Here is a 57,671-nt window from a genome sequence, read left to right on the forward strand (position 1 = left end):
GGAAACATCAAAGTCACGGTGTGGAATGGAATACCGGCATGAGAAACATAATGAACAGGTAGCCAGCCTATATCCGAACGGCATATTCAATCCTAGTGATAGATAGATTTATAAACAAGGAGTGTTTCGATGATGAATAAATTTCGAATCGGCTTAATCGGTTTGGGCGGGATGGCGCAGGAGCACATCCGCTGGATGAATGAAGAGAACATCTATCAGTTCGTGGCCGTGAGCGACGTCAATGGGGAAGCCGTGGAAAGAGTAGGTCATCAGCTGGGGATTGAGGACGGCAAGCGCTATGCGAATTTCAAGGATTTAATTGAAGATCCTGATGTCGATGCCGTCATTTCGGTTACGCCCAACAACGTGCACGCCGATATCATCAGCGCATGCTTGCAAGCGGGTAAGCCTTTCTTGGCGGAAAAACCATTTACGCGAGTCTTCGAAGAGGCCATCTCCTTGCTGGAGCTGTATGAGAAACAGCCCGTCCCCGCCATGATCGGGTTTACGTACCGTTATACGCCCGCTTTTCGTTATGCCAGGGAACTGATCCGTACAGGCAAGCTGGGTACGGTCCGTCACTTCTCCATTCAGTACTTGCAGGGGTTTGGCGTGCCGAACCAGCAGGTTCCCTACATGTGGAGATACAACAAAGGCATCACAGGGACGGGGACCCTGGGAGATTTAGGTTCGCATATGATCGATATGGCCCGATTTCTGTTTGGAGAATTTGAAGAAATTACGGCCCAGCTACATACCATCATCCCAGAACGTAGGGACCCGGTAACGGGAGCGATGGCCAAGATCGAAGTTGATGATTTCGCCAGCTTTCAGGCACGGATGACCGATGGCATGATGGGCGTGTTCCAGACATCACGCAATGCGTTCGGTTCAGGCAACCAGCATGAGGTGTCCATTTACGGCGATCATGGCACGGTCCACGCCAGCACATTGGATCCGGAACGGGTGGTATGGATTCGCGAAGAAGAGCCCGGGCAGCTCGCTAGAACGACCATGGAAGTGCCGCAGCATTGCAAGGTCAAGCAGTATGCCGATTTTGCCGCGATATTGCGGGGGACGCCTACCGATGGAGTCCCCGGGTTTATGGACGGATACCGGAATCAAGAGGTGCTGGATGCGGTCGTTAGAGCAAGCGAGACCAAGGCCGTGGTAGAGCTTCGAAATACGGGCCAACGAATCCAGAGTTTGTCATAACGTCTTGCCCATCCAGATATACAGCGCCATCAAAGTGAACAGAAACAGGCAAAAGTTAACGCTTACAAATAATCCGCGAAGTACAGCGGAGCGGTGGAATTGAAATGGAGTTTTAAGCTCACCCGTACCTTCGATTAGGAATAAGATCAGTACCGTGTGAATGATCGTATGGCCAATGACTTCTTTGTAACCGAATACAAGGCTTGTCATAATAAAAATGCCAGATACCAGCAGAGCGGTGAATCGGCTCATGATGCCTACGATAAATGCCCACGCTAGCCCTATTTCGACAAAAGCGCTGATCATGACGAAATGCTCAATGGTAAATCCGAAGGTAGGAAGTCCGTAGCTGCCCATTACGGTGCAAGCAAGCTCGGGGATGGTCAGCTTTTCCATAGCAAGCCAAGCAAGGGACATGCCCGTGCATATATACATGACGGGAGGAGCCGTTCTTTTTATTGGAGTGCCGCACACAAACAGATAATATACAATACCGAGATAGATTAAATAATCGATGGAATGAAAAATGCCGTAGGTTAATGAAGCTTGTAGATAGAGCAAGAATAGGATGGCACCGCTCACCGGCAATGTGCGTTTATAGAGCAGGCAGGCTGCGGCGGCGGAGAGACCGAGGATAATCCACATGGAATTGGTTTTGAACTCGGGTGCCAGGTATGAGCCGCTCAGAAGCTGCAGCACCAGGCCGATGGCCAGCCCTATGCGCAGAATGACTTCGGAATGGGGCCTTAGTCTGTGCAGCCATTGGTGAATTTTCATGATGGGCCTCATCTTACCCAGGGGATCGTGAAAGGCACAGGTGAGTAATAGGATCAACAATGTAAACGCTAACCAAAACAGGAACGTCAGCGTAACGATACGCGGAAAGGGCAGGGGGACCCATTCAAAGTTGTCCGTAAACCATTTGACATGAATATAGATGTTGCTAATATTGGAGAAATGCATTACCATTCAATCAGTTCCTCCCTTAACCAACTCTAGTCACCTATCCAAGATAATACAATATTAGATAAAAAAGTATATTCTTGGATGAATATATCCCCCATTTTGAAAATATTATCCCTTAAGAGCATTCATAGACAGCATTTGACTTTACAGTCATAGCATCACCAAACAAGCCGATCCATCCGGATCGGCTGTTTTTATGTCTCATGTCCTTAGGATGCCTTATTCTATATTGTTAACATTTCGGGCTGACAAAGTTCAAGAGAATTTTCTGGATTTCATGCGGGAAGAACTCCTTTAGCGATGCGATGGTTTTGCTATAATGATGTGAGCAAGCGATTTAAGTCAGGGAAAAGGGTGAAGAAGATGAATGAAACGCAATACATAAGGGATACGCCCACGAAGATCAGGAAAGGACAGGGAGCGGTGCTCATGCTGCAGGGCACCGCTTCGGATGTAGGCAAGAGCATCGTAACGACGGCGCTATGCCGCATATTTCTACAGGATGGTTATCGTACGGCTCCATACAAATCGCAAAATATGGCTCTTAATTCCTACGTGACGCTGGATGGCAAAGAGATCGGCAGAGCACAGGGCGTGCAGGCCGAAGCCTGCGGCATTGCCGCAACAACGGACATGAATCCGATCCTGATCAAGCCGATAAAGGACATGTTTTCGCAAATCGTGATCCACGGCGTTCCACACATGCAGATGAGTGCGATGGATTACAGGACGCAGTTCCTGCCGAAGGCCAAAGAGATTGTGCTGGATGCACTGGATCGTCTACGGGAGAGCTACGATATCGTTGTCATGGAGGGCGCGGGAAGTCCTGCGGAGATCAATCTTAAGGATCGGGACATTGTTAACATGAATTTGGCAGGATGGGCGGATTCACCGGTTATTCTGGTTGCGGATATCGATCGCGGCGGCGTGTTCGCTTCCATTGTAGGTACGCTTGAACTGCTCGAGCCCCATGAGATGGCCAGGGTCAAAGGGTTTATCATTAACAAGTTCCGTGGGGATTTAGCACTGCTTCAGCCGGGACTGGACTGGCTTGAAGAGCGGACAGGCCTTCCCGTGCTGGGCGTGCTCCCCTATATTCAGGACATGCGAATCGAGGCCGAGGATTCGGTTGTACTGGATGAGCTTCAATATCAAAGACAGGAAAAACGCGACCTCGATATTGTCGTTATCCGGTGTCCGCGTATTTCGAATTTTACGGATGTTGAAACGCTGCGCTGGGAGCCGGATGTTGTCGTTCGCTTTGTCCAATCGGTGGATGAACTTGGCACGCCGGACGTCATTATTTTGCCTGGCACCAAGGATACGATCAGTGACCTCGGGTTCCTTCAGGATCGGGGCCTGGCCGATGCGATCTTGAGGCAGACGCAGCAGCGGGATGTGCAGTTGGTTGGCATCTGCGGAGGATATCAAATGCTGGGCGAGCAGCTGTCGGATCCGCATGCGGTCGAAGGGAGCGTTCGGGAAACAAAGGGGCTCGGCCTGCTGCCGATTCGGACTTCTTTTTTAAAGCATAAAAGGACGGTTCGGGTGAAAGGGGAGTTGTTACAGCAACATCCGCTGAGGTTCGTTATATCGGATACAGAGGCTGATTCGACGATTTCGGCTTATGAAATCCATATGGGCGTGACCGAATGGAGCGCCGTGTCTGACGGCTCAGGACACCGCCCGCTTTTTTCGATTGAAGCAGATGGCACAGATTCTTTAAAGGCAATAGAAGATATTCAGCCGCACATTGAAGGGATTGCTACTTCTGATGGCCGTATATGGGGAAGCTATTTGCATGGCTTGTTTGACAACGATGTCTTCCGCAGGTCCTGGCTGAACGGCATTCGGATAAAGAGGGGTCTGATTCCAATTCCGGAAACGTTCAAAGCAGAAGAACGCAAATTCGCGGAATTTGACCGTGTAGCGGACATCGTTCGTAATCATGTGGATATGAAAAAAATATATGAAATCATCGGTTATGCGCATTGAAAGATGGGGAATGCATCCGATTATTCGGGTAATAATGATGAATAGGAAGATAACACCATGCACACGGCATGGTGTTATTTGCGTGGAGCGAAAAGAAAAAAGTTGATTAATTATAGGATAGGGGGGTATACTAAATATAGAAGCAGATGAAAATTCATCTTGCAGTATATCCCATGATTGGAGTGATAGCCCATGTTGAATAAGAAGGGCACCATACTAACCTTAACGGGCATACTTGCTTTTGGATTGTTGACAGCATGCGATAACGCGAAGCAGGCCCCTGATACGGGCGGTCATGGCGGAAACCATGAAAAGGAAAGCGGAAGCCAGGAAACGAACGGGCACAGTGAACACGCTGGCGGTCATGAAACGGCCTCAGATCATTACAACGCTGCATTTACATGGAATGAACCGGCAAGAGCAGGCGCTGAATCTGAGCTGACGATCCAAATTACGGATAAAGACGGTGGACCTGTCCAGGATTTTGATGTCAATCATGAGAAACTCCTGCATCTGATCATAGTGAATCGCGATTTGTCCTTCTTCAACCATATTCATCCGGATTACAAGGAGAATGGCGTATTTACCGTGAACACGACATTCCCGGCTGGCGGCGAATATAAATTGTTCGCAGATTTTGTGCCTAAGGGTGCTGGAGGGACCACGCTTAGCGAATGGGTTCAGATTGAGGGAGAAGCAGGGAAACCCTCGGCGATTCAACCAGATTCCAGCCTGATCAAACAAGTAAACGGCAAGGAAATTGAGCTGAGTTTAAGCAATACTTTATCGAATGAAGAGGTTGTGCTCACCTATCATATTCAGGATGCGCAGACGAAGCAAGAAATCAACAACCTCGAGCCTTATCTGGGCGCAGTCGGGCACGTTGTCATTCTGTCCGCAGACGCTGAGCAGTACATCCATGTGCATCCTCTAGACGAGCAGAGTACAGGACCCAAAGCGGAATTTGCTACTACCTTCCCCCACAGCGGTATCTACAAGATCTGGGGACAATTTCAGCATCAGGGTGAAGTGATGACCGTGCCTTTTGTCGTTGAGATACAATAATTTCAGTTTAAGGAGTGATCGATATGACAGAACCATTGAAAATCTACACCATCCCCACTTGCAGCGATTGCCATCATGCCAAGCGTTACTTCAAGGAGCAGGAGGTTCCGTATACGGAGTATGATTGCACACAGAACCCGGAATATCCGGAAGAAGTGCGACGGTTGACGGGAAAACAGATTGTGCCTACGATCGTTATTGGTGACAACGTATTTATTGGATTTGCCGATAACTTTCAGGAAATCCGGGAATTGATTAAATAAATAAGGGTTCATGGAAGTGAAGAAGAAGCATGGATCGTTCCCCGCGGGAGGATCTATGCTTCTTTTAACGTGCGTCTATTTTCACACCGCGCCAATGGCCATAATTGCAACTCGGAGAAGATGTTCATGAAATTTGATGCTACACCATATAAAACGTAAATAATGAGGTATTGTACGGCCAGAATGTTCGTTTTCATCAGTTTTTTAATGGTAATTCGCAGGTGTAAATAATCAGTAGCGGTGTTATTATATGGGTTGCGTCTTTTGGAAAAGATCGCTGCGGTAAGCGTTGATAGCCCATTGAAATTTCTTGAAACGATTCGGAATATACCACGTATCAATACTCACTGCTTAGATGGAAGGGGTAGACACACAGTGGATAATGGAATGAACGTTATTTTGTTTGAAAAGAAGCCGGACGGTGAGCTGGTGCAGATTGAAGAACGGTCATGGACGATGAACATGGTCGCTGCACTGGAGCATGTAAATTATATCGTTGTTGGCGGCCGGGAATATGAAACGATTGAAGGCAGATTAAATGTAGACACAGGCAAACTTGAGCTTCTGCTCGTTCCGATGCGGAACGATTAATCTTGTCCGAAAGGAGAAACCATCTTGAGTAATGAAAGAGACAAAAAAGATCAGCCAACATCCAAATGGCTGACGCCGGAAGGCAAACCGATTCGGGTCCTGTCGAGCTCGCTGGGCATTGCCTTGTTGGCGAACGCATTTCTGGTATCGGGCGCGGCAGCGAAAGACCTTGCTTCGGAAGCGGTTACTTCATCCGAAGAGCCGCAGCTGGTGTCCTGGTCGACAGAAGAAGTGAAGAAGTATTTTGACAAGAATGTGGATTGGAACATTCCGTTTCCTAGTGAGGAAAAATTCCAGGAAGAGCCGGTAGAAGGAGCCGCTGCAGGATCGGGTTCGGGCGGCGGAACAACGATCGTCAACAACTATGGCGGGTACAATTCCGGTTTCGGCTGGGATGACTTGCTGCTCTATCACATGTTGTTTAACAATGGTTCCTATTATTCATCCAGCGGATGGTACAACAATCATCGCGGTTATTATGCGAATAACGGCAAGCCTTATAAACCCCGCACGTATTCGAGTGGTACGTTCCAGAATAAACCGGTGGTGAACTCCAATGTTCGCCCGAAAACCTCCACTTCATCGTCAGGAACGATTACGCGCCGCTCCACGTCGTCCAAGTCTGGTGGCATCGGCGGCAATTCCAGCGGGTTCAGTTCCTCGGGTTCGAAATCCAGCTCCAGATCCGGCGGTTTTGGAGGATGAGTCACGACAGCGTATTCACCGTATCGGGACAGCCTGGCCCCAATCGGGATGGGCGGGTATCTGAGCTCGCGGAGCTCGGCTTTACCTGGGCGGATCTGGAAGGGGAAGCCTACTGGATAGACCAGATCGTCACCATACGTCAAGAGACCTATCGTGAGCTGGAAGAAGCAGCCGCGATATTATGGGCCATGTTGGACAAAACCGTTCGATATATTCATCGCAATCATCATATATACAGCTTGATTGGCATTCCGCCTATCCTGTGGCAGATGCTGGACGAATGTCCGCTGCCAAAAGAGGGATTGATCAGCCGGTATGCCAGGTTTGATTTTGCTATTGCCCATGATGGCAGCATCAAGCTGCTGGAGCTGAATGCGGACACGCCTACAGGTTATGTTGAGGCTTCCATTGCAACGCCGTGGATGTGCCGTCAGGTCGGTATTGTCTCTCCCAACGAACGGATGCAAGAGCTGGTCGCACAAGCGTGGGGAGCAGAGCGTCCGGATACGGCTGCCTGCATCGCTTATGGCGAACATAAAGAGGACTCCGGTACGATCGAAGCGTTGGTTCGGCACAGCGGGCTGGATATCCGACTGGTGGATTGTCTTGATCTGTGGGTGGATGAAGGTATGTTGAAGGACGGCGATGGCCGGGAGATTCACCGGATGTTCGCCCTATATCCGAAGGAGTGGATGTCCGTCGATGATGGCGGAGATGCGCTTGCTTATGCCATCGAGACGGGACGCCTGCAGCTGTTCAACTCGCCGCACAGCATTTTACTGCAATCCAAAGGACTGCTTGCCGCCATGTGGGGGATGTATGAGCTGGGCCTTTTGTTCGATGAGACAGAACGGGAAGCCATCGTCAATTATATGCTGCCCACTTACAACAAACCGGTATTCTCCGGTAATTTTGTGTCCAAGTCGATGTTCGGCCGCGAGGGTGGTTCTGTCAAGCTGTACGACCAGGCCGGACAAATCGAGGTAGAGGATCAGGACGGATATGATACAAGTGTCATGTTTCCGACGGTCTATCAGCGGAGGGCAGACCTGGCTCGCATCGAGACGGCGGAAGGCCATTTTCATTTACTGACAGGATTGTTCGTCCTGAATGGCACCCCTTGCGGTTTGCTGGGACGTGCGGGCGGTTTGATTACGGGTAATTCCAGCCATTTTATCGCAATGGGAGTGAAATAAATGCAGTTGAAACAAGATAGAAGGCAGCATAGCGGTGCTCCTAAGGGAAAGAGGAAACCTCCGGTCGTTCTGGCGGTACTACTATTATCCCTCATGGTCTTGGCGCTGAGTGCATGCTCCAATGGGTCCACGGTATTTCATACCGGATCGGAGGAAGTATCTTCAACCTCTGCTCGCGTGCCTTGGGACTACCGGATCATTGAAGGAACCGTCGGTGATTTGATTGGCGGCGACATGACCGTGCTGCCGGATAACGAGCTCCTGCCGAACGATAACAACTATGCTACCGGGGACAAAATTTGGACGCTTCAATTCATGGATGCGGAGCTTACCACGGATGCGAATCAACGTAATGATATCCGGTTATCGTCTTGGCAGACCCTTAAGTCGTTCAAGGACAAAAAGACGGCAGAATCGGATTTGACCAACCTGAAAGTCACGGTCAAAACTGACGTGAAGCTGGTTGGGGTTTATAAAACAACGTATAAAAAAGACACCAGGCATTTTGCTGTCATCGAACTGCCGACGGGCAATCGGATCAAGCAGCCGATCGATGAGAAGCGTTATGCCGCAATGGAAAAGAAGGACAAGGTTGATGTTGTATTGGAGGAAGTGCATGATTTCGCCGATTACGACTTGGCCTATGCAAAATTTCGGGGGTGGTCGGATTGACGGTCGTCATTAATATTGTAGTAAGTGTAATCTGCATTATCGTGCTTCAATTACTGGGTATGTTGATTTTCAGCTGGATGACCCGATTTAACGACATGGAAGAGCTGAAGAAAGGCAATGTCGCGGTTGGTCTTGCCTTTGGCGGCAAGTTTATGGCAACTGCCATTATTCTGGGCATATCGGCGTATACGAATTCATCGATCTGGCACATGATACTGTGGTTTGTCGTCGGGTATGTATGCTTGATCGTTGCCTATTGGGTATTCGAGCTGGCTACGCCGGGTCTTAAACTCTCCGAGCACCTGCAAAAGGGGAATGTAGCGATCGGCATTCTGCTTGCGATGGTGTTTATCGGGACGGCCTTTGCAATCAGCAGCCTGATTATTTAGGTCAAATCGCACCATTTTCTTGGAGAGGAGCAGGAACGTGCACTTTTTTCTAAGATTATCTTTGAAAATGATGCGTCTGCGCAAAACAACGATCAGCGTTCTTGTGGTACTGTTTGTGGTGCTGTGCTCGACCCTGGCATTTCTGCTGGAGCCCGAAACCTTTCACCATTGGTTTAACGCCCTTTATTGGGTGCTTACCACGATGGCAACCGTAGGTTATGGCGATTACTATGCAGCTACGGTGCCAGGCAAGATATTAACGATATTCATCTATATCTTTGGCATCGGGCTGTTGAGTTTGGTCATCGGTAAGGTGATCGAATCGTTTGGAAGCATGCAGCGGCAGAGAGGAGCGGGCAGGTTGAATTTTAAGGGTAGTGGTCATGTCATCATAATCAATTGGAGCAAAAAAGCAATGTCCGCGATCGATGAGATTTTGTCGTATTCGCCGGAGTCCGAGATTGTGGTCATTGATGATACCAGTCAGCATCCTGTCGAACATCTCGAACAGGTTCATTTTGTAAGCGGCGATCCTGCAGCGGATGACGTGCTGATGAGAGCCAACATCCTGGAGGCCAAATCGGCCATAGTCTTTGCGGATGCTCGGATTGACGAATCGGCTCTCGTGGACGGCAAGTCGCTGCTGATTGTTTCCAGCATTGAACGGATTGCGCCAAATGTACATACCACGGTGGAGATCGTGCAGGAGAAGCATGTTCAGAATTTCCGCTACAATCATGTGAACGAGTTTGTGCTCTCGCACGATGCCGTGTCCCGATTAGCCGTACGCGCGGCCCTGCAGGAAGGAAACTCAGATGTGCTGATGCAGCTGTTGAGCCGCCAGCATGGCGATGATATTTACGAAGTGGCTTTAAATCCTGCATGGAATACTTACGGCGATGCCTTTCAGGATTTGCTGCGGCAAGGAGCGACGCTTATATCCGATCGCAACGACCTCAGCATCAACCGCAAGCTCGATGTGCCGATTCCGCGGGATGCGAGATTGTATGTGGTTTCGGACGAGGCGACCTATAAGCGGATTACCGGCAAGCTTGCTTGATAGGTGGATAAGTAAAATTTTGAACAATGGGGCTGTCCCAAAAGCAGGTCTACATACTTGACGAGATAGCTCGCCTTATGAAAAAAAACGTTACAAATAAAGAAATGGCAGTACAGAGGAGAACATCCCTGAACCGTCATTTCTTTGTTTTGGTCTATTGCCGCCTTCTTCAGCAGGTTATGGGTGAGCGAAAGCCACCCGACCTCTGGGCGCACTTTGGACAAGCGCCAGGTCATTGACGTCAAGTGCGGTATCGTCTTTCTGTAAAAATCACTGCTATCCAGCGTGATTGCCTTTATACTGGAAACTGAAAGAGTACCATACTTGGTACCGGCGTCGGAGCGGGTGCCGTGGTGGACGGCAAGCTGATCCATGGCCTGTCCCAATGGGACATATTATTGTTCGCCTCCGGAGGACACCTACGAAGGCACGTGTCCGTACCATAAGGATTGCCTTGAGGGCTTGGCAGCCGGCCCGTCGCTCGGTAGACGCTGGGGCATGGCCGGCGCGGCATGCCTATCCCTTGGTCGCTTGATGGATAAAGGATTTTTCCCTTTATATAAACGCCTATAAAATTTGGATTGTTCTACAATTGACTTAGGCAGAAGTTCGGGTATACCATACTATGGTAGATTGCCCGATGATGTTGTATCCACTTCATAGTTTCACAAGGAGTAATCATTATGACAATAAAGGCTATATTGATCGGCGCCGGTGTCCGCGGTGCGAACGTTTACGCACCTTATGCTAGGAATCACCCGGATCAATTGCAGTTTGTCGCAGTAGCAGAACCGGATCCGATACGAAGATCTTCGTTTGCGATGCAGTACCATATACCGGATGACCAGATCTACGAGGATTGGCGCGATGTGCTTCAGAAGCCTAGGTTTGCCGATGCTGTCTGGATCTGTACCCAAGATCGTATGCATTATGATGTTGCCATGCTTGCTCTTCGGCAAGGGTATCACGTCCTGCTCGAGAAGCCTATTTCCCCTTCCCCGCTGGAATGCCTGGAGCTGGAGGAGACGGCCCGAAAGAGCAACCGTTTACTGACTATCTGCCATGTTCTTCGCTATACCCCATTTTGGTCCGGCATTCACCGGATTATTGAACGGGGCGATATCGGCAGGGTGGTGGATATTCAACTCAGAGAAAATATTGGATACGCGCATATGGCCCACAGCTATGTTCGCGGCAATTGGAATAATACAGCTTCGGCGAGTCCGATGATTTTGGCCAAGTCCTGCCATGACCTGGATTTGATCTCTTGGCTGATGGGGCAGGACTGCGTACGCCTTACTTCTTTCGGATCGCTGTTTCACTTTACCAAAGACCAGGCGCCGGAGGGGGCGACGGAGCGTTGCTCTAGCGGCTGCCCGCATCTGAAGGATTGTTGTTATGTGGATCTCCGCTACTATATGGGAGAAGGCCGGCGGAGAGCCAAGCATTTTTCGGACGATCTGTCCGATGCAATGATTCGGAGACAGCTGCCGAATACGCCGTACGGGCGCTGCGTCTATCACTGTGACAATGACGTCGTCGATCATCAAAACGTCAACATGCAGTTCCAGAACGGCGCAACGGCATCATTCTCGTTGTCCGCGTTTACGCATGACAGCTCTCGTACGGTTCAGATTTCAGGGACGCGCGGCGAGATCCGGGGGAATATGGCAAGACAGGAGTTTACGGTATATTCCTTCGTGGATGGCGGGAGCACGGAGATCCGGGTTGAAGACGAGGGTCGCGAAGGAACCGATTCGATGCTGAACGAGTTTTGCGAGCAGGTCAACTGCTTTACGGGCAGTTCCCTAACCTCGGCTTCCGCTTCGATTCAGAGTCACATGATGGCATTTGCGGCAGAGGAATCCCGCTTGAATGAAGGGCAGTGCATTGAGCTAGGAAAGTTGATTACCAATTACAGAGAGGAAGCCAGCATTTTCCGAAACTCGAATGAAAACGGCGTCAATCGTTACTGCACCGTATGAAGACGGGGGTGCTCCAGAGTCAAACCATGACTTTTGGACATCCCTATTTTTGGTCTGGCTGCCCATTAAGGGATTGACATTCGGATTTGCTTGGATTAATATGGCTTAAATATTACGAACACTTAGAAAAGCGATGAAGAGAAGAGTAGTTAAGATACGTTGTTTGCAGAGAGCTCCTGCCTGGTGAGAATGGAGCAGCAATGTTCTTAATGAACAAAGACTCAGAGCTGCGTATGGAATTGGGCGGTTTGCTCAAGGATGTTACGCCGGGACTCTCCCGTTACAGAGATAGGGTATAAGCATCGTGATGCCGTACCTGAAGAGGTGAAGATGGCGACAAATTCACAAACCGGGGTGGTACCACGAAGCGTTTATAAAGCTCTCGTCCTCAAGATGACAATCTTGCGGATGGGGGCTTTTTTTGGTTGATACTAAAAGTAAAGGCAGGGGATCAGAATGCATTGGTCAGAACAATGGGCAGATCAGTTAATCGAGAGGTTTCCTGACAAACCGACTCTGGTATGCGCAGCCGGCATCAGCCCTTCCGGGGCTGTGCATATCGGCAATTTCCGGGAGATCGTAACGGTCCATTTTGTGGCAAGAGCGCTGGAAAAGAGGGGCAGGGACGTTCGTTTTATTTTTTCATGGGATGACTTCGATCGGTTCAGGAAGGTTCCCGCGGGGCTGGATCCGGCGTTTGAAAAGTTTATTGGCATGCCGTACGTCGAGGTTCCTTGTCCGTTCGGATGCCATTCTTCCTATGCGGCGCATTATGAGCAGGAGTTTGAGGCTTCCCTGGCGGCATTCGGGATCCAGCCCGAATTTATATATCAAAGCCGGGAATATCAGTCTGGACGATATAATCCGTTCATTCTGCATGCGATCAAGCACAGGGCCGAGATTTATAATATACTGCATGCCTTCAAAACGGGCGGAACCCATGAGTATGAGCGAAATAGTTACTATCCTGTAAACGTGTATTGTCAGGTATGCAGAAGGGATACCACCGTCATACAACACTTCGACGAACCCGCAGAGAGCCTGACCTATGTCTGCCAATGCGGGCATCAAGCCACCTTGCCGATCCTTCGGGCAAACAATATCAAGTTGCAGTGGAAAATCGATTGGCCCATGCGCTGGAAGATGGAATGCGTGTCGTTTGAACCCGGGGGCAGAGACCACTCATCTGAAACGGGCAGTTATAACGTAGCCAAGGTCATTTCGGAGAGAATTTTCGGGAATCCGCCACCGTCGTATGCAGCCTATGAGTTTATTCGGATCAAGGGGAATCAGGCCAAAATGTCCAGCTCGACCGGAACCAATTACACCCCAGGCGATCTGCTGAAAATATACCCGCCTGAAATCATCCTGTATATGTTCGCGAAATATCAGCCGGATGCTTCCTTCCATATTGGACTTGATGAAGACGTGATCCGCAATTACACCGAATATGAACGATATCGGAATCAAGATGGTTCCAAGCACATGAGCGGCGATATTCAAGCAACGCTGGAACTTTCCGGGACAGACGGAAAACCGGGGCCGACTCCGAAATTCGGCCAGATCTCCGGCATACTGCCGCTCGTGGATTTTGACCGGCAGCTTCTGCAGGAGGTTTTGCACCGAGTGGGCGAAAAGGTTGAGCCGGAGCTGCTTGAACCCATTGCACGGCGAGCTGAGCATTGGATCAAATACCATTATCCGCAAAAGCAAATCTCCGTGAACGAAGAACAGGACCATGAGCTGTACGGGACGCTGGATTCAGTGGAGAAGCAATGGCTTCATCACTTTTGCGATCTGTTGAAGGATGACAAGCTCGATGATGCCAGCCGACTGGAGAAGATTTATGCGATCTGCCATCATGATGACAGCAAGACGATGAGGAAAAATCAGAAGAGGTTGTTCGGTCTCATCTACCAGTTTGTCCTTCACCGCCATGAAGGTCCCCGTCTCCCGATCTTGATCCAAGTTGTCGGTGTACATCGACTGCTCGCTCTGCTGGATTTTCGGGAATGACACTTGGGTCAGCGGTCGGATGGATATATTCCAAAGTTAAAAACGCCCCTGTTTAACATTGGGCGTTTTTTCCTATAGAATTCAGACCATCTCTCTCAGAATGCTTTGGCTGCTTTTTTCCAGCGTCATAGGAAACATTTTCACTTTCCCGGGCGATAAGGCTAGAACCTCTTCATATGCGGCGGCAGATGCATAGACCAGATCAGATTCCTCGATCTGTTGCAGTAGGTCCTCCCGATTATCCAGTCCAGCCAAGCTGGCGTAGACCCCTTCAATACCGGCTTCTTCCATGCGGCTGGCCATCCACTGTGCACCTGCCTTACCCAAGCAGACAAAGCTGATATTACTTCCTGGTGTAAGCCGGGCAATATCAAGTAGGACCGACGTTTCCGCATTCGCGCCAATGACGGATACTTTTTTGTCGTATTTGCTGCATAGGGCCTTTACTTCGTTATCGTGGTTTAATGTCGTGATTATGAGGTTTGAGTACTCCAGTGCCTCGAATAAGGCTTGTTTTCCCGTCAACAGATCCTCCAGAAATACCGTTTTCACTTCGGCACCCGTCATTTGCTCAATCGCTTTCTGATAAAAGGGATAATCATGTTCTTTACATTCGATGAACAAAATCCGCTGTTTCGTGTTCAGGACAGGCTCCTGCAGCAGTGTATAGGCGAGGGATGCGGCAAAGAACTCGCTCGCGGGGATGTTAACGGAGCTAAGCTCCTCCGTCGTTCGCTTTACCAGCTCATGCATGAGCTTTCTGCGAGTTCTGAGCTCTTCTACCTGTTCGTTGTTTAATACCTGCGTACCTTTACCCTTATGCATCGAGACGATCCCCTCATCCTTCAGCTGGTTGTAGACCAGATTTACGGTGTTGCGGTTCAGTCCCAGCAGATCCGCCAGCGCACCGGCCGGAGGCAGCATATCAAAGGGTTCGATCTGTCCAATCCCAATCAACCACTTTAATTGCTCTTTGACCTGTGTGCTGACATTAAGGGTGGCGTGCGGGTCGACTCGAAGCATGAGTTTATGCGGCATAACAAAACCTTCTTTCCTAGTCAACTAGTAATTTAACTTTACATAATTATTTGTCAATTATCAAGAAAAGTATTGACATATATGGATGTAAGTCATTATCTTTTATATAACTAAATAACTAGTTAATTATGAATATAGGAGGAGTTACGATGAAGGATCAGGTAGCAGCATATGTACAAAAAATGAAAGGTGGGGCTAGAAGTCCGTTGACCGTCCGTCCCATGAATATTGCCATTGGTTTTATCGGCGGCGCTATTTCCATCGGGTTATTAGCTCTTCTGACGTCGCTCGCAGAGAGTATTTGGATCATGGCACCTTTTGGTGCGAGCTGTGTGCTTGCGTTTGCGGTTTGGGATGCGCCGCTATCACAGCCAAGGAACCTCATTGGAGGGCATCTGATTTCCACTTTCACGGGACTTGTAACGCTTGAGGTTCTGGGGGACGGAATCTGGGCTATGGCCATTGGTGTGGGAGCGGCGATCAGCTTGATGGGCATAACCAAGACGACCCACCCTCCGGCTGGTGCAGATCCCTTGGTTGTCATTATGGCTGGCAGCGGCTGGTCATTCTTATTTACGCCGGTGCTTGCCGGCTCGGTCATGATCGTGGTTGTGGCTCTGCTCGTCAATAATGCGGTAAAGGAGCGAAGATATCCGACTTTTTGGTGGTGAAGGCAGTTTTTTCTTTGATGAATAAACGGTAATCATGGTAATATCTTCAATCCTATATCGTTAACAACAGACTCGGATCTACAAGGGACCGGGTCTGTTTTATGTTGTTTTGCCGCAGATCTGGAATTTCCCAAACTAATTTATATACCACAATGCGAGGGAATCCAAACCGAAATCATAAAAAATAGGAGATACTTACCACTTGATCCCGGGTGTCAAATCTATAGAATATTACACAATCCCGGTACAGGACTCTATTCTTATTTTGTATAAAAGGTTAATATTGCCAAACCTTTACAGAATGCGGTTCTCAGCCGATTTTTTATACGACTTTGGTATCAAATTTGTAATAACTATGGATAATGATGTAAAAATGACCGGAACTTCAGCAATTTTTCTGCGTTTAACCTTATGATTCACGAAAATTTTCTGAAAATCTTCGTCATCTCGCTGCGTTCCTCTGAATGGAATGAAGTCGTGCGGTTCCAGCCTTATCCGGGCTGGGATGCTTTCAATGCACACACCTAACATCAGGCTGTGAAGTTGTCAAATGACAGGGACGAGGAGGCAGCGGTAGGTTTTATCGGGGGAAAAATATGGAAGAGGTTTGTTTTACTTCTTTTTGACTACTATCGTTACTGAAAAAGTTGGTAAAGAAGGAATATGGTATCGGGAACGCATCGGCTATAGAATGACGAGTATGGCTCAGTCGTCATATGTCGGTGCAGCAACAGCATGTCATAGAAAGGGCAGGTGAGCAACGAAGACGATGAGCAGACGAAAATGGTGGGTGATCGCAGCACTTTGTACTATAGTGCTTCTCTGCGGTGCCGCTGTAATTCAAGGATATCTACGGCCGTCATTAAAAACGTATGCGGATGCGGACGGTGTGAAAATGAAATTCAAAACAGAGGGAACCTCCTTTCTGGTATATGAGGATGACGAAGTTTGGAAAGAGGTTTTTGCCAAAGGCGTGAATCTTGGGGCAACCGTACCTGGACATTATCCCGGTGAGCTTCCGGCAACGGAGGAGGATTACCTTCACTGGTTTAAACAGATTGATGACATGGGAGCGAATGTAATCAGGGTCTACACCGTGCATAATCCGGTCTTTTATTCTGCACTGGTGAAATATAACCGGGATAAAGGCGATGACCCCTTGTACTTCATGCAGGGCATTTGGTCACCGGAGGAGCAGCTAATCGAGCGTAAGGATGCGTATGACGAAGAAATCATCCAGACGTTCAAAGCGGAGATATCGAAGGCTGTTGCTGCTGTCTACGGTGATATCAACGTTGAGCCGAAGCATGGACAGTCGAGTGGCAAATATAAGGTCAATGCAGGCAAGTACCTAATGGCCTGGCATGTGGGAACCGAATGGGACCCTACCATGGTCGATAACACCAACACGGTACATAAGGATGTTCCTCAGTATGAGGGGTCCTATTTCTCGGGGACGAAGGACGCAAGTCCCTTCGAGAATTGGCTGGCATCTTTATTGGACTATACGGCTGCCGAGGAGCAGAAGTATGGGTGGCAGCATCCGATGACATTTACCAATTGGGTCACAACGGATGTGCTTGAGCATCCGGGGGAACCGCTGTTTGAGGAAGACCTGGTGTCTGTCGATGCGAGGCATGTAGAACCGGTGAACTGGGATGCAGGATATTTTGCCGCATACCATGTGTATCCGTACTATCCGGATTTTTTCCGTACGGACAAAACATTACAGACCATTCCCGATGGGGATGGGGGATACAACACGTACAAAGCCTACTTGCGAAAATTGAAGGCAGCGTTCGAGGATATGCCGATTATGGTCACCGAATACGGCGTACCGTCATCCATCGGTATTTCACACCATGGTCCTGGAGGTAAGGATCAAGGGGGACACGACGAAGCTGAGCAAGGCTCGGTCAACGTCTCGCTGACCCAGGATATCTACGACGAAGGTTATTCCGGGGCCATCTTGTTCATGTGGCAGGACGAATGGTTCAAGAAGACATGGAATACGATGCCTTTTGAAATACCGGCAGACCGCCGGGCATTCTGGTTGAATGTGCTGACGAATGAGAAGATGTTCGGCGTTCTTGCCATGCAGCCGGGCAAGGCAGAGCAGATCACGATCGACGGAGATCTCAGCGATTGGGATAAGGTCCCCGAAGGGGAAGTCAAGACCTGGTCCGGAACAGCTCCGGGCGTCAAGAGCATGAAGCTGACGCATGATGAGGCCTATCTGTATATCGGGATGGAACTGGAAGAAGCATTTGATCCCGAACGTTCCAAGCTCTTTATCGGTGCAGACACGATCCCTGGCGGCGACATTCCCAAGAAAGAGCTGGCTGGACGAACGCTCAAAGGCGGGGCTTTGGAAACTTTAATTCAGTTAGGCCAAGAGGATGAGTCCCAGGTCACCATAGCACCATCATACGATTTCCACAGCCGGTTGTACGGTAAGGAGGGATATTGGATGCTGCCAGGTGAGGAAGCCAAGGGGACCAAGGATGATCCTGTAGTGCCTGGAGGTTCGTTTCATTCCTGGAAGCTGGCCATCAGCCTGCTGATGAATCCGCCGGATACCCGCTTCTCCCATCCGTTTGTGGATGAGAGAGTAGGGATGCTGAAACGGGGGACCAGTGATCCGCAATCTCCGGATTTTAATTCTCTTACAGCCTGGCAGTATCAAGACAGATTCGTTGAGATGAGAATCCCTTGGATGCTGCTCGGATTCGGGGATCCGAGTTCGCTGCAGGTGCTGGATTACAGTCCGCTTCAAGACAAGCGTACATTCAACACGATCACAGCGGAAGGGATCCGGCTGGTTCCGTGGATCGCACAGCGATCTAAGAACAACGGGGATTCAGCGTCAGGATCGGCGGAATCCATCAACCTGGAGGAGATCGAACCCTATACTTGGGAGCTGTGGGAAGCAACCAAGTACAGTGAACGATTAAAACAAAGCTATTATGATATGCAGGACATATTCACCCGTCTGCCTGAAACGGAGCGGGAACCAGATGCTAAATAAAAGGAGGAGCCATCGGATATGTTTTCAAATTTAGAAATGGCATACGTCTTCGCCTATGTATGTCTCGGCCTTATTGCAGCCGGCATTATCCTGTTGTTCCAAATGAAGATCAAGCACAATGCCATACAAAGAGAAACGGAACGCTTAACAGAAAAACATCATGATTATTTTGTGTATGTGCAGAGTCATCTGCATGACGATACGACGCTGGAGCTTCCGCCGGGCAAATTGACATCGGCAGAGCGCCGAGTCATTCAAGCCAAGTTCATCGAGTGGATCGAGCAATTCAAAGGGGACGCCAGAGAGAAGCTCCTGCGCTTATGCCGGGAAGCTGGATTTGTGGAAGAGGAGATTCGGGCATTATCCAGCCTGCGGAAAGACCGCCGTATTGAAGCGGTCTACCGCCTTGGGGGGATGCGCGCGGAAGAGGCCGTGCCGCAGCTTCAGCATCTGATGAACCGTTCGAAATATGGTCCGATGACCATCATCATTGCACGGGCGATTGCCAAAAGCGCAGTTCAGTCACAGCAAATTCGAGAAATGTTGTCCAAGCTGCTGTCCTACGATAAAGCCATTCATCATATGGCTGCAGATATTTTGCTTGAAACCCGGCTGGATTCGGCAAGCCTTATGCGCAAGCTCTTGGATGATCCCGATCCTGGACTGGTCAAGGTTTCGCTTGTAGCCATGTGGGGGCAGGCCATTCCGGCTGTCGTGCCGGCACTCGATCGATTGGTTGGATCCGAGGAAAAGGACGTGCGTGCGGAGGCGGTCAAGCTGTATCTTGGCTCCTACCCGGCCCTGAAGGATGATACCATTGCGGAGCTCATGAATGATCATGAGTGGGAAGTACGCGCAGCAGCGGCAAAAGCGCTGGGACGGCTTCATGCCGCAGGCAGCATTCCGATTCTGGCTTCCGCCTTGAAGGACGAGAATTGGCATGTGCGCAACAACAGCGCGGAGAGCCTGGCCATGTTGGGGGAACAAGGCTTCGAGACATTGTGCCAAGCCGCGTTGACAGGAGAAGGTCCGGCCAGGGAAACGGCCTTGTACCGGATCGAACGGATCATGTCCAACGAAGGCGAATACGAGCAAGTTGAGCAAATGGTGGCCTTTAATAAAAAGAAACTGGTGTACGATCGTTATTTCGGTGTTCAAACGAACAAACGGATCGGCACAGTTGCAGGAGTAGGAGGAGATTACACTGCTTAGAGATATCCTGCTCACTTACGGTATGGTGGCGATATATTACGTCATGATCGTTAGCGCGCTTTATTTTGTAATTCTGATGTTTTCTTTCAGAAATATTAAAGATATTTTCAGACGCGCGACGTATTCCAAATACAATACGCTCTCGGGTTCGGAACTGGTTCCATCGGTATCTTTGCTGGTTCCGGCCTATAACGAAGAGCTGACCATCGCGGAGAATGTCCGCTGTCTGATGACGCTGAACTATCCAACCTACGAGGTCATCGTCATTAATGACGGGTCCTCCGACGAGACCCTGAAGGTGCTGATTGAGGAGTACGGTTTGACACTGCTGCCTAATCCGGAGGTCCGCGGCAACATCAATACGAACAAGGTTCGCGGCATTTATTATAATCCGCAGTACCCGCAGCTTTACCTCATTGACAAAGAGAACGGCGGTAAGGCGGATTCATTGAACGCGGGCATTAACCTGTCCCGTTATCCGCTGATTTCTTCCATCGATGCCGATTCATTGCTGGAGAAGGATGCGCTGATTCGGATGGCCCGCATGTATATGGAGAACCCCGAGGAAACGGTGGCCATCGGCGGGGATGTTCGAATCGCCAATGGCTGCGTGATTGAGAACGGAGAGGTTAAGGACGTATCCTTGCCGCGCCGGATATGGCCGATGTTCCAATCAATCGAATATATGAAAGCTTTCCTGGGAGGACGAATCGGGTGGAGTCATTTCAACGGACTCATCATCGTGTCGGGAGCCTTCGGCTTGTTCCGCAAAGATTATGTCATTGCGGTGGGCGGCTATCGGGGAGGTTACCCCGGGGAAGATATGAACATCATTATCAAGCTGCACCGCTATATGCTGGAAAATAAAATCAAATATCGCGTTTCCTTTTGCCCGGAAGCGGTGTGCTGGACGCAAGCGCCGGACAGCTACAATATTTTGTCCAATCAGCGCAAGCGCTGGGGACGGGGAAACTTGAAGAACATGATCGAGAACCGCGATATGGTGTTCAATCCGAAATATAAAGTCATGGGCTTGTTGACGATGCCCTACAACGTTATTTTTGAAGCGCTAAACCCTTACTTCAGAATTACGGGCCTTCTGGCTCTGCTTGGATATGTTTTGCTGGATATGACAAATTGGCATGTGCTGGTCGTGTTTGGACTCGTCAATTTTTTAAGTGGGTACCTGCTCAGCGTGGGCGCTCTCATCCTGGAGGAGATGGCCTTCCGCCGGTATACCAAATTGTCCGATCTGGTGAAGATGCTCCTCTTCTCGGCACTCAAATTCGTGGGTTACCACCAGTTAGGTGTGCTGTGGAGAGTGCAGGGGCATATTCAATATCTGCAAAACAACAATTCATGGGGTACCATGACCCGGCAGAGCTGGAAAGATAAGAACAAGGCTGCCTGACTTCAAGGCCCGGTTCATATGTAACAGCATCAAAATATAAAGAGAGGTGGGACCTACAGTTATGTCTCAATCCGCAACATTGCAACGCGTGCAGGCCTTTGATTTTTACGGCCGCCTGGAGAAGGAAGTGAGAAACCATAGCCATGGGACAGCATTGCTGTTTCTGTACTGTGCAGGCAATCCGTCCGAGACGGAGGCTGGGCTGGCGGAGGTTCAAAGCTTTGTGGACCAGCTGTCCGGCGTGAATGGTGAGGTACTGCAAGACACCAATACCGGTGTATTGGCTGTTACCTTGCCTGGATATTCGCTGGATGCCGCCCATTATCAGGCGCTGCTCCTGAAGCAGCATCTGCAAGGCCGTTTGGAGCAAGCAGATCCGCGTATTACGCTTGCAGCGCTTACCGAAGCGCCGACAGCGTTGACGCTGAAGCAGATGGCGGAAGCGGCCAAGCTCAGCACCTCTTCGGATATTCATATATTTACGCAGGAGGAAGCAGACAGCGGTCAAAACCGCATTCTCATCGTGGATCAAGATGCCACGGTGAGGGAGTTTTTACAGATCCGCTTGACCATGCAAGGTTATGAAACTCTTGAAGCGGTAGATGGTCTGGAGGCACTGGATCTTATCCCGAAATGGGAGCCGGATCTTGTGCTGACCGAGCTCAATCTGCATGGCATCGATGGACTGCCTTTCATTCATCATATCCAGCAGCTGGATGTGAAGGAACCGCCGAAAATTGTGGTATTAACCGAAAAACGTGTGGAGCAAACGATCAGCCAATGCTTCCAAAACGGGGTGGATGATTACGTAACCAAACCGTTCTCGCCGGTGGAGCTGGATGCCCGCATCCGCCGCTGCCTTCATTAAACACATCGTTATTAACGCTTTTAGTTTGATCAGAATTGATGAATGATACGTGATTACTTGAGCTGAGAGGTTCTTTAATCGCAAGGAGAGAGTTCAACAAAACGAGGTCTGTCTTTTGGCGAATGGGCAAAAGAAATAGACAAATAGACTATACATCCGATGGAGGTTGAATACTTGTGAATGAGGAATATGAAACTTTATTGAGTGCCATTGAGAATAAGAAAGCCGTTCTGGGTGTTGTGGGACTGGGCTATGTAGGATTGCCGCTGGCTGTAGAAATGGTAAGACAGGGATTCACGGTCATCGGTATCGATCTGGATTCTGACAAAATTGACCGAATTTACCGCGGCGAGTCCTATATTACGGACATCTCGTCCGAAGAGCTTGCGGCATGCATGGAAACCGGACGCTTTAAGCCGACAACGGATTACAGCATGATTGCTGTGATTGACGCGGTCAGCATCTGCGTGCCAACGCCGCTCAGTGAGAATCAGGACCCGGATACTTCCTACATTACAATGGTAGTCGATCAGCTCAAGCGCTTTATGAAGCCTAATCTGTTAATTACGCTGGAAAGCACGACTTATCCGGGAACCACGGAGGAACTGATTCAACAGCCGATTGAGAAGCTCGGTTATAAGGTTGGCCAAAACTTTTATCTGTGCTTCTCGCCGGAACGGGTCGATCCCTCCAACAGCCGGTTCAATACACGGAATACGCCGAAGGTCATCGGCGGAACGACGGAAGCCTGCCTAAAGTTGGGCGAAGCGTTGTACAAGCAATACGTGGAGACGGTGGTACCCGTCAGCAACCCGAAAGTGGCGGAAATGTCCAAGCTGCTGGAGAATACGTTCCGCAGCGTGAATATTGCCTTTGTCAACGAGATGGCCATGATGTGTGACCGCATGGGCATTGATGTATGGGAAGTGATCAATGCAGCGGCAACCAAGCCGTTCGGATTCATGCCGTTCTATCCGGGACCTGGCATCGGCGGCCATTGCATCCCGCTGGATCCCATGTATCTGTCCTGGAAGGCCAAGGGCTTTCGCTTCTATAGCAAATTCATTGAGCTGGCACAGTCCACCAACGATAATATGCCTTACTACGTGATCAACAAGGCGGCTACGATTCTGAATGAATATGCCAAATCGATCAAGCGCTCCAATATCCTGCTGTTAGGCATGGCTTACAAACCGGATATCAGCGATTTGCGTGAATCTCCGGGTCTTGAAGTATATGAACAGTTCAAGGAAAATGGTGCCTATGTGGATTATTACGATCCGTATGCCCACAGTTTTGTGGATAAGCAAGGCGGGATGATTCACAGCGTGGAGTATGATCTTGCGAAATTCAGCCGTTACGATTGCATCGTCCTCATCACAAACCACAGCAATCTGGATTATCATTCAATCGCTTCGACCGGCGTGCCGATCTTAGATACGCGAAATGCATTTAAAGCGTTCGCCGAACCTCATATTTACAAGATCGGCCATTCTGTTCAGCATGTAGCTGAGCCGGGTGAGGCTGTCTTGATCTAATGAAATGGACGAGAAGAATGAGGCCTATACATGCAAAAGCGAAGTGGATCATCCTGGTTGCCGGCATCTGTCTTTTGCTGCTGATCCTTTTTCTTCTCCCGTCAGGCAAGGTGAATCAGAACAAGGCTACATGGCTGTGGGATGCAAGTCTGATCCGGAGTGAAACGGAGGAGATTGTAGCCTTTAGCGGCAGGGAAGGCATTACAACGATCTTTTTGCAGATTCAACAAGAGGTGACGGACGAGGAGTACCGCCATTTTGTGGCCGCAGCACATCAGCAGGGCATCAGTGTTCACGCCTTGAACGGTCAGCCGGATTGGGCTTATGAAGAAGGCCGGCGAAAAGGGATGGAGCTGCTGACCTGGCTGGAAGCGTACAATCGTACGGCTGCGCCTGAGGAGAAATTCGAGGGCGTGCAGTTCGATGTCGAGCCCTATGTGCTCCGGAGATGGGGCCGCGAACAGGCACAGGTGGTGGAAGAATGGAGCGCGAACATGGAGGTTTGGGTGCAGGAGGCGAAGCGTCAGGGGCTCTCGTTCAGTGCCGCCGTTCCATTCTGGCTGGACAAGGTACCTGGACCGCGCAGCGCGGATGCCGACTCCTTCAGCCGCTGGATGATCCAGAACACGGACGCGATTGCCGTTATGGCGTACCGGGACAGCGGGGAGCAGATGTATGAGTTGTCCAAGGAAGAGCTGGAGCAGGCGGATGAACTCGGCAAGTCCGTCTGGATCGGCATGGAGCTCGGGGATACGGAGGAAGGCGAGCATCTGACCTTCTTTGCCAAGAGCGAACAGGAGATGGAGGACGAAGCCCTGCGTGCCGCCAAACTTGGCAGCGACCATTCCTCCTTTGCGGGAATGGCCGTCCATCACTACCAGGCTTGGGTTCACAAACGAACCGCGATGGCTGGGGAAGAGCCTTGATTTGCATGAGATTCCATTACGATTTCCAGGTTAAATGGTAACAGCATGAACAACATGAATCATTCACTATTCAACATACCTTCGAAGGTCTTTATAGACTTTCGAAGGTATTTTTTTTGTCTGACAGGGGGGGAGGCCCCGGTTTGAAACGGAAATTGTTTAGAAATTGTATAGAACTGAATTCTATAATGTGAATCATCAAGCGGCAAGGGGTAGGAGTCGGTTTTGAAAAAACATGGGACAACGGATTACATAAGCTGGACGACCGGGGTTCGTTATTGTAATTCAAAGATATGAAAATGATGAAAATTCATGAATTTTTCAAAAAAGTTATAGCAATTATGATACGTTGGTGATATATTCTATTGGTTTATTCAGGAAGGGCTTTAAGAAAAACCCTGTTTGAAATTTAAAAGGAGTATCCAGATGAAAAGAGATTCTAGTAAAACCCGAAAGTTATACATACTTACGAGAATGACCGGACTGTTGTTAACCCTGGCGTTATTGGGTGGTTGCGGTCTTTTTGGAGGTAAGCAAGCTCCCGGCGATGAAGCGGGCGGTTCGACAGCGGCTGTTCAACAAGTGGAACGGTATACGGGAGAGAAGAGTAGGGAAATCCCGTTTGTTTATACGGCCAAGAAAGAATTAGCGCTTACCTTTAACGGCATGGGCGATAAAGCGACCATGATGGCCCTGATCGATGAGCTGGATGCGTACGGAATCAAGGCGACCTTCTTTCTTCCGGGCATCCGAGTGGCGGAGGAACCGGACATCGCGGATGCCATTTTGTCCAGAGGTCATGAAATTGAGAACAATACGCTCAATCAGCTCGATATGAATCAGCTTGATTACGATCAGATCTATAAGGAGATCAAGCTTGCGAACGATGTCATTGAGCGGGAAACGGGCGCCCAGCCCCGCTATGTTCGGACACGCTCCGGCGATTATCCGGAAGAAGTGCCACTGGCAGCCGCGCATCTCGGGATGAAGGCTGTTGTAAGTTATAACATCAATCCTAAGGACCGCAACATGCAGAGTGCTGAAGAGATTGGAGAGTATGTGACCAGGTTCATCTCCAGAGGCGGCATTATTTCCATGAATACCGACGTCAATCCCGAAGTGATATCTTCTATTAAATACATCGCCCAGGCAGTGGACGATATCGGATATCGATTGGTCACGCTGGATGAGCTGGTGCGAAATGGCGGCGAGCGAAAACCGCTCGAGTTAATTCCGGGATACGACGCTGCGAGAATGAACCCGGATTATGAACAGGCGAAATATGAACTGGTTTATAAAGTCAATACGAACAAAAAAGAAATTGCCCTGACGTTTGATGATTTCGGTAGTGACAAAACGGTTACCCGCATCCTTGATATTTTGGCGGAGCATGACGTGAAAGCCACCTTCTTCCTGCGGGCCAAAGGAGTGGAAAGCAACCCGAATTTGGCGCGGGCGATGGTGGAAGGCGGACATGATGTGGCTAATCATTCCTACAGTCATCCCGTCGTGACATCGCTAACGCCCGAAGAGCTGCAGAAGGATGTCGTCAAGGCCCACCAGGTCATTACGGAGGCCATACAACAGCAGCCTGTCATGCTGTTTCGTCCGCCGACCGGCGTGGTTGATGATGAACGGGCCAAAGCGCTGGCGGCTACCGGTTACCCGGTCATTGCGATGTATGATGTGACGACGCTGGATTGGGATGTTTCCAATAGTGCCGACGATATTGTGAACGGGGTAATGACAAAGACACAACGGGGAAGCGTCATTTTGCTGCATATGCTGGATGACATTCATACCATTGAAGCTCTGCCAAGTGTACTGGAAGGGCTGAAGAATAAAGGATATACGTTTGTAAAAATGGCGGACATGATGCAGCTGCAGGACAAAGCCGCAATGGAGATGGAATAAGATGGAATTATATGAAAACATGCTGGACCGCATAGACAGACTGGCGGTCGTCGGTCTTGGATATGTAGGCCTGCCGCTGGCGGTCGCATTCTCAAGAAAGCTGGATGTCATCGGCTTCGATCTGAGCGAGGCCAAGGTGCAGCAGTATCGCAGCGGATTCGATGCTACTGGTGAGATCGGAGATGCTTTGCTTACGAACTGCACGGCTGCCTTCACTTCGGATCCGGACAAGCTTAAGGAGGCTCGCTGCTTTATTGTGGCCGTTCCGACACCCGTAAAAAGCGGAAATGTCCCGGACCTGAAATTCGTGCGCAATGCCAGCCGGTTGGTCGGCCGCGCATTGACCCGGGGAGCGGTTGTTGTGTATGAGTCAACGGTATATCCGGGCGTTACGGAGGAAGTGTGCATTCCGATTCTCGAAGAGGAGTCCGGTCTGCGCCTGGGCGAAGATTTCAAGGTGGGGTATTCCCCGGAACGGATCAATCCCGGAGACCAGGTGCACCGGCTCGAGACCATCGTGAAAATTGTGTCCGGCAATGATCCGGAGGCGCTGGAAACGGTTGCCAGTCTATATGAGCTGATCATTGATGCGGGGGTCCACCGGGCGGAAAGCATCCGGGTGGCGGAAGCGGCCAAGGTTATCGAGAATGCCCAGCGCGATATCAATATCGCCTTCATGAATGAGCTTTCCATGCTGTTCAACCAGATGGATATCGATACGAATGCCGTGCTGCGGGCAGCGGAAACGAAGTGGAATTTCCTCCCGTTCCGGCCGGGGCTCGTTGGTGGTCATTGCATCGGAATTGATCCTTATTATCTGACGTATAAGGCCGAGGACACGGGATATCATTCCAAGATTATTTTGGCCGGTCGGCATATCAATGATGGAATGGGGAAATACATCGCCCAGCATGTCATTAAACTTGCGGTTCGCCATGGTATTGATCTGATGAGGGCGAAGGTGGCGGTAATGGGTCTGGCCTTTAAGGAGGACTGCCGGGATATCCGCAACTCCAAGGTCATCGATATTATCCGGGAGCTGCAGGACTACGGGATCCAGCCGATGGTGGCGGACCCGCACGTAGACCGACATCAGGCATATGAGGAATATGGTATCGAGCTGTCGGACATGAGTGAACTGAGAGACATCCAGATTGCGGTGGTCGCTGTTGCTCACCGGGAGTTCAAGCAGCTTGGGGTTGCCGAATTCAAGGACATGTTTAGCTCTGCAGAGGCGAAGCTTCTGATCGACGTGAAGGGAGCTTATCCAAAAACCGAATATGAAGCGAATGGCTTTCATTATTGGAGTTTGTAGATAACGATGGGAGAAAGCAATGAGGATTATAAAAAGAAAGCAACCGAAGATCACCAAGGAAGTTCTTGCGGTTCCGCGTACAGATAGACGTACTCTTTCCTATGTACCCGATCCGGAGCAGATCCGTTTGAACGCGGACCGAAGAGGCAACCGAGCACAGCAGCCTGGGGATGATGTGTCCAGCTCTGAATATTTAAATAAGCTGCGCATGCTCAGCTTGCGTTATGAAGCGGAATTCGAAGTATGGATCGTTCCCAAGGGGAAAAAGAAAAAAGCAGGAATTAAGGGACAGGCTGCCGATATTTCGGCCACCGGCCTGCTGCTCAGGCTGCCGGACGACGCTTCTGGCCTTGAAGTGGGTGACACAGTGAAGGCCCGATTCCGTATCCCGCCGGGCTCCATGCCCGAGGGTTTCGAATCGGCCGTAAGGATGGATGCAAGCGTCGTTCGTAGGGCCGCGAATTCGGCAGAATCCGGTGAAGAGCATATGCTGGCCTTAGAATTTGAGAAGCCGCTGACGGAATATTTTCAGCGCAAACGGTGGGGCTATTCCGTGTATTCTGCCAGCGCCTTGATGTTCATGGCGGTGCTCTTCATCATACTGATGCGGGCCGAGAGCATTATTTATTTCAAATACAACATGGTGCTGTATTTGTACAGCTTAATCGCAGCTCTGTTTCTGCTGACACGCTACCTGTTCGGGGCGTTATATCGCGATGTGCCGATCAATCCGGATTATACACCGGGGGTTTCGATTATCATCCCCTGCTTCAATGAAGCGGATTGGATCAAACGTACGATTCTCAGCTGTATTAATCAGGACTATCCGGTAGATAAGCTGGAGGTCATTGTCGTTGATGACCGATCGACAGACCAATCGGTACAGCAGATCAAGGATATGATTGAAGTGATTCACTCCGAGGCGGAGCGTTACGCTACCCGCGAACGCTTGTCCTATACGGTGCTGCCCGAGAATGCGGGCAAGCGGGTCGCGCTTGTCAAAGGTGTGGAGATGGCGAAGCATGATTTGGTGGTCTTCGTGGATTCCGACAGCTTTCTGGACCCGATGGCGATTCGCCACCTCGTTCAGCCTTTTCAGGACCCTAAGATGGGCGGCGTTGCCGGCCGAACGGACGTCGAGAATAAATATACCAATAACATGACGAAGCTGCAGACGGTCCGTTATTATATTGCATTCCGGATCATGAAAGCGGCAGAGTCTTGGTTTGACAGCGTGACCTGCCTGTCGGGCCCGTTATCCTGCTATCGGAAAGAGCTCATCATGCAGCATGCGGACGCCTGGCTGAACCAGAAGTTTTTGGGCAGACCCGCTACCTTCGGGGATGACCGAAGCATGACAAACTTTATTTTGAAAACACATCGTACCGGTTACCAGGATTCCGCCATATGCTCGACAATTGTCCCTTCACAGATGAAGGTGTTCCTGAAGCAGCAGATGCGCTGGAAGCGCTCCTGGCTGCGCGAGTCGCTCCGGGCCGGAAGTTTTATTTGGCGCAAAGAGCCGTTTATGGCATTGTTTTTCTACATAGGCCTGATCGTGCCGATTGCCGCGCCTGTCGTGGTTGCCTATAACTTGATGTACGTGCCGATCGTTCATGGCATTTTCCCAGGGACTTTCCTGATGGGCTTGCTGCTGATGGCGCTGCTGATGAGTCTTGCCCACCTGCTGTTTCGCAAGAGCAGGCTCTGGGTGTTCGGCTTCGTGTTCTGTCTGTTCTATGAATTTGTCCTGTTATGGCAGATGCCGGTGGCCTGGTTTACCTTCTGGAAGTCGACATGGGGGACCCGGGAAACGCCGCAAGATATTGAAGCGAGAGAGAAGAAGGAAGCTCGCAAGCGCAAAGGCAAAAAATTCGGATTACCGTTCTGATCGTGTCAAAGCGGTTGAAGTGAGGATGACAAATGGGTAAAAAACGAAATGCAGCCCTCAATGTTCAGCGAAAAAATCGCCGCAAAATCATCAAAGTTACGGCACAGGTTGTTGTATTGGCCGTAGTTGTCGTCCTGCTGGCGAATGCAATTTTCGATTTTCGCACCTATAAGGAGCCGGACAAATCAGCCTGGCGTCAGGATCAGGGCTTTATTGCGCTATCCTATTTTGGAGTCGGTCGCACCGGGACATCCAAGCTCGTATCCAAGAGCCAGTTGGACGCCCAACTGAGGGCTTTATATGAACAGGGCTACACTACGATTTCGCAGCAAGATATTATCGATTATTATCGTAATGGCAAGAAGCTGCCGGATAAAGCGCTGTACCTGTCCTTTGAAGACGGACGGAATGACTCCGCACTGTTTGCGCAGCCGCTGCTGGAGAAATACAATTATAAGGCCACTTTCCTGTCCTATGCGGGCAAAATGGGCAACAGTGAACGGAAATTTCTGCAGCCGAAGGATATGCTGAAGATGACCCGCACCGGTTATTGGGAGCTTGGGACCAACGGCAACCGGCTGACTTATATTAATATTTTTGATCATGAAGGCCGTTATATCGGCGTTAAGGACGAAAGTGAACTGACCAGCAAATCCAACGTGGAGTATTACAACCACTATTTGATGGATTTCATACGTGACGAGAATATGATTCCGCTCGAGAACCGCGCGGAGATGGAAGAACGGATCCAAGCGGACTATGAAGCGATGAATCAGGTTTACACGAAAGCGCTTGGTTACGTTCCAGGCACGTATATGATCATGCACGCCAATGCGCTGGGCGGAGGCATGAATCAGCTTGTAGCCAATGCCAATACGGAGCAGATTCGGCAGTTGTTTGGGATGAATTTCAACCGGGAAGGAATGGCCTTCAATTCGAAGGATAGCGATCTTTATAATCTGACTCGAGTCCAGCCTGCTCCTTACTGGTCTACCAATCACCTGTTGATGAAGCTGCACAAGGACCAAAGACAACCTATGCAGTTTGTGCGAGGGGACAAGCAGCAGGCCGATAAGTGGGAGCTGCTTGGCGGAGCGGCTGAATTTGCGGATAACCGTTTCGTGGTCACATCGCCTCCGGCCCAGGCAGGGATCGTTTATTTGAAGGGCAGCGAAGAGTCTGACATAACCGTCTCGGCGAAGGCACTCGGTAATGTGGTAGGACGGCAGTCCATCTATGTCCGTTACGACCGGACGAAGGGCTCTTACTTAAGGCTTCTTCTGGAGAACAATAACGTGGTGGTAGAACAGAAGAGAGCGGGTCAAGCACCCGAGGAGCTGTTCACCTATACCTTGCCGAAGGTCGAGTGGGGGGAAGAGGACCTGCAATTCGATAAGGCATCGGTATATACCAAGGAGCAGACGCAGTCCGGAGACCGGGATGATGAGAATGAGTATCCGGTCAACATACTTGGCAACCGTTGGCTGGAGATTTCGGTGAAAGGCCATTCCCTGTCCGTGAGTGTCGATCAACAGTTGATTCTGGATCAGCAGTCTGTGGATGTTTCGATTGGTGCAGGGGGCGTGGCGTTTGAATCGCAATATCATGAGCAGAATGAGAAAGATGATATTTATGACGCTGTTTTTGAAGATGTCACCATTAAATCCGAGCCTGCGAGCGGTGATATGAAGCTGCTGTTTACGAACAAACCGTCCGGACTGACCGGTGTCCTGACAGGCGTGCAGAGAAGTTTGAGCCGGGCGGTTGACTGGGCTGTGGAGACTTTTTAAAATTCGGATGGCGTAGGACGTGAACAAGAATGAAGAATCGCAGGAGGAAATGGGCAGGAGCTCTGGTACTGATGGCTTTGTGTGCTGCTGTCTCTTTCTGGTGGCTGCGCACCGAAGAGCAGGAGAAAGCGCTGCAGGTTCAGTTACCGCAAACGGGAGTGAAGCTGTCTGCCTGGATTACGGATTGGCAGTGGAGGACGGGCATTACGGATCTGAAGCAGCTTGGTAGTGAGCTTGAAGAAATTCATTTTTTTGCAGCTTACTTCAATCATAAAGATGAACTCCATTTTACTTCGGATTTTCGGGAGGGGCTGCCTGAGTTTCTGGAGATTTCCCGAAAAGGGAAGCAGCTTCGCCGTGTCCTGACCATCGTAAACGATCGCTTTGATACTGATGGGACGGCGGACCAGAAGGATCCTGAGCTCATCGCCCGGATCGCGGCTACTCCGCAAAGCCGCAGCCTGCATATCGGACATATTCTGGCTGTGGTATCCCAGCATGGCTTTAGCGGTGTGGAACTGGATTACGAGAAGGTACGCAAGGAAGATTGGGCGAATCTTTCCACTCTGTACAAGGAGCTGTATGAACGTTTACAAGCGGAGGGTTTCTCTCTTCGAATCGTGCTGGAGCCGGGGATCTCCCAGTCATCCTTTGAGTTGTTGCCGGCAGGTCCGGATTATGTCCTGATGGCATATAACTTGTACGGAGGGCATAGCGGACCGGGGCCAAAGGCGGATCACGCCATGATAAGGAAGCTGGCAGACAAATTGCACGGGATTCCGGGAGACCATGCCATCGCATTGTCGGTTGGCGGGTTTGACTGGGCGAAGAACGGCAAGGTTGTCTCATTAACGGAAAAGCGTGCGGTGGAGCTGGCGCATTCCATCTCGGACGATCCGAAGCGGGATCCGTCAAGCGGTGCCCTGTATTTTGAATATACGGACGACCAAGGTTTCGGCCATACCGTATGGTATGCGGATGGAATGACCATTGCCGGCTGGATGGATACGGCGAGAGACGCGGGTATATCGAAGATTGCGATCTGGCGGCTTGGGGATATGGAAGAGGATACGTTGCAACAGTTGAAAGCTTATCGTCAGCAATCCCAACATAAGTGAATGTATACGAAAAGAAAGGACATCCCATGGCTTCAAGAAGCCGCTCGGGGTGTCCTTTTGCGTAAAATGACTCATGTTGTAGTCAAATAGTCTTTCTGTGTGAGTATACGGACCGAAAGGAGGCTAAGATGGCCGACCAGCCACCCAAGCATGCCCCGAACAACGCATCGTGTGCACAAGGAGCAGTGCGCACGATGTACAAATTAATGGATGAGCTTCGAGGCTTTCGCTTTGCGGACGAGACCGCCGCTGGCCCGGTTGATCGGCTTCTTGAGTGCAATCCCGATCATCAGCGCAATTGCCGCGAAGATCAGCATGAATAGGACATCCCGGACGACAATATCCCATAGAATGCCACCAACGGCTTCCCGCATCATGCTGATGGCGTAGGTGAATGGCAGATACGGATGCAATGCTTGGAAGAACGGCGGTGTCATCTGGATCGGAAACGTTCCGCCTGCGCCTGCAAGCTGCAGCACGAGCAGTACGATGGCCATCGCTTTTCCGACATTACCGAATACGGACACCAGCGTATATACAATCAGCATGAAGATGGTGCTAATCAGCAGCGCAAACAAGATGAACCAGCCCGGATTCACCACATAGGTTCCCAGCAGATAGATATCACCCAGGGTAACGAATAGCGCTTGGAACAGGGCAATGGTCAAAAAGGTTAAATAGCGTCCGAAGTAAACCTCGATGCTGCGGAAGCTTCTCTCTTCATCATGAACCTCAACGGAGAGCAGGGAAACAAGCAGCAGGGCACCTACCCACAAGGATAACGTCGTGAAGAAGGGAGACATGGCGGACCCGTAGTTCGGGATAGGGTAGAGTCGATTCTCTTCCAGCGTAACAGGCTCGGCAAAAAACTGGCTTTCGAGCTCGAAATTATTTTGAAGCAAATCGATAACCTCTTGGATATCCCCTGCAGCTTCCATCTCACGCAGCCGATTCGCCAGCTGTGTAATTCGAAGCTCGGCCTCCGGCAGACGGCTTTGGGCCAGCTGTACTTCTTCGCCGCCTACCTTGAGCCCTTTCTGGGCATCTTTGAGCAAATGCTGAATGTCGGGGACGCTGGCAAGCGCCTGGGTCAGCTCCTGCTGAACACGCTTGGCCGTGCCTGCGCCCTTGGTGAAGGATTTGCTTATCGCTGGACCGATCTCCGTATCGTATCGGCTTAACACCGTGTTGGTTAGTCCCGTAATGTCATCGTTTAGCTTCTTCAGCTTATCGATGGCATCTGCAGGTGTTTCTTCTCCCCGTTCCACGGCTTGCGCTATGGTTTGGAGCACGGTTTGGGCAGAGGTCCATCGTGCGGCAATATCCTCAAGCTTCGCCGCACCGGAAGCTGCCGCCGGGGAGATCGAGCCCAGTCGCTTGAACAATTGACCCAGCCGGGTCGCGGCTTGCGCTGCTGTCTTTGCGCGTTCCTGCGCAGCGTTCAGGCGGCTGGCAAGCTCCTTCGGGTCGATGTCGGCTTGTCCTAGAGCGTCCAGCACTTGCGAGAGTGCTCCGGTGGTTGCAGCCAGTACCTCCAAGTCCTGACGCAGAGCAGGCTCCAGCGATTTCGAGGCACCAGCGGCCTCATTCGCGAACTCCGCCAGCGCACCGGCCATAGCCTTGCCGTCCGTGGCGATTTCTTCAAGGCGAGGCAGAGCGGTGCCAGCTTGCTGAACCAATCGGTTGGCCAGCTTAATATCCTTTGCGGCTGTGCCCACCGCTTCATTGAGCTCCGGAAAGCTTTTTTCAAGCCGGAACAGAAGATTTCGTACTTTATTGATGGCCGGGAGCTGGTTCTCGATCTCAATCCCGAGTGTGTTGAAAATCTCGAAGATGGTGCCGTTGGCGGTTTTGATGAAGTTTTTGCTGATTTCCTCTACAACACCGGATGCGCCCTTGGCCGTCACTTTGGGAGAAATGGCGTTGATTTTCTCGTTTGTATAATAGAGGATCTGAGCTTTGACAGGCTCATTGCTCAGCACGGTGCCGATCCGGGCAGAGAAGTTCTCCGGAATAATGATGGCGGCATAATCATCACCGTGCCGTACACCCTGAATGGCGTTCTCACTATCCTCCGTAAACCGCCACCCCAGCTTCTCATTTTGATGGAGGGACTCCACGATTTCTTTACCCAGGTTAATGGGCTGGTCGCGAAGAGTGGTGCCTTTATCCAGGTTGGCAACGGCAATAGATACACCGGAGGTCTGGCCATAGGGATCCCATGAGGCCTCAATGTTAAACCAGGCATACAGAGAAGGAAGAATAGCAAGCCCGGTAATGATGACTCCTGCAGCCCAATTACGGATGATTCTATGGATATCGGCAGAATATATGTGGAAGATATTCTTCATGCGCGCTCCTATCTTGTACGTAGTTGGTGCTAGTATGCCGCAAAATCCGTGCCAAGATACGAAACGAGCCGATCCTTTATCTCTTCCTTCAGGGAGTGCCATTCGCAGAGAAGACTGCATTCATATCCGCGACACAAATACTGAACCTGCAGCCTTTCCGCGGCTGTACGGCTCTGGCTATGAATCCGGATGCCGCGCCGCCTCATCTGCTGCTGCATGATCCAGGCATGATCCGAATCTTCTTTTTTAATTAGCTGCAGATTTAAGATATAGAGGTCAGCCATTTTGAGGGTAAGGGTCTTGAGAATTTGAATATCCCGCTCGAGAACAGACTGAATGAAGTGATGCAGCAGATAATCTCGGATCAGGGCTTCGTCTTCTAGTGAAGGCGGAGGAGGCGTGGAAGGCTTCATCATAAGAGACACATCCTAAGACATGAAATACATAAGAACGTATGTTCTATCATACACATGGTATGCCAACAATATACGGCGTGCAACCATTAAATATTGGCAATTGTTTATTGATCCCAGTGGATTCATGGCGGCATATCGTTTACACTCCTGATAACTGCATTCATCAGGAGGCGATTCATTAATGATTCTTCATAAAGGCGAAATATTGTTCAGGCAAGGGGATAGCGGGGACCATCTATATCACATCCGGAGCGGATTGTTCAAGGTGACCCGTCTCCATCCGAACGGCAATATGGTGCTTTTCAATATTTTATATCCTGGTGAAACGGTGCCGCATCATTCGTTGATCAGCCCGAAGGAGACACATGGAACGGCGATCGCTCTGATCCAGAGCGAAGTGGAGCTCATATCGGCTGAAGCTTGGTACCGCCAGCTCGAGGAGGATCCGCAGAAACCGCTCGAGGTCGCCAGATTGCTGCAGGAAAAGGTGCGGTTCATGCAGATGAGGCTGGATCACTTGACGGTAGGAGGACCTGCGGAGCGGCTTGAACTGCTGATCCAGTGGCTGGATGAGTATTCACAGGGAATACACTTGACCGAGTATCTGACTCAGGAAGAGATCGGACAACTGATCGGCGTGAGAAGAGAAACGGTAAACCGGCTGCTGCGGGAACAGGGCAAGCACATCTAGCTCGAATTGCGAACGATATAAACGGGGCAGGATACATAGGAACTTCTTCGCAGAATAATCATTGACAGCAAGCTTGTTCAACCCAAAAGGGTGCCTGTCTTTATGCAAGACAGGCACCCTTTGATTAGGCTTGACTCCGTAATATGGTTAATTAATCTTCCAATGTACCTGCCGGGCCAAAGAATTCATAATGAATCCGGTCGGAAGGTACCTCCATGGATTTCAGTTGACTGTTAACGGCACGCATGAACGGAACTGGACCGCAGAAGTAGAAGTCGGCTTTCGCATCGACGGTTTTGCGAAGGAAATCAAGATCAATATAGCCTGCTTGGTGGCACTGATCCTCGGATTCCGGCTGTTCATAAATGACGTAAGAGGTTAGCTGCGGATGCTTGGAGGCGAGTGCATCGATATGAGACTTCATCGCATGCTGACTACCGCACTTGGCCGCATGAATAAAGGTTACTTTCCGGCCGGGTTGATTCAGCAGCACGGTTTCCAGCATAGCCACCATCGGGGTCAAACCGACACCGCCGCTGATCAAGGCAAGCGGAAGGTCACTGTCCGTATCCAGGGTAAATGTACCGGCCGGAGCCGTGACCTCGAGAACGGTCCCAACCTCAGCCTGACGGTGCAGCCAAGTGGAGACGATGCCGGCAGGTTTTCCTTCTAACTCATCCTCACGCTTGACCGTTATTCTGTAGTAAGGCTGACCCGGTGCGGACGAGAGACTGTAATGACGATTATGATAATAGGTTTCACCTTCAGGTTTTACCCGGAGCGTAATGTATTGACCGGGTTCATAAGCGGAAATCTCACCGCCATCTTGTGGGACCAGATAAAAGGAAGTGATGACAGAGCTTTCTTCCACCTTCCGGTCAATCACGAAATTACGGTATCCGCTCCAACCGCCGGTCTCGTTCGCGGCTTGTTGGTACATATCTGCTTCAATGCCGATGAAGACATCGGCAATGGCGCCGTAAGCTTCGCCCCAGGCCTCGATAATTTCGGGTGTTGCGGCATCTCCCAGCACTTCTTTCATGGCGGCGAGCAGTGTTTCGCCGACGATTGGATAATGCTCGGGCAAAATGTTTAATGCCCGGTGCTTGTGTCCGATCTGCTTAACAACTGGCACGATCGCTTCAAGACGGTCGATATGGGCTGCGGCAGCGTACACGGCATTGGCAAGGGCAAAGGGCTGTTTTCCTTCTCGTTGATTCGCATGGTTGAATATGTTAAGAAGCTCCGGATGATGATGGAATAATTTTTGGTAAAATGCAGTCGTGATTGCCGTTCCATGAGTTTCAAGAACAGGAACGGTCGATTTAACGACTTCAATCGTATGCTGGCTTAACATGTGGCCCCCCCCTGATTCATAAGTCGAATTCGTGTTCAATTTAAGTATAGACAAGGGAAGAAAGGGTACTTGTGATTTTGGTCACATCGGATTTAGCGAATATGTGAACAGAACAGCGATATTTTTATGGAGGAGAGTTCTGAAAGCAGGTTTTTTTACATATTTCATATATATATTCCTGTTCATTCTAGCCAGCTGTTTAGCTTGTGTGCCAACTGTGTTATAATAATATTAGCAGTCTAATTAAAACGAGAAAGGATCAGGATACCATGTGTCCCCGAAGGACGAATCCCCAAAGGACGATTTGGAAACGTTATGATCTCTCATACACATAGCTTCCTTCGTAGAGCGAAGTCGGACGTCTGAAGACAAGGACGGTCTCTCACGAAAGGATGGGAACTATGGTTCGAAGGATGAACTCCTCCAGGTTGCCTCTATGTAGAGATTGGCCTATGTCTGACCAATCTACTACGACAAGAGGGATCCTGTATGAGGAAAAGACAAAACACCATTATCACGATGTCGGCGATGTTGTTCGGAACGTTTTTAATGGCTTTTACGTATTATCACATTAATTTTCACAATCATTTAACTGAAGGCGGCTTTGTCGGCCTTGCGCTGCTTGGCAAATATGCGCTTGATATTCCGCCTGCATTAAGTATGGTCCTCATGGACATACCGGTTCTGCTGATTGCCTTGTTTATCAAAGGTCGGAAGTTCATTATCAATACAGTTGTTGCGGCGAGCATGTTCACGTTGTTCTACGCATTGATCGAGCGGTATTCCACGCTTGTGATCGATCTGAATCATAACTTGCTGGCAGCCGCGCTGCTGTCCGGTTTATTGACGGGCTTTGGCGCTGGTATCGTGCTCCGCTATGGCGGGGCGACAGGCGGTGACGACGTGATCTCCGTGCTGTTCAGCGAGTGGAGCGGGCTTAAGGTAGGGACGGTGTTTTTCCTAATGGATGCCGTAGTTCTGCTATTATCGCTATTCTACATGCCATTGGTTGAAACCTTATATACTATATTAGCCGTATCGATTGCCGGACAAGTGATCACCATCACAGTGACGTACGGTACCGAGAAAACGGAAAAGAAACCGATTCGGAAGGCGGTCCGTGCCCCAAGCACTCCGGTTACTCCGAAGACAGCGCAGCCAACTGTTAGCGGCCGTTCATAATACGGTCCAACTAAGAGAAGCTCACCCGCATGCAGGGTGAGCTTCTTTCGTATATCTATGATGTTGTTGGGTTACTCCTCGTCTTTGGGATGATTCTCATCCCATTCCTGTGCCTTGGCGGTGGCGATAGCGATGGCACGTCCTTCGTCGTAGTCTTCCTCCAGCAGGGCATTGGCAATTTCCACGGCTTTATTCCTAACCCGCGGCTCTAGATTTTTCATGGATGGCGGATAATCATGTTTGTTCCAAGGCATATTGCGATCCCTCCAGTTCAACTGTTATTCGTATGTAGTGTATATTACCCCGTGTAACCAAATTGAATAAGCGTGTTCAATGGCACAAAAAAAAGTGCATTGCCCCCTGAAGGACAATGCACTTGGGATACTTCGATTTATTCAAACAGCTGCAAATACTCGCCATAACCTTCCTTTTGCATCTCTTCCTTCGGTACAAACCGCAGTGCCGCGGAATTGATGCAGTAACGAAGTCCGTTCGGTCCAGGACCGTCGTCAAATACATGACCGAGGTGCGAGTCTCCTTTTTTGCTCCTTACCTCGGTACGGACCATCATATGGGTGAGATCCATTTTTTCCTTGATGTTGTATTCGCGAATCGGACGGGTGAAGCTCGGCCATCCGCAGCCGGCATCATATTTGTCCGTAGAGCTGAAGAGCGGCTCGCCGGATACGATGTCCACGTAAATGCCTTCTCCGTGATGGTCCCAGAACTCATTGTGGAACGGAGGTTCGGTTGCGTTATTCTGGGTTACTTCATATTGGATCGGTGTCAGGCGCTGTTTAAGCTCGGCGGGGTCTACCGAATCCGACCAATGCTGCTCAATGAAATCCTCGCGTCCCGAGCCTTTGCGATAGCGTTTGTAATGGCTCGGATTTTTCTTGTGATAATCCTGATGGTATTCTTCAGCTTCATAGAAAGTGCTGGCTGGTATGATGGGCGTTACGATCGGCCCGTCGAATCGTCCGCTGGCTGCTACCTCTTCTTTGGATTGTTCGGCAAGCTTGCGCTGCTCCTCCGTATGGTAAAAAATAGCGGTCCGGTAAGATGTCCCCCGATCATGGAATTGTCCGCCCTCATCCGTAGGATCGATTTGCTGCCAGAAGAGCTCAAGCAGCTTTTCATAAGGGAACACTTCCGGGTTATATGTGATTTGAACGGCCTCGTAATGACCCGTTGTATCAGAGCATACCTCTTCATAGGTCGGATTTTCCTTATGGCCGCCCGTATAGCCGGAAACGACCTTCAGAATGCCCGGCAGCTCATCAAAAGGAGAGACCATACACCAGAAGCAGCCTCCCGCAAAGGTAGCCAATTCACTTGGGGTTGAACGATTATTCATCTATTATCCCTCCATCGTTATAACATTTTAAATGTAAGTCTTACTCTATATTATAATCATTTTGGTCAGGGAAACCAAAACAATGCTCCATTTAATTCTGTCTCCCTTTATACCACCGGATAGCGGCCAGACATAATGCGGTAACTAGCATGAGTCCGCCCGCGATACTCGCAAAGAGGAGCGGATGATCGGCAAACCCGCTGCCTAGCCAAGCATACAGGAGAATCGCAGGGATTTTACCGATGGCTGAAGCGGTTGTGTACGTCCAGAATGGTATGGATGCGACACCGGCATAAATATTGACGGCCATTTGCGGTATGATGGGCAGTAGGCGCGCGAGCAGGATCGACTGAAAGGGGCGCCGTTCGACCACGGCTGTAAACCTATTGACAGCCGCATATTTACTGAGCAGTCGCCTGCCGGGCTCCTGGTACAAGGACCGTACAGCCGCATACAGGATGACGGCCGCTATCGTGGTTCCGAACCACGAAATGGCAGCAGCCCAGACGGTTCCATATGCATAGCCAAGAATAGCGATGATGACTTTGTAGGGTGCAATGGGAAATAAGGCAAGCAGGGTTGCCAGTAGGATCATCAGGTAGAGTGGGGGATTTCCTCCTAACCAGTCCATGATTTCTTGTCGGTATGCAAAAGCCAGCGTCAGTGCTGTTGTATAAATTGCGGGTATGATCCATCTCTTCATGAAGAATCCTCACTTTGCGAAATTCAACCAGAATAGCACCATGATAGCAAAAAAACAGGAATACTGCCCACATTTGAGACAGCTAAGCATCGTATCTAGGGTGGAAAAAATTGAATATACAAGCGATTTTTCATATGTTATAATATGTCCAACCGAATAGTTCCCAAAGGGGAGTAGCTTCATAAGAAAACCTTCTATCGTGGCCTTTTCAAGGATGAGCGACCGCGATTCAAAGGTAGGTTTTCTTGCGATATAGAATTTTATGGGCTCACTGAAAACTTATAAATTCTATATCGTAAGTAAAGTCGTCATTACGGGATTAACTATCCCCGGCTTTATTGGCAACGATTATGTTGTTTAGCGAGACCTTTGCCTGATTTATTTATGAATGAGGTGGAGGTCTATTTTTGCGTCCAAAAAACGCTGTAGACCTTATTAACTAAGGCAACAGCGTTTTTTTTGGATGGAGGACATCGGTAGGTAAATCTAAAGAGAATGAAGAAAGGATGGGAGAAACATGGATTTGATGTCGATGGAATTTTGGACGGCGCTGCTATCAATTGTCCTCATTGACCTTGTGTTGGCAGGCGATAACGCGATTGTTATCGGGCTTGCCGCTCGTAATGTCCAGAAAGCGGACCAGAAGAAGGTCATCCTGTGGGGTACCGTCGGAGCGATTATCATTCGTATCGTGGCCACCCTCCTCGTTGTACAGCTCTTAATGATCCCTGGCTTACGCTTGATCGGTGGGTTTGCTCTGTTGTGGATTGCCTACAAGCTGATAGTGGATGAGAAGCAGCATGAAATTTCCGCTGGCAACCAGATGTGGGCGGCAATCCGTACGATTATTATTGCGGATGCGATGATGGGACTGGATAACGTGCTTGCTGTAGCTGGCGCTGCTGGGGAAAGCTTCATGCTGGTTATTATCGGACTTGCGATTTCGGTTCCAATTATGGTGTGGGGCAGTACCATTATCCTGAAGTTGACGGATCGCTTTCCAATTATCATTACGATCGGTGCTGCGGTGTTAGCCTGGACCGCATCAAAGATGATTGTGGAAGAGCCGATGATTCACAGCTGGTTTGCCAATGGCGTTCTGAAGTATGGTTTTGAAATTCTCGTTATCGCCATAATCATCAGTCTTGGAACTTGGATGAAGAAGAAGAATGACCAAAAAGCGAAGAGCAACCCGATACAGGTCAAGATGGTTGACTAGTTTAGACTTTGTCTGAGCTCAAAGTAAACGGTATAATGTCTTCATGAACGAAGAGAGCGCCGAAGCCCTTTTCGCATGAGGAGGGGTAATACATGGAATTCACGGAAAAATCCGTAGAAGAACGGATTGCGGAGTCGTACCGTCAGGACGAGGATATGATGATCCTCGTGTTTGCCCAGTGGTGTGTGAATCACGGACTGGACCCAGCGGAACTGTACCGTAAGGCATATCCGAATCAGCCGGATAATGAGCGGCTGGCGCGGGTGCTGGAATTAACGGTGCCCAAGGAAGAAGCTGGTGAAATACCGGATCAGACCCTACTTGGTGTCCTGTCGTTATTTGGTAATGAAGACTTGGCTATCGTTGTAGCCGAGGCAGCGGCCACGCTAGGCCCTGATAAGAAGTAAATGTGGAATCATGGCATATCTTACATGTGATTCAAGAGAGAAGCGGGGCGACCAAGGAAAAACCTTGGTCGACCCGCTTTTTATCCCACAGATAGGACGGCTCAATTTGACGTTCGACTGGCCATGCGGAATTGTTTAGGCGAAACGCCGAATCGGGAGCGAAAAACGCGGTGAAAATAAGTATAGTTGGCAAAGCCGGAAGTTTCGGCGACATCCTCCAGCGAGAGAGGGCTGAACACAATTCGTTCCTTGGCCATGCTCAGGCGAACGTCCATGGTGTATTGCATGATGGTAGTGCCAAACGCTTCTTTGAACAGATGAACTGCCCGGGAGACACTGATGCCGACATGGGCAGCGACATCCTCCAGCTTGAACATCGAGGAGGCATTCTCTTCAATGTAATTTTTCATGCGGTAGGCTAAATACGTCTTGGGCGTGGTCGATGGCTGCTCCGATAACAGGCGATCCACTTCGAGGCACAGAATCCGTACCGTGTAATCCGAAATCTCCGGATAAGGATCCGATACACGACGCTGCTCCAGCAGAATTTGCCGAAACAGACTCAGGTAACGCTCTTCCAGTGGAACCCGAATTTTGGTTGGGCGTTTCTTGGAATTCCACCACGCGTCAGCCCATGCCCCCTTAAAGAAAATATGGTAATCTCCGCTTTCGATGGTTAATTCACCCAAAGCGTTATATTCGTCATCTATTCGTAGTTCATAGGGTTGTCCTGGCGTGAAGATTAACAGATCCCCTGCCTCAACGAGTGACAGCTTGTCATCAATTTTGGCACGGCATTTGCCGTCGGTCTGCCATCGCATTAAGTAGGTATCGAAACCGTCAGCCAGGGACATCTTGAAAGGTTTACGATGAAATGAGAAATCCGCTGCTACGACTTGGTTGGAAAGATTTGAATCCATTGCTAAAGTCCCCTTTGAAGAATAAGAAAATAATGACCAGATTGTTCATGTTTTAATCATATTCTTCATTTTAAACGAAAGCATAAAAGAATACCATGGTACTAGTCCGAGCACATCTAAACACTCAAGGAGTGACAGCGATGAAAAAAATGAAAGCAGGTATAATTGGCTGCGGAACCATCAGCGGCGTATACTTCACGAACTTAAAGAACAGCCCTTGGGTTGAAGTCGTGGCATGTGCTGACCTTATTCCGGACAACGCAAAGAAAAAGGCCGAAGAGTTCAACATCCCGAACGTGTATACCGTCCAGGAGATGCTTGCACAGACTGACATTGAGTTTATTATTAATCTGACCATTCCGGCCAGCCACGCCAATGTGGATATCGCTTCCCTGGAAGCAGGAAAGCATGTGTACAGTGAAAAGCCGCTGGCGATTACCCTTGAGGAAGCTCGCCGTGTGCTAAATATGGCGGATCAAAAAGGACTTCGCGTAGGCTCCGCACCCGATACGTTTTTGGGCTCCGGCGTACAGACGGCTAAAGCCGCTATCGAATCCGGGCTGATCGGCAGACCTGTTGCCGCAACGGCGTTTATGATGGGTTCAGGACCGGAAGCTTGGCATCCTAATCCTGAATTTTTTTACGCGTCGGGTGGAGGTCCAATGATGGATATGGGTCCTTATTATGTATCGGCCCTGGTAGAGCTGCTTGGTCCTGCAAGCCGGATCAGCGCATCCACAGGCATCCAGATTCCAGACCGCGCCATCGGCTCTGGCCCGCGCCAAGGACAACCGATCACGGTTCAGACTCCAACGCATTTGGCAGGAACGCTGGATTTTGAGAACGGTGCCATTGCAACCATGATTACCAGTTTTGATATCTTTGGCGGATCGAATCTGCCTTGGATCGAAATCTATGGCACGCAGGGAAGCCTGAGTCTCGGGGATCCAAACTTCTTTAACGGCGAAGTGAAGCTCCGGAAGCACGGCTCCGATGAATGGGAGCTGCTTGACCCTGCATTTGAATGCGGGAAGAACGAGCGGGGGCTCGGTATCAACGATATGATCCAATCGATTCATGAGCAGAAGGACCATCGCGTCAGTGCCCGTCTGGCATACCACGTGCTGGAGATTATGCAGTCGTTCCAGCAGTCTTCGCTGGAGGGCAGACATATCGTTCTGCAAAGCACATACCGCTACGGCAAACTTCCGGCGCCGCAGCAGATAAACAAGGTGGAGTAGCGAACTGGCAGCCCGGTTCATATTCTTGTACACTGGTTATGAACGACATGCAAACCAGCTTCTGACGGATCTGACAGGATGATGAGTTCTTGGCTAGGATCCGCATGAAAGCGTTGCACTAATATTTGGAGAGTTTTCAAAATGATCAAATGCCTATGGGGAGGAAATGGACATGTCGAAAACATTGAAGATCGGAATTATCGGTTGCGGGGGAATCGCCAATGGCAAGCATATGCCGAGCTTGAAGAAGCAGGCGCAGGCCCAATTGGTAGCTTTTTGCGACATCGCCTTAGAACGCGCGCAGAAGGCGGCTGCCGAATACGGGGTTGAAGGCGCAAAAGTATACACGGATTTCAGAGAACTGCTGCAAGACGGCAGCATCGATGTCATTCATGTGTGTACGCCGAACGATTCGCACTCCGAAATTACCGTTGCATCCTTGGAAGCCGGGAAGCACGTGATGTGCGAAAAACCAATGGCGAAAACCGTTTCCGAAGCCAAAGCCATGCTGGACGCCGCTAAGCGTACAGGAAAAAAACTTACCATCGGTTACAACAACCGTTTCCGTGATGATAGCATGTATCTGAAAGAGGTCTGCGAGGAAGGCGAGCTGGGCGAGATCTACTACGGTAAAGCACTAGCTGTTCGCCGCCGTGCCGTTCCGACCTGGGGCGTATTCCTTGACGAAGAGAAGCAAGGCGGAGGTCCGTTGATCGATATCGGCACCCATGCACTGGATTTAACCTTGTGGTTGATGGACAACTATAAGCCGAAGAGCGTGCTTGGATCCACGTTCCATAAACTGGGTCAACGCGAGAATGCGGCGAATGCGTTCGGTCCTTGGGATCCGAAGGAGTTCAAGGTAGAGGATTCGGCATTCGGGTTCATCACGATGGAGAACGGCGCAACGATTATTCTGGAATCCAGCTGGGCTCTTAACGTCGTTGAGACGGGCGAAGCCAAAGCCGTCCTTGCGGGTACGGAAGGCGGAGCTGACATGAAGGACGGTTTGCGTATTAACGGCGAGAAAATGAGCAGATTGTATGAAACCAAAGTGGATTTGAATGCTGGCGGCGTCGCGTTCTATTCCGGTTCCAAGGAAAATGATGCGGACCGTGAAGCCAGAATGTGGCTGGAAGCCATTATTGAGGATAAGGATCCTGTGGTTAAACCGGAGCAAGCGTTTGTTGTAACGCAAATTCTGGAAGCGATCTATGAATCGGCGAAGACAGGAAAAGCGGTTTATTTCGATAACTAAATATTACATCATTACTAATACTCATTACTAATACTAAGGTAAACCAGGAGGTATACAATGAAATTAGGCGTATTTATGGTATTGCTGAGCGGACGTAAATTGGAGGATGCTTTGGACTATGTGGCATCCAAGGGGCTTAAAGCGGTTGAGATCGGAACAGGCGGTTATCCGGGTAATGCGCATTGCAACCCGGTCGAGCTGCTGGAGAATGAAACCGCGCTGAAGAACTTCAAAAATGCGGTGGAATCCCGTGGGTTGATTATTAGCGCACTGAGCTGCCACGGCAATCCGCTTCATCCGCAAAAAGCAATCGCGAAAGAGTTTCATGACACATACGTAAAAACGGTAGAACTTGCCGAGAAGCTTGAAGTACCTGTTGTTAACACATTCTCCGGCTGCCCAGGCGACCATGAGGATGCCAAATACCCGAACTGGCCCGTTGCGCCTTGGCCTAACGACTACCAAGAGATTCTGACTTGGCAATGGGATAACAAGGTCATTCCTTACTGGACCGAATGGGGTAAATTTGCCGCAGACCGCAATGTGAAGATTGGTTTGGAATTGCACGGCGGCTTCTCCGTTCATACGCCAGGCACGCTGCTCCGCTTGCGTGAAGCTGCAGGCGAAGTGATTGGGGCCAACCTGGATCCGAGTCATATGTGGTGGCAAGGGATTGATCCTGTTCAAGCGATTCAAATTTTGGGCCGTGAAGGGGCAATCCACCACTTCCACGCGAAGGATACAAGCATTGACCCGATCAACGTCAACAAGCACGGTCTGACCGATATGCAGTCTTATGCCAACATGCTGGATCGCGCATGGCAGTTCCGCAGCGTAGGCTATGGACATGATGTGAAGGAATGGGCGGATATGATGAGTGCCCTTCGTCTGGTTGGATATGATTATGTCGTAAGTATTGAACATGAAGATGGATTGATGTCCATCGAAGAAGGCTTCTCCAAAGCGGTGCAAAACCTTCAGCAAGTGCTGATCGAAGAGCCGCTTGGGGACATGTGGTGGGTCTAACAGCGTAGAGTAAGCCGAATAAGCAATTAGGGGGAACAGCAACATGCTTAACGTAACCATTTGGAATGAATTCGTGCACGAGAAAATCCATGACGAGGTTCGCAGCGTTTACCCGACAGGGATTCATACAGCATTGGCGGAGGGTCTGCAAAATCCGGATTTTGTCATCAGAACGGCAACGCTCGACCAGCCGGAGCATGGATTGACGGACGATGTACTGGATTCAACCGATGTGCTGTTGTGGTGGGGGCATATGGCTCATGACCAGGTTAGTGACGAAATCGTAAGCAAGGTCGTGAAGCGCGTGCAGGATGGGATGGGGCTGATCGTTCTTCATTCCGGACATTTTTCCAAGCCGTTCAAAGCGTTAATGGGTACGAGCTGCGATTTGAAATGGCGCGAAGCAGGGGAACAGGAAATTATTTGGAGCGTGAATCCAACGCATCCGATCGCGGCGGGAATTACAGGTCCGATCATCATCGAGCACGAGGAAATGTACGGGGAATTCTTCGATATTCCAGCCCCAGATGAGCTGGTATTTGTCAGCAATTTCGAAGGCGGCGAAGTATTCCGGAGCGGTTGCACGTTCAAGCGCGGTCATGGGAACATATTCTACTTCCGTCCGGGGCATGAGACCTATCCAACCTACTACAACCCCGAAGTGCTGAAAGTGATCACCAATGCGATTAACTGGGCTTATTCCACGGCAGGCAAGCAAACCTTCGGCAACAGTCAGCCGGTTCGTGCGCTTCCCGTTTTAGTCTAAGGCTATGAGCAGCATTTTTTAAAAAGCAATGAGTTCACGAGTCGTTCAGGGTGTAATCCTTGAGCGGCTCGTTTTATCGTTAATGATGAATGTTCACGGAAATGTTTTTGCCGGCTAGGGATAGAATATACCTAAGTATGGGGTATTGTATGATATACAAGAAGGGGGGCTGTACACATGAGTGAAGTACAAAGCGCACCTGTAGATCCCGCAACCATCGCCATATGCCAGGCCAAGCTGGTCCATCAACCCGTTGAGGGCTTCCTGCTCGGAAGAGGAGTCCGCTTCGCCAAAATTATGTTTATTGGAGAAGCACCCGGGGCCCATGAGGTTCTGGAAGGCTTACCTTTTGTAGGGCAGGCTGGACAAGAGATGAATGCCTACCTGGAACGCCTGAACCTGACCCGGGAGCAAGTGTATATTACCAGTGCCATGAGAAGCAGGCCTTATAAGGAAAAGGTAATCGTGAGGTCCTCGGGCGAGAGTATCATCAGCCGTTCCAATCGCACACCGACGAAGGCGGAAATATTGGCCCATGCACCTTTGCTTGATGAAGAGATCCGATGGGTTCGCCCGCACATTATCGCACCCATGGGAAATACGGCGCTGCACCGGTTAATCGGAAGCCATGAAACGGTGACATCGCTGCACGGCAAACTGATGGAGGGGCCGGTCCAGCAAGCAACCGATCCGGAGAATCCAGATAGGGGTTACATGTTCTCGGTGGAAACCTATAAGATATTCCCTCTATTCCATCCAGCGGCGGTACTGTATAATAGGAAATTATCCACTTGGATCGAGAAAGATTTGGATATTTTGGCTCGTATATTATGGGATAAGCGCTGATTTTATGGGAAAAAGGGGCTAGGTGGTTTTCAGTTTCTCGGAAATGTGCTAAAATGAAACATACTTACAATTCGTAAGTTTTCTAGATTTTTGATTAAGCTTATGAGTTTCTATAAACAAGGTGACTTCGTAAAGAGGTGAAGGGATATGGAAGTTACAAATGTTACGATGTGTCCCCGTTTTGAATCTGCATTTTCTTTTCTGGGCAAACGGTGGAACGGTTTGATTATTCAAACGTTGATGAGCGGGCCTAAGCGCTTTAAGGATATTTCGAATTTGATTCCGTCCATGAGCGATAAGATGCTCTCTGAGCGGATGAAGGATTTGGAATGCGAAGGCATTTTGATTCGTCATGTTTATCCGGAAACACCGGTACGTATTGAATATGAACTGACTGAAAAAGGCAAGGCACTTCGTCCGGTGATGGAGCAAATTTCATTCTGGGCGGAACAATGGGTCGAAAGATGAGTCATCTTAAGACTCCCCTTGATGATTAAACCCTGGCATGAGACATCCTCATTTCAGGGTTTTTTTTCTAAATGGAAGTATGATTCCTGTTTCTTTACGGCAAGAATAGGTGGACATGCACCAAGCGGACGCAGCTGCTATATGATGTAAATACCGAGAGCGGCATATCAAGGAGGCGAGCCCATGACCAAGCGAACGTATATCTCCCGTTTCCATTATGGACAAGAGGACATCTCAGAACTTGAAAACGCTTCATTAAAAGTGCTTCATATTTTTGAGAAGACCAAACGGATGCTGAGCCAGTATGTGCCGGATTCCTTGTGGTTAGCTGCGTCTGGAACAAGCCCGGAATCTGCAGAATCCGTTAGCCATAGCGGTGCCGATGCTGTTGATATCTTTCAGAAATGGGTCAAAGCCCCCGGCGGATGGAAGTTCATTGGTTATGAAACCGATCGATTTCATGCGTCCACCGGGCAGAATATAGGACGTACGGGAAGATTTCTGCAGATGATCATCTGGTCACTCTATGAGAAAATCGTAATGCTGCATCCTTTCCTTGGCAGCGAGCCGTTTTTTGACGGGGAAGAGCTGGATGTGATCGCAAATTATTTTGTGCCTACGTATATCAGCGCCGTACCGTTGGTGGAACAAGGAAAAGCCTTTAAGACTATTCAGGCGGGCATCGTTCTATATCAGGAGCATATCCAGGCACCTGCCGTCATTATGCAATCGGATCGAGGCTTATTGGAGGGGAACTGGATGACCGGGGTGAACCTGGACGCGAAGGGATTTGCCGGGATTCGCCCTTATTTGAAAGTTCCTAGCGGCGAACGAGCCTATATGGAAGCCGATATTATATAGAGAGCATGCCTCTTCATAACCTTGTTCGATGTGGACAGGGTTATTTGGCATTTTTATTTTAAATTTTAATGATTTATGTGAAATATATCACAAAAATTAATGCGATCAGACGATATAATTTGTGTGAAAGCAACGGAATACCACGATCTAGATAAATGTGTTGGGGAGGAATCAATCGATGTCCAATATAAAGAGAGAAAAGTTAGTTGTCATTGGCAACGGTATTGCCGGGATTAGTACGGTCGAGCAAATCATTAAATTGGGTGGGAATTTTGACATCACCGTCATTGGACAGGAGCCTCATCCGAATTATAACCGCATCATGCTGTCGTATGTGTTGGAAGGCAGCAAAACCTTGGATGATATTGTATTGAATGATTGGAAATGGTACGTGGATAACCACATCACTCTGCACACGGATGCCACTGTAACTGCCATCGATGGGGAACGCAAGGTCGTGACCGCCGACAACGGATTGACTGTGCCTTATGACAAAGTCATGATAGCAACGGGCTCGAAGCCCTTTATTTTACCCGTGCCGGGCAGTGACAAAGAAGGCGTTATCGGTTTCCGAAACATTGCCGATTGCACGCAGATGCTTCAAGCCGCTAAGGCGTACAAGAAAGCGGCTGTCATTGGCGGGGGACTTCTGGGTCTGGAAGCTGCCAAAGGATTGGTCAGCCTGGGCATGGAGGTGACGGTGGTTCATCTCATGCAGGATTTGATGGAGAGCCAGTTGGATTCGATGGCATCCGGCATGCTGAAAAGGGAGCTTGAACAGCAGGGCATCAATTTCTTATTAGGCAAACAAACAACCGAAATATTGGGAGATACCAGAGTTACGGGACTCCGCTTCAAGGATGGGGATGAGCTTGATGCCGACCTGGTGGTCATGGCAGTGGGCATCAGAGCGAACACCGAGATCGCTAAAGCGAGCGGGATCGAAGTGAACCGGGGAATCGTCGTTAATGATTATCTTCAGACTTCCTGGCCGGATGTGTATGCGGTCGGCGAATGCTGCGAGCATCGGGGCGCATGCTACGGCCTGGTTGCACCGTTGTTCGAGCAGGGACAGGTATTGGCGAAGCATCTATGTGGTGTGGAAGGCAAGCCTTACGAGGGAAGCATTGTATCGACGAAGTTGAAAATCAGCGGTGTGGATGTATTCTCTGCCGGAGAATTCATGGAGCAAGCCGAGCACTCGGTGATCACCGCAAAAGATGATTGGCGCAAGACCTATAAGAAAATATTAATTCGCGACAATATCATCGTTGGGGCGATATTGTTCGGAGATGTGAGCGATTCGGCAAGCCTTCAATCCATGATTCGAAAAAAGACAGCCATGACGGATGAGATTTACGATTCGATCATGGGTACTGACAGCGCAGGAACAGGAAATGGCAAGGCATTTTCACTGGAGAAGATGCCCGATGATGAAATCGTGTGCGGCTGCAACGGCGTAACCAAAAAAGCCATTGTGGATGCCATTACTCTACAGGGTTTTACGACAGTGGATGAGATTAAAGCTTGCACAGGAGCTACCCGCTCGTGTGGCGGCTGTAAACCTGTCGTGGAGCAAATACTCCAGAGCGTATTGGGCGATGGCTTTAAGGCGGCAGGCAAACAAGGCATATGCTCGTGCACAACGCTTGATCGGGACGAGATTGTCGCCGAAATCCGTGCCAAAGGACTCAAGACAACGAAAGAAGTCATGCATGTTCTAAACTTCAGCAATCCGGAAGGCTGCTCGAAATGCCGCCCGGCCATTCATTATTATCTGGCGATGCTGAACCCGGTAACCCATCAAGAAGAGAGGGAATCCCGTTTTGTCAACGAACGGATGAACGCCAACATTCAGAAAGACGGCACGTACACGGTCGTCCCAAGAATGTACGGCGGCGTTACCACACCGGAGGATTTGAAGAAAATCGCGGATGTATCGCTTAAATATAATGTGAAGGTTGTAAAGGTAACCGGAGGACAGCGTCTGGACCTCATCGGTGTTAAGAAGGAAGATTTACCGAGCGTTTGGGAAGAGCTCGATATGCCGTCGGGTTATGCTTATGCCAAATCGCTGCGGACCGTGAAGACCTGTGTAGGTTCCCAATTTTGCCGTTTCGGTACGCAGGATTCGATGGGCATGGGGGCATTCCTCGAGGAGAAATTCGAAAGACTGGATTTCCCGGCGAAATTTAAATTGGCAGTCAACGGGTGTCCGCGAAACTGTGCCGAGTCGTGCACGAAAGATATCGGGATCGTTGGCAATGACGGTGGATGGGAAATATTCGTTGGAGGCAACGGCGGAACGAAGGCACGTCTGGCTGATTCGTTCTGCAAAGTGAAAACGGATGAAGAGCTGGTCGAAATCTGCGGAGCCTTGATGCAGTATTACCGTGAAACCGGCAAGTACCTGGAGAGAACATCGGAGTGGGTAGAGCGCTTGGGACTGGAACAAATCCGAGCGGTTATCCTGGACGATACCAAGCAGCGTAAGGAACTGGTGGAGAGAATCGAGCTTGCCTTGCAGCAAGTCGAGGATCCGTGGAAGAAAGTGCTGAACGACGAGAAGCTGCGCAATACGTTATTTGAGGATGCAAAACCGGTCAGCAGCAAATAAAAGAGGGAGGAATCTACTTCCTCTTGCCGCCTGAACATGGAGAGCTTTTCGCAGTATGGATGGGGATAGAAAAGAGAAGTGGAGGTCGAGTGTTATGGAAACTGGAAAATTTATTACGGTAGGGAATGAACATGATTTTCTGTCACAGCTCGGAAGGGTGGTCCAACTCGGAGATCGGGAGATTGCCGTCTTCCGGACTTCGGATCATCAATGGTTTGCGCTGGACAATCAAAGCCCTCATCCCAAAGGTGGGCCACTCTCGGAAGCCATCGTATCAGGGCACTACATCTATGATCCGTTATATGACTGGAAAATCGAGCTTTCAACCGGGCTCGTACAGGCTCCGGATAAGGGTCAGGTTCGTGTATACCCGATTCGCGCCGTGGACGGAAAGGTTGAGGTGGGTGTTTAAGGCCAGCAAACGCATAATAAACAGACGAAATCAAGGGGTGGTATCCCATGTTTAAAACAGATGTGGAAGCCGTTGTCAATGCCGCCGTCGGTAAAAAAGAGCAGATGAATCATAATCTGCTGCGCTATATGGTATCGGCTATGCTGGCCGGCGCGTATGTCGGCATAGGGATTGTATTAATCTTTAAGCTGGGGGCGCCGCTCGCAGCTGCCGGTTCACCCTTCCAATCCCTCGTCATGGGAGCTGCATTCGGGATCGCGCTCACGTTGGTGGTGTTCGCCGGGTCAGAGCTGTTTACCGGAAATCACATGTTTTTTACGATAAGCACATTATCCGGACGAACGACGATGGGGGATACGCTGAAAAACTGGGTACTCGTGTTTATCGGCAATCTGGCTGGAGCGATTCTGCTCAGCTATCTGGTGTATGCTTCCGGCCTGTTCAAAGGCCTGCCGCCGGACCATCTCATCTTCACGGCTGCTGCCAAGAAAATGAATGATCCGTTTATGGAGCTGTTCTTCAGAGGCATCTTGTGTAACTGGCTTGTCTGTCTGGCCTTGTGGATGGGAATTCGGGCCAAGGGAGAAACGACAAAGCTGATCTTAATATGGTGGTGTCTGTTTGCCTTCATTGCAACAGGGTACGAGCATAGCGTAGCTAATATGACACTTCTGACACTCGCGACGATATTACCGGGGCATCCCGAGACCATTTCCATTAGTGGATGGATCAGCAACATGGTGCCGGTCACGCTGGGGAACATCCTTGGCGGCGGATTGTTTGTAGGGATGGCTTATTGGTTTATCTCGTCGGGAAAAGGGAGCAAGCAAAAGTAGGTTTTGTAGGCGACATCGATGAGAAGGAGCAGTTCCGTAAGCAGGTTTGCTCACTTGATAGACAGCCGAAAAGAAGCGGTCAACCAAACGGTTGACCGCTTCTTTAACGATATACGAACGAGATGTTTTGGAGGCTTCGCCTCCAAGCTAAGCAGATGAAGTGGAACCTAATGAGTAAACAAAGAAACCGTTCCATTGGTAAATGGTGAGTTGTCCTTCCATTTACTAAGAAACGGTTTCTTTTCGTGTACCTTGTCTTCCAAATCCTTTACCGATGTTCCACCAGGTCAATCGCACCAAGCACAATATGAGCCAGTCCGAAGCCGAGAATACCGGTTGCGGCAAGTTTATACTTGCTGCCAAGCAGAGCGGCACCCGAAGCAGAAACCACAGTTCCAAGAACAGCAGGAATCAATCCTTCACGCATGCTGAGCACTCCCTTTAATTTGGTTTGGAAAGACAAGGTTTATTGTAAGCAGATGACTGTATATTATGCACAGAAGGGAGCAGGCCGATTAAATCCGGCAGATTTCGTTCGGACACAGCTCGCAATGGCAGATTTCCTGCAGCATCGGAAGATCTTTAATGACAATCATTCCGCCGGCATATTCGATGGCATCTTTTTTGCGTAAGTCACTCAGCATCCGGTTCACGCTTTCGCGGGTTGCCCCAATCATGTTCGACAGATCGGTGTGGGTAATCTTCTTGTTGATGAGAATGGTATCATCCGCTTGATGCTGTCCGTAGGTGTTGCTCAGACGGATCAGTGTCGATGTTAAAGCACCGGGCTTACCGTACATCATGAGATCCCGGAATTTGGTCTGGGTGATGCGGTGGTGGATGCCCATCCACTTCATAAAATCAATGGCAAAGTCGCAATGCTGACAGATCAGCAGCTCCAGATCCTTGTGCTCAATGACACCGACAACACTATCCTCAAGCACCTCTGCCGAGAAACTGTGATTGTTGCTGAAGAATGGATCGGCTTGCCCGACCATGTCTCCTGGATGGTACATATATAGAATCAGCTCTTTGCCTTCATCAGTCGATTTAGTTAATTTAATTCTTCCTTGTTTAACGTAGTACAGCTTGTCGGCGAAGTCACCTTCCCAGAACAAATGGGATCCTTCAGGGAGTACCCTTTCCTTCATGCTGACCAGCAGACGGTTGCGGTTTTGTTCCGAGAAGCACTGCGTGTTCCCTAAGTTTTCGATTTCCATTACATGGTCTACAGTAGTTTTCATGTTGGTATCCCCTAACATCCTAAAATTTGATCTGTTTAATCTTTAAATACATTATAACGTGAAAACATTCACTTTTGGGGGAGAATAAGAGGGAAATCGTGGCGAATTTTCAAACTTTGTGATCTCTTTCACTTAAAAGGAGGGAAAGACAGGCATAAATTACACAGAAAAGAAAAATATTTATATTGTGAAATATTTCACATGAATTTAGAGAAGGCTGTGTTACGATCAAAGCGTAGACGAGAAAGAAACATGAACCATGGGAGGATGAGAGATATGGCTGTGAGCAAAGGAACGGTTGAAGTTAAAGGACAAACAGCATCGGAGTACATTCAAGGGCTGATTGACAAGGCGAATCGAGCCAAAGAAAAGTTTATGGAATTGAATCAGGAGCAGGTCGACGGGATTGTACAGGCGATGGCCATGGCAGGCCTTGAGAAGCACATGCAACTGGCGAAGATGGCGGTTGAGGAAACGGGACGGGGCGTGTACGAAGACAAGATTATCAAGAACCTGTTCGCCACAGAGTATATCCACAACAGCATCAAGTACGACAAAACGGTGGGTATTATTGAAGACAACGCCTATGACAGCTTTCAAAAAATAGCAGAGCCGATCGGGATTATCATGGGGATAACACCGGTAACCAATCCGACCTCCACAACCATATTCAAGGCGCTGATCTCCATTAAAACGAGAAACCCGATCATCTTCGGATTCCATCCATCCGCGCAGGCATGCAGCCGGGAAGCCGCGCTGATACTGCGGGATGCCGCCGTGAAACAAGGTGCTCCTGCCGATTGCATCCAGTGGATCGAAGCTCCTTCCATGGATAAAACCAATGCACTCATGAATCATCCTGACGTCGCCTGCATTCTGGCCACGGGCGGTTCGGCAATGGTCAAAGCGGCATACAGCTGCGGCAAGCCGGCCCTCGGCGTAGGACCAGGTAACGTGCCTTGCTTTATAGAGAAGAGCGCGGATCTGGATCAAGCAGTGAACGATTTGATTTTATCGAAGACCTTTGATAACGGCATGATCTGCGCTTCCGAGCAGGCTGTCATTATCGAAGAGCCTATCTATCATACAGTGAAGAAAAAAATGATTGCCAGCGGATGTTATTTCGTCAACAAGGAAGAGCTGGCGAAACTGACTGCGCATGCGATGGTATCGGAGAAATGTGCGGTTAATCCGTCCATTGTCGGAAAGCCGGCAGCTAAGATTGCCGAGGCTTGCGGTTTCGAGGTACCGGAAAGCACCAAGATCCTGATCGCCGAGCTGGAAGGGGTCGGTCCGGCTTACCCGCTGTCCGCCGAGAAACTGAGTCCGGTTCTGGCCTGCTATAAGGTGAAGGATGCCGAGGAAGGCATAACACGCGCTGAAGAGATGGTTGCTTTTGGCGGCATGGGCCACTCGTCGGTGATCCACTCGCACAATGAGGACATTATTATGAAATTCTCGGATCGGATGAAAACCTGCCGCATCCTGGTGAACCAGCCTTCTTCGCAAGGCGGTATCGGGGATATCTACAACACGAACCTGCCATCGCTGACGCTGGGTTGCGGCTCGTATGGACGTAATTCCACTTCGTCGAACGTGACGGCTGTCAATCTAATCAACGTGAAAAGGGTGAACCGCAGAACCGTGAATATGCAGTGGTTTAAAGTACCGGACAAAATTTACTTTGAAAAAGGCTCCACGCAGTATCTTGCGAAAATGCCGGAAATCACCCGTGTTGCGATCGTTACCGACCCCATGATGGTGAAGCTGGGTTATGTGGAGCGGGTAGAGCATTATCTGCGTCAGCGCAGAGTGCCAGTGGCCATCGAGGTCTTCTCGGAGGTCGAGCCGGATCCTTCAACAACGACAGTAGAACGCGGAACGGAGATGCTTGCTAGGTTCCAGCCGGACTGCATTATCGCCCTCGGCGGCGGATCGCCAATGGATGCAGCGAAAGCGATGTGGCTGTTCTATGAATACCCGGATACGGACTTTAACAATCTGAAGCAAAAATTTATGGATATCCGCAAGCGGGTCTATAAATATCCGAAGCTTGGACGGAAAGCGAAATTCGTTGCCATTCCAACAACGTCGGGAACCGGCTCGGAAGTGACTTCGTTTGCCGTCATCACGGACAAAGGGCTAGGGAATACCAAGTACCCGCTGGCTGATTATGAGCTGACACCGGATGTGGCGATTATCGATCCGGAATTTGTATACACGCTGCCTAAAACAGCGGTAGCCGATACCGGTATGGACGTTCTGACACATGCTATTGAAGCCTACGTATCGGTGATGGCCAGCGATTATACGGATGGGCTTGCCATCAAAGCCATACAGCTGGTGTTCCAATATCTTGAGCAGTCGGCGCTGACCGGCGACAAACTCGCCCGCGAGAAAATGCATAATGCTTCGACGCTTGCCGGCATGGCTTTTGCGAATGCGTTCCTTGGCATCAACCACAGTCTTGCGCATAAGTGGGGCGGCCAGTATCACACGGCACACGGACGCACCAATGCGATCCTAATGCCTCACGTCATTCGTTACAACGCCAAGAAGCCAACAAAATTCGCGGCATGGCCTAAATATACCCACTTTGTGGCTGATGAGAGATATGCTGAAATCGCACGGATTCTCGGGCTGCCGGCAAGAACA

51 protein-coding genes, 1 pseudogene and 1 other annotated feature (1 of these 53 cut by a window edge) are annotated in these 57,671 nt (G+C 49.8%); of the genes and pseudogenes, 40 read left to right on the top strand and 12 right to left on the bottom strand.

All coding sequences use genetic code 11. The features are described 5' to 3' along the window. The first annotated feature begins 129 nt into the window (after positions 1-129). The gene (locus tag MHH48_RS10875; protein ID WP_256720394.1) at positions 130-1,215 is read left to right on the top strand and encodes a Gfo/Idh/MocA family oxidoreductase; all 1,086 of its coding nucleotides are present in this window, start codon (positions 130-132) and stop codon (positions 1,213-1,215) included. Here MHH48_RS10875 and MHH48_RS10880 read toward each other — a convergent pair. Beyond that, on the bottom strand, positions 1,210-2,184 hold the full coding sequence (locus MHH48_RS10880) for a hypothetical protein (protein ID WP_083659543.1): 975 nt from the start codon (positions 2,182-2,184) through the stop codon (positions 1,210-1,212). The two genes, MHH48_RS10875 and MHH48_RS10880, sit on opposite strands and share 6 nt — an antisense overlap. A gap of 360 nt (positions 2,185-2,544) precedes the next feature. Between MHH48_RS10880 and MHH48_RS10885 the strand changes: the two genes are divergently transcribed. The 9 genes from MHH48_RS10885 to MHH48_RS10925 all read left to right on the top strand — a co-directional run bounded on the left by MHH48_RS10885 (position 2,545) and on the right by MHH48_RS10925 (position 10,117). Next, positions 2,545-4,176: a cobyric acid synthase gene (locus MHH48_RS10885; RefSeq protein ID WP_076320801.1), complete on the top strand. Its 1,632-nt coding sequence runs from the start codon at positions 2,545-2,547 to the stop codon at positions 4,174-4,176. 192 nt (positions 4,177-4,368) lie between these two features. Then, the gene (locus MHH48_RS10890; protein WP_076320802.1) at positions 4,369-5,241 is read left to right on the top strand and encodes a hypothetical protein; all 873 of its coding nucleotides are present in this window, start codon (positions 4,369-4,371) and stop codon (positions 5,239-5,241) included. Between the two features lie 23 nt (positions 5,242-5,264). Then, positions 5,265-5,504, top strand: coding sequence for a glutaredoxin family protein (locus MHH48_RS10895; RefSeq protein ID WP_076320803.1), 240 nt, complete (start codon positions 5,265-5,267; stop codon positions 5,502-5,504). Positions 5,505-5,879: 375 nt separating this feature from the next. Continuing rightward, complete coding sequence (locus tag MHH48_RS10900; protein ID WP_144023399.1) at positions 5,880-6,095, top strand: hypothetical protein; 216 nt, start codon at positions 5,880-5,882, stop codon at positions 6,093-6,095. Positions 6,096-6,119: 24 nt separating this feature from the next. Then, positions 6,120-6,800: a hypothetical protein gene (locus MHH48_RS10905; RefSeq protein ID WP_076320804.1), complete on the top strand. Its 681-nt coding sequence runs from the start codon at positions 6,120-6,122 to the stop codon at positions 6,798-6,800. Further along, entirely contained in the window at positions 6,797-7,996 is a 1,200-nt protein-coding gene (locus MHH48_RS10910) for a glutathionylspermidine synthase family protein (RefSeq protein ID WP_076320805.1), read from the top strand. Before MHH48_RS10905 ends, MHH48_RS10910 begins: the two co-directional genes overlap by 4 nt. Beyond that, positions 7,997-8,668, top strand: a complete 672-nt coding sequence (locus MHH48_RS10915) for a hypothetical protein (protein ID WP_076320806.1) — start codon at positions 7,997-7,999, stop codon at positions 8,666-8,668. It abuts the gene before it with no gap. Continuing rightward, positions 8,665-9,057: a DUF350 domain-containing protein gene (locus tag MHH48_RS10920; RefSeq protein ID WP_076320807.1), complete on the top strand. Its 393-nt coding sequence runs from the start codon at positions 8,665-8,667 to the stop codon at positions 9,055-9,057. Before MHH48_RS10915 ends, MHH48_RS10920 begins: the two co-directional genes overlap by 4 nt. A gap of 37 nt (positions 9,058-9,094) precedes the next feature. After that, on the top strand, positions 9,095-10,117 hold the full coding sequence (locus tag MHH48_RS10925; RefSeq protein ID WP_076320808.1) for a potassium channel family protein: 1,023 nt from the start codon (positions 9,095-9,097) through the stop codon (positions 10,115-10,117). Here MHH48_RS10925 and MHH48_RS10930 read toward each other — a convergent pair. Continuing rightward, on the bottom strand, positions 10,087-10,491 hold the full coding sequence (locus MHH48_RS10930) for a hypothetical protein (RefSeq protein WP_179090571.1): 405 nt from the start codon (positions 10,489-10,491) through the stop codon (positions 10,087-10,089). The two genes, MHH48_RS10925 and MHH48_RS10930, sit on opposite strands and share 31 nt — an antisense overlap. Between MHH48_RS10930 and MHH48_RS10935 the strand changes: the two are divergent. The 3 genes and pseudogenes from MHH48_RS10935 to lysS all read left to right on the top strand — a co-directional run. Further along, positions 10,441-10,624, top strand: a pseudogene (locus MHH48_RS10935) (ROK family protein); the annotation flags it as partial. The gene MHH48_RS10930 and the pseudogene MHH48_RS10935 overlap by 51 nt on opposite strands. A gap of 173 nt (positions 10,625-10,797) precedes the next feature. Further along, positions 10,798-12,102, top strand: a complete 1,305-nt coding sequence (locus MHH48_RS10940; RefSeq protein ID WP_144023400.1) for a Gfo/Idh/MocA family oxidoreductase — start codon at positions 10,798-10,800, stop codon at positions 12,100-12,102. 124 nt (positions 12,103-12,226) lie between these two features. Continuing rightward, positions 12,227-12,495 (top strand) — a binding site (T-box leader). Between the two features lie 63 nt (positions 12,496-12,558). After that, positions 12,559-14,118, top strand: a complete 1,560-nt coding sequence (gene lysS, locus MHH48_RS10945) for a lysine--tRNA ligase (RefSeq protein ID WP_076320811.1) — start codon at positions 12,559-12,561, stop codon at positions 14,116-14,118. An 81-nt stretch (positions 14,119-14,199) separates the two neighbouring features. On the opposite strand, the gene MHH48_RS10950 is transcribed toward lysS, so the two are convergent. Next, the gene (locus tag MHH48_RS10950; RefSeq protein WP_076320812.1) at positions 14,200-15,156 is read right to left on the bottom strand and encodes a GntR family transcriptional regulator; all 957 of its coding nucleotides are present in this window, start codon (positions 15,154-15,156) and stop codon (positions 14,200-14,202) included. A 149-nt stretch (positions 15,157-15,305) separates the two neighbouring features. Here MHH48_RS10950 and MHH48_RS10955 point away from each other — a divergent pair, with 149 nt between their 5' ends. The 12 genes from MHH48_RS10955 (at position 15,306) to MHH48_RS11010 (ending at position 32,838) form a co-directional block, all read left to right on the top strand. Beyond that, positions 15,306-15,827 carry an HPP family protein gene (locus MHH48_RS10955; protein WP_076320813.1) on the top strand — a complete coding sequence of 174 codons (522 nt, stop codon included), beginning with the start codon at positions 15,306-15,308 and terminating at the stop codon, positions 15,825-15,827. Between the two features lie 769 nt (positions 15,828-16,596). Continuing rightward, positions 16,597-18,855 (top strand): hypothetical protein, encoded by a 2,259-nt coding sequence (locus MHH48_RS10960; protein WP_076320815.1) that lies wholly within the window; start codon positions 16,597-16,599, stop codon positions 18,853-18,855. An 18-nt stretch (positions 18,856-18,873) separates the two neighbouring features. Next, positions 18,874-20,067 (top strand): HEAT repeat domain-containing protein, encoded by a 1,194-nt coding sequence (locus tag MHH48_RS10965; protein WP_076320816.1) that lies wholly within the window; start codon positions 18,874-18,876, stop codon positions 20,065-20,067. Positions 20,068-20,110: 43 nt separating this feature from the next. Further along, positions 20,111-21,478: a glycosyltransferase gene (locus MHH48_RS10970; protein WP_244878917.1), complete on the top strand. Its 1,368-nt coding sequence runs from the start codon at positions 20,111-20,113 to the stop codon at positions 21,476-21,478. A 61-nt stretch (positions 21,479-21,539) separates the two neighbouring features. Further along, a complete protein-coding gene (locus tag MHH48_RS10975; RefSeq protein WP_076320817.1) occupies positions 21,540-22,346 on the top strand; it encodes a response regulator transcription factor in 807 nt (268 codons plus the stop codon). Between the two features lie 176 nt (positions 22,347-22,522). Beyond that, entirely contained in the window at positions 22,523-23,884 is a 1,362-nt protein-coding gene (locus MHH48_RS10980; RefSeq protein ID WP_076320818.1) for a nucleotide sugar dehydrogenase, read from the top strand. Positions 23,885-23,901: 17 nt separating this feature from the next. Beyond that, positions 23,902-24,810: a hypothetical protein gene (locus MHH48_RS10985; protein WP_256720395.1), complete on the top strand. Its 909-nt coding sequence runs from the start codon at positions 23,902-23,904 to the stop codon at positions 24,808-24,810. 426 nt (positions 24,811-25,236) lie between these two features. After that, a complete protein-coding gene (locus MHH48_RS10990; protein WP_076320820.1) occupies positions 25,237-26,724 on the top strand; it encodes a polysaccharide deacetylase family protein in 1,488 nt (495 codons plus the stop codon). 1 nt (position 26,725) lies between these two features. Further along, positions 26,726-28,039 carry a nucleotide sugar dehydrogenase gene (locus MHH48_RS10995; protein WP_076320821.1) on the top strand — a complete coding sequence of 438 codons (1,314 nt, stop codon included), beginning with the start codon at positions 26,726-26,728 and terminating at the stop codon, positions 28,037-28,039. A gap of 19 nt (positions 28,040-28,058) precedes the next feature. Then, positions 28,059-29,930, top strand: coding sequence for a glycosyltransferase (locus tag MHH48_RS11000; RefSeq protein WP_076320822.1), 1,872 nt, complete (start codon positions 28,059-28,061; stop codon positions 29,928-29,930). A 32-nt stretch (positions 29,931-29,962) separates the two neighbouring features. Beyond that, positions 29,963-31,720, top strand: a complete 1,758-nt coding sequence (locus MHH48_RS11005) for a polysaccharide deacetylase family protein (protein ID WP_076320823.1) — start codon at positions 29,963-29,965, stop codon at positions 31,718-31,720. A gap of 29 nt (positions 31,721-31,749) precedes the next feature. Next, positions 31,750-32,838 carry a glycosyl hydrolase family 18 protein gene (locus tag MHH48_RS11010; protein ID WP_076320824.1) on the top strand — a complete coding sequence of 363 codons (1,089 nt, stop codon included), beginning with the start codon at positions 31,750-31,752 and terminating at the stop codon, positions 32,836-32,838. A gap of 203 nt (positions 32,839-33,041) precedes the next feature. Here MHH48_RS11010 and MHH48_RS11015 read toward each other — a convergent pair whose 3' ends face one another. Next, positions 33,042-35,189 carry a YhgE/Pip domain-containing protein gene (locus MHH48_RS11015; RefSeq protein WP_076320825.1) on the bottom strand — a complete coding sequence of 716 codons (2,148 nt, stop codon included), beginning with the start codon at positions 35,187-35,189 and terminating at the stop codon, positions 33,042-33,044. 29 nt (positions 35,190-35,218) lie between these two features. After that, on the bottom strand, positions 35,219-35,605 hold the full coding sequence (locus MHH48_RS11020; protein ID WP_076320826.1) for a hypothetical protein: 387 nt from the start codon (positions 35,603-35,605) through the stop codon (positions 35,219-35,221). 181 nt (positions 35,606-35,786) lie between these two features. Between MHH48_RS11020 and MHH48_RS11025 the strand changes: the two genes are divergently transcribed. Beyond that, complete coding sequence (locus MHH48_RS11025) at positions 35,787-36,296, top strand: Crp/Fnr family transcriptional regulator (protein WP_076320827.1); 510 nt, start codon at positions 35,787-35,789, stop codon at positions 36,294-36,296. 151 nt (positions 36,297-36,447) lie between these two features. Here the strand turns inward: MHH48_RS11025 and hmpA are convergent, their stop codons facing one another. Beyond that, positions 36,448-37,653, bottom strand: a complete 1,206-nt coding sequence (gene hmpA, locus MHH48_RS11030; RefSeq protein ID WP_076320828.1) for an NO-inducible flavohemoprotein — start codon at positions 37,651-37,653, stop codon at positions 36,448-36,450. A gap of 489 nt (positions 37,654-38,142) precedes the next feature. On the opposite strand from hmpA, the gene MHH48_RS11035 reads away from it, so the two are divergent. Beyond that, positions 38,143-38,835, top strand: a complete 693-nt coding sequence (locus MHH48_RS11035; RefSeq protein WP_076320829.1) for a YitT family protein — start codon at positions 38,143-38,145, stop codon at positions 38,833-38,835. Positions 38,836-38,906: 71 nt separating this feature from the next. On the opposite strand, the gene MHH48_RS11040 is transcribed toward MHH48_RS11035, so the two are convergent. From MHH48_RS11040 to MHH48_RS11050, 3 genes are all read right to left on the bottom strand, one after another. Continuing rightward, positions 38,907-39,089 (bottom strand): hypothetical protein, encoded by a 183-nt coding sequence (locus MHH48_RS11040; protein WP_076320830.1) that lies wholly within the window; start codon positions 39,087-39,089, stop codon positions 38,907-38,909. Positions 39,090-39,226: 137 nt separating this feature from the next. Continuing rightward, positions 39,227-40,192: a peptide-methionine (S)-S-oxide reductase MsrA gene (gene msrA, locus MHH48_RS11045; protein ID WP_076320831.1), complete on the bottom strand. Its 966-nt coding sequence runs from the start codon at positions 40,190-40,192 to the stop codon at positions 39,227-39,229. A gap of 91 nt (positions 40,193-40,283) precedes the next feature. Next, complete coding sequence (locus tag MHH48_RS11050; RefSeq protein WP_076320832.1) at positions 40,284-40,895, bottom strand: VTT domain-containing protein; 612 nt, start codon at positions 40,893-40,895, stop codon at positions 40,284-40,286. A 517-nt stretch (positions 40,896-41,412) separates the two neighbouring features. On the opposite strand from MHH48_RS11050, the gene MHH48_RS11055 reads away from it, so the two are divergent. Next, positions 41,413-42,114: a TerC family protein gene (locus MHH48_RS11055; protein ID WP_076320833.1), complete on the top strand. Its 702-nt coding sequence runs from the start codon at positions 41,413-41,415 to the stop codon at positions 42,112-42,114. 92 nt (positions 42,115-42,206) lie between these two features. After that, positions 42,207-42,521 (top strand): hypothetical protein, encoded by a 315-nt coding sequence (locus tag MHH48_RS11060; protein ID WP_076320834.1) that lies wholly within the window; start codon positions 42,207-42,209, stop codon positions 42,519-42,521. 101 nt (positions 42,522-42,622) lie between these two features. Here the strand turns inward: MHH48_RS11060 and MHH48_RS11065 are convergent, their stop codons facing one another. Next, entirely contained in the window at positions 42,623-43,441 is an 819-nt protein-coding gene (locus MHH48_RS11065; protein ID WP_076320835.1) for an AraC family transcriptional regulator, read from the bottom strand. Positions 43,442-43,581: 140 nt separating this feature from the next. Between MHH48_RS11065 and MHH48_RS11070 the strand changes: the two genes are divergently transcribed. The 10 genes from MHH48_RS11070 (at position 43,582) to MHH48_RS11115 (ending at position 53,772) form a co-directional block, all read left to right on the top strand. After that, on the top strand, positions 43,582-44,682 hold the full coding sequence (locus MHH48_RS11070; protein ID WP_076320836.1) for a Gfo/Idh/MocA family oxidoreductase: 1,101 nt from the start codon (positions 43,582-43,584) through the stop codon (positions 44,680-44,682). Between the two features lie 172 nt (positions 44,683-44,854). After that, positions 44,855-45,940 carry a Gfo/Idh/MocA family oxidoreductase gene (locus tag MHH48_RS11075; protein ID WP_076320837.1) on the top strand — a complete coding sequence of 362 codons (1,086 nt, stop codon included), beginning with the start codon at positions 44,855-44,857 and terminating at the stop codon, positions 45,938-45,940. A gap of 57 nt (positions 45,941-45,997) precedes the next feature. Beyond that, complete coding sequence (locus MHH48_RS11080; protein WP_076320838.1) at positions 45,998-46,966, top strand: sugar phosphate isomerase/epimerase; 969 nt, start codon at positions 45,998-46,000, stop codon at positions 46,964-46,966. Positions 46,967-47,009: 43 nt separating this feature from the next. Continuing rightward, positions 47,010-47,732, top strand: coding sequence for a ThuA domain-containing protein (locus MHH48_RS11085; RefSeq protein ID WP_076320839.1), 723 nt, complete (start codon positions 47,010-47,012; stop codon positions 47,730-47,732). Positions 47,733-47,909: 177 nt separating this feature from the next. Continuing rightward, positions 47,910-48,578, top strand: a complete 669-nt coding sequence (locus MHH48_RS11090) for a uracil-DNA glycosylase (protein ID WP_076320840.1) — start codon at positions 47,910-47,912, stop codon at positions 48,576-48,578. Between the two features lie 147 nt (positions 48,579-48,725). After that, a complete protein-coding gene (locus MHH48_RS11095) occupies positions 48,726-49,046 on the top strand; it encodes a helix-turn-helix domain-containing protein (RefSeq protein WP_076320841.1) in 321 nt (106 codons plus the stop codon). 183 nt (positions 49,047-49,229) lie between these two features. After that, on the top strand, positions 49,230-49,907 hold the full coding sequence (locus tag MHH48_RS11100; RefSeq protein WP_076320842.1) for a hypothetical protein: 678 nt from the start codon (positions 49,230-49,232) through the stop codon (positions 49,905-49,907). Between the two features lie 178 nt (positions 49,908-50,085). After that, positions 50,086-52,524, top strand: a complete 2,439-nt coding sequence (nirB, locus tag MHH48_RS11105) for a nitrite reductase large subunit NirB (RefSeq protein WP_083659544.1) — start codon at positions 50,086-50,088, stop codon at positions 52,522-52,524. Between the two features lie 94 nt (positions 52,525-52,618). Beyond that, positions 52,619-52,936: a nitrite reductase small subunit NirD gene (nirD, locus tag MHH48_RS11110; protein ID WP_076320844.1), complete on the top strand. Its 318-nt coding sequence runs from the start codon at positions 52,619-52,621 to the stop codon at positions 52,934-52,936. A gap of 47 nt (positions 52,937-52,983) precedes the next feature. After that, on the top strand, positions 52,984-53,772 hold the full coding sequence (locus MHH48_RS11115; protein ID WP_076320845.1) for a formate/nitrite transporter family protein: 789 nt from the start codon (positions 52,984-52,986) through the stop codon (positions 53,770-53,772). 268 nt (positions 53,773-54,040) lie between these two features. On the opposite strand, the gene MHH48_RS11120 is transcribed toward MHH48_RS11115, so the two are convergent. Together MHH48_RS11120 and MHH48_RS11125 are read right to left on the bottom strand one after the other, a co-directional pair. After that, complete coding sequence (locus MHH48_RS11120) at positions 54,041-54,199, bottom strand: asparagine synthase (RefSeq protein ID WP_071223816.1); 159 nt, start codon at positions 54,197-54,199, stop codon at positions 54,041-54,043. A gap of 88 nt (positions 54,200-54,287) precedes the next feature. Further along, on the bottom strand, positions 54,288-55,016 hold the full coding sequence (locus MHH48_RS11125; RefSeq protein ID WP_076320846.1) for a Crp/Fnr family transcriptional regulator: 729 nt from the start codon (positions 55,014-55,016) through the stop codon (positions 54,288-54,290). Positions 55,017-55,292: 276 nt separating this feature from the next. On the opposite strand from MHH48_RS11125, the gene adhE reads away from it, so the two are divergent. Beyond that, positions 55,293-57,671, top strand: the 5' portion of a protein-coding gene (gene adhE / locus MHH48_RS11130; protein WP_076320847.1) for a bifunctional acetaldehyde-CoA/alcohol dehydrogenase. Its footprint extends 231 nt past the window's final position; 2,379 of the gene's 2,610 nt are visible here — the first part of the coding sequence; it begins with the start codon at positions 55,293-55,295; its stop codon lies beyond the right edge, outside the window.

Source organism: Paenibacillus sp. FSL F4-0100 (assembly GCF_037993005.1).
Lineage (GTDB): Bacteria > Bacillota > Bacilli > Paenibacillales > Paenibacillaceae > Paenibacillus_AQ.

Coding starts and splice junctions, on each gene's coding strand:
- MHH48_RS10910 (WP_076320805.1), top strand. CDS start 6,797: ATGAGTCACGACAGCGTATTCACCGTATCGGGACAGCCTGGCCCCAAT.
- MHH48_RS11050 (WP_076320832.1), bottom strand. CDS start 40,895: ATGAAGAGATGGATCATACCCGCAATTTATACAACAGCACTGACGCTG.
- MHH48_RS11015 (WP_076320825.1), bottom strand. CDS start 35,189: ATGAAGAATATCTTCCACATATATTCTGCCGATATCCATAGAATCATC.
- nirB (WP_083659544.1), top strand. CDS start 50,086: ATGTCCAATATAAAGAGAGAAAAGTTAGTTGTCATTGGCAACGGTATT.
- MHH48_RS10950 (WP_076320812.1), bottom strand. CDS start 15,156: ATGCCGCATAAACTCATGCTTCGAGTCGACCCGCACGCCACCCTTAAT.
- MHH48_RS10960 (WP_076320815.1), top strand. CDS start 16,597: ATGAGCAGACGAAAATGGTGGGTGATCGCAGCACTTTGTACTATAGTG.
- MHH48_RS11115 (WP_076320845.1), top strand. CDS start 52,984: ATGTTTAAAACAGATGTGGAAGCCGTTGTCAATGCCGCCGTCGGTAAA.
- MHH48_RS11070 (WP_076320836.1), top strand. CDS start 43,582: ATGAAAAAAATGAAAGCAGGTATAATTGGCTGCGGAACCATCAGCGGC.
- MHH48_RS10965 (WP_076320816.1), top strand. CDS start 18,874: ATGTTTTCAAATTTAGAAATGGCATACGTCTTCGCCTATGTATGTCTC.
- MHH48_RS11005 (WP_076320823.1), top strand. CDS start 29,963: ATGGGTAAAAAACGAAATGCAGCCCTCAATGTTCAGCGAAAAAATCGC.
- MHH48_RS10970 (WP_244878917.1), top strand. CDS start 20,111: ATGATCGTTAGCGCGCTTTATTTTGTAATTCTGATGTTTTCTTTCAGA.
- MHH48_RS11020 (WP_076320826.1), bottom strand. CDS start 35,605: ATGATGAAGCCTTCCACGCCTCCTCCGCCTTCACTAGAAGACGAAGCC.
- MHH48_RS10990 (WP_076320820.1), top strand. CDS start 25,237: ATGAAAAGAGATTCTAGTAAAACCCGAAAGTTATACATACTTACGAGA.
- MHH48_RS11080 (WP_076320838.1), top strand. CDS start 45,998: ATGAAATTAGGCGTATTTATGGTATTGCTGAGCGGACGTAAATTGGAG.
- msrA (WP_076320831.1), bottom strand. CDS start 40,192: ATGAATAATCGTTCAACCCCAAGTGAATTGGCTACCTTTGCGGGAGGC.
- MHH48_RS11125 (WP_076320846.1), bottom strand. CDS start 55,016: ATGAAAACTACTGTAGACCATGTAATGGAAATCGAAAACTTAGGGAAC.
- MHH48_RS11090 (WP_076320840.1), top strand. CDS start 47,910: ATGAGTGAAGTACAAAGCGCACCTGTAGATCCCGCAACCATCGCCATA.
- MHH48_RS11085 (WP_076320839.1), top strand. CDS start 47,010: ATGCTTAACGTAACCATTTGGAATGAATTCGTGCACGAGAAAATCCAT.
- MHH48_RS11000 (WP_076320822.1), top strand. CDS start 28,059: ATGAGGATTATAAAAAGAAAGCAACCGAAGATCACCAAGGAAGTTCTT.
- MHH48_RS10885 (WP_076320801.1), top strand. CDS start 2,545: ATGAATGAAACGCAATACATAAGGGATACGCCCACGAAGATCAGGAAA.
- hmpA (WP_076320828.1), bottom strand. CDS start 37,653: ATGTTAAGCCAGCATACGATTGAAGTCGTTAAATCGACCGTTCCTGTT.
- MHH48_RS11120 (WP_071223816.1), bottom strand. CDS start 54,199: ATGCGTGAAGGATTGATTCCTGCTGTTCTTGGAACTGTGGTTTCTGCT.
- MHH48_RS10875 (WP_256720394.1), top strand. CDS start 130: ATGATGAATAAATTTCGAATCGGCTTAATCGGTTTGGGCGGGATGGCG.
- MHH48_RS10895 (WP_076320803.1), top strand. CDS start 5,265: ATGACAGAACCATTGAAAATCTACACCATCCCCACTTGCAGCGATTGC.
- MHH48_RS11095 (WP_076320841.1), top strand. CDS start 48,726: ATGGAAGTTACAAATGTTACGATGTGTCCCCGTTTTGAATCTGCATTT.
- MHH48_RS10985 (WP_256720395.1), top strand. CDS start 23,902: ATGAGGCCTATACATGCAAAAGCGAAGTGGATCATCCTGGTTGCCGGC.
- MHH48_RS11025 (WP_076320827.1), top strand. CDS start 35,787: ATGATTCTTCATAAAGGCGAAATATTGTTCAGGCAAGGGGATAGCGGG.
- MHH48_RS11060 (WP_076320834.1), top strand. CDS start 42,207: ATGGAATTCACGGAAAAATCCGTAGAAGAACGGATTGCGGAGTCGTAC.
- lysS (WP_076320811.1), top strand. CDS start 12,559: ATGCATTGGTCAGAACAATGGGCAGATCAGTTAATCGAGAGGTTTCCT.
- MHH48_RS11010 (WP_076320824.1), top strand. CDS start 31,750: ATGAAGAATCGCAGGAGGAAATGGGCAGGAGCTCTGGTACTGATGGCT.
- nirD (WP_076320844.1), top strand. CDS start 52,619: ATGGAAACTGGAAAATTTATTACGGTAGGGAATGAACATGATTTTCTG.
- MHH48_RS11055 (WP_076320833.1), top strand. CDS start 41,413: ATGGATTTGATGTCGATGGAATTTTGGACGGCGCTGCTATCAATTGTC.
- MHH48_RS10975 (WP_076320817.1), top strand. CDS start 21,540: ATGTCTCAATCCGCAACATTGCAACGCGTGCAGGCCTTTGATTTTTAC.
- MHH48_RS11100 (WP_076320842.1), top strand. CDS start 49,230: ATGACCAAGCGAACGTATATCTCCCGTTTCCATTATGGACAAGAGGAC.
- MHH48_RS11035 (WP_076320829.1), top strand. CDS start 38,143: ATGAGGAAAAGACAAAACACCATTATCACGATGTCGGCGATGTTGTTC.
- MHH48_RS10915 (WP_076320806.1), top strand. CDS start 7,997: ATGCAGTTGAAACAAGATAGAAGGCAGCATAGCGGTGCTCCTAAGGGA.
- MHH48_RS11065 (WP_076320835.1), bottom strand. CDS start 43,441: ATGGATTCAAATCTTTCCAACCAAGTCGTAGCAGCGGATTTCTCATTT.
- MHH48_RS10890 (WP_076320802.1), top strand. CDS start 4,369: ATGTTGAATAAGAAGGGCACCATACTAACCTTAACGGGCATACTTGCT.
- MHH48_RS10930 (WP_179090571.1), bottom strand. CDS start 10,491: ATGGATCAGCTTGCCGTCCACCACGGCACCCGCTCCGACGCCGGTACC.
- MHH48_RS10995 (WP_076320821.1), top strand. CDS start 26,726: ATGGAATTATATGAAAACATGCTGGACCGCATAGACAGACTGGCGGTC.
- MHH48_RS10880 (WP_083659543.1), bottom strand. CDS start 2,184: ATGGTAATGCATTTCTCCAATATTAGCAACATCTATATTCATGTCAAA.
- MHH48_RS11040 (WP_076320830.1), bottom strand. CDS start 39,089: ATGCCTTGGAACAAACATGATTATCCGCCATCCATGAAAAATCTAGAG.
- MHH48_RS11075 (WP_076320837.1), top strand. CDS start 44,855: ATGTCGAAAACATTGAAGATCGGAATTATCGGTTGCGGGGGAATCGCC.
- MHH48_RS10955 (WP_076320813.1), top strand. CDS start 15,306: ATGAAGGATCAGGTAGCAGCATATGTACAAAAAATGAAAGGTGGGGCT.